59 protein-coding genes and 1 tRNA gene (1 of these 60 running past the window's edge) are annotated in these 57671 nt (G+C 32.4%); 10 read left to right on the top strand and 50 right to left on the bottom strand.

Going from position 1 to position 57671, the window contains the following annotated elements:
* Together bsdE14_RS21725 and bsdE14_RS21730 are read left to right on the top strand one after the other, a co-directional pair.
* A protein-coding gene (locus bsdE14_RS21725; RefSeq protein ID WP_264852119.1) for an NADH peroxidase crosses the window boundary here: on the top strand, positions 1 to 472 show its 3' portion. The gene continues 74 nt to the left of window position 1, outside the view; only the last 472 of its 546 coding nucleotides appear in the window; its start codon lies beyond the left edge, outside the window; the stop codon is at positions 470 to 472.
* A 35-nt stretch (positions 473 to 507) separates the two neighbouring features.
* Positions 508 to 834: a DUF1540 domain-containing protein gene (locus bsdE14_RS21730; RefSeq protein WP_264852120.1), complete on the top strand. Its 327-nt coding sequence runs from the start codon at positions 508 to 510 to the stop codon at positions 832 to 834.
* A gap of 82 nt (positions 835 to 916) precedes the next feature.
* Here bsdE14_RS21730 and bsdE14_RS21735 read toward each other — a convergent pair whose 3' ends face one another.
* On the bottom strand, positions 917 to 1504 hold the full coding sequence (locus bsdE14_RS21735) for a cupin domain-containing protein (protein ID WP_264852121.1): 588 nt from the start codon (positions 1502 to 1504) through the stop codon (positions 917 to 919).
* Between the two features lie 178 nt (positions 1505 to 1682).
* Here bsdE14_RS21735 and bsdE14_RS21740 point away from each other — a divergent pair, with 178 nt between their 5' ends.
* On the top strand, positions 1683 to 2948 hold the full coding sequence (locus bsdE14_RS21740; RefSeq protein ID WP_264852123.1) for a M28 family metallopeptidase: 1266 nt from the start codon (positions 1683 to 1685) through the stop codon (positions 2946 to 2948).
* A 68-nt stretch (positions 2949 to 3016) separates the two neighbouring features.
* On the opposite strand, the gene bsdE14_RS21745 is transcribed toward bsdE14_RS21740, so the two are convergent.
* Positions 3017 to 3775 carry a MerR family transcriptional regulator gene (locus bsdE14_RS21745; RefSeq protein ID WP_264852124.1) on the bottom strand — a complete coding sequence of 253 codons (759 nt, stop codon included), beginning with the start codon at positions 3773 to 3775 and terminating at the stop codon, positions 3017 to 3019.
* A gap of 294 nt (positions 3776 to 4069) precedes the next feature.
* Here bsdE14_RS21745 and bsdE14_RS21750 point away from each other — a divergent pair, with 294 nt between their 5' ends.
* Genes bsdE14_RS21750 through bsdE14_RS21760 form a run of 3 tightly spaced genes read left to right on the top strand, consistent with a single transcriptional unit; the run spans position 4070 to position 6288 of the window.
* Positions 4070 to 4564, top strand: coding sequence for a DUF2975 domain-containing protein (locus bsdE14_RS21750; RefSeq protein WP_264852125.1), 495 nt, complete (start codon positions 4070 to 4072; stop codon positions 4562 to 4564).
* A gap of 19 nt (positions 4565 to 4583) precedes the next feature.
* Entirely contained in the window at positions 4584 to 4790 is a 207-nt protein-coding gene (locus bsdE14_RS21755; RefSeq protein ID WP_264852126.1) for a helix-turn-helix domain-containing protein, read from the top strand.
* Between the two features lie 16 nt (positions 4791 to 4806).
* Entirely contained in the window at positions 4807 to 6288 is a 1482-nt protein-coding gene (locus tag bsdE14_RS21760; protein ID WP_264852127.1) for a DUF4153 domain-containing protein, read from the top strand.
* Between the two features lie 104 nt (positions 6289 to 6392).
* On the opposite strand, the gene bsdE14_RS21765 is transcribed toward bsdE14_RS21760, so the two are convergent.
* The 4 genes from bsdE14_RS21765 to bsdE14_RS21780 form a co-directional block, all read right to left on the bottom strand.
* On the bottom strand, positions 6393 to 7253 hold the full coding sequence (locus tag bsdE14_RS21765; RefSeq protein ID WP_264852128.1) for a DegV family protein: 861 nt from the start codon (positions 7251 to 7253) through the stop codon (positions 6393 to 6395).
* A complete protein-coding gene (locus bsdE14_RS21770) occupies positions 7246 to 7827 on the bottom strand; it encodes a DUF1836 domain-containing protein (protein WP_264852129.1) in 582 nt (193 codons plus the stop codon). Before bsdE14_RS21770 ends, bsdE14_RS21765 begins: the two co-directional genes overlap by 8 nt.
* Before the next feature lie 128 nt (positions 7828 to 7955).
* Positions 7956 to 8222, bottom strand: coding sequence for an HPr family phosphocarrier protein (locus bsdE14_RS21775; RefSeq protein ID WP_264852130.1), 267 nt, complete (start codon positions 8220 to 8222; stop codon positions 7956 to 7958).
* A 456-nt stretch (positions 8223 to 8678) separates the two neighbouring features.
* Complete coding sequence (locus tag bsdE14_RS21780) at positions 8679 to 9971, bottom strand: PAS domain-containing sensor histidine kinase (RefSeq protein WP_264852131.1); 1293 nt, start codon at positions 9969 to 9971, stop codon at positions 8679 to 8681.
* Between the two features lie 216 nt (positions 9972 to 10187).
* On the opposite strand from bsdE14_RS21780, the gene bsdE14_RS21785 reads away from it, so the two are divergent.
* Positions 10188 to 10865 carry a manganese catalase family protein gene (locus bsdE14_RS21785; protein WP_264852132.1) on the top strand — a complete coding sequence of 226 codons (678 nt, stop codon included), beginning with the start codon at positions 10188 to 10190 and terminating at the stop codon, positions 10863 to 10865.
* Positions 10866 to 11001: 136 nt separating this feature from the next.
* Here the strand turns inward: bsdE14_RS21785 and bsdE14_RS21790 are convergent, their stop codons facing one another.
* The 4 genes from bsdE14_RS21790 to bsdE14_RS21805 all read right to left on the bottom strand — a co-directional run bounded on the left by bsdE14_RS21790 (position 11002) and on the right by bsdE14_RS21805 (position 14185).
* The gene (locus tag bsdE14_RS21790) at positions 11002 to 11778 is read right to left on the bottom strand and encodes an ADP-ribosylglycohydrolase family protein (protein ID WP_264852133.1); all 777 of its coding nucleotides are present in this window, start codon (positions 11776 to 11778) and stop codon (positions 11002 to 11004) included.
* 1 nt (position 11779) lies between these two features.
* Positions 11780 to 12433, bottom strand: a complete 654-nt coding sequence (locus tag bsdE14_RS21795; RefSeq protein WP_264852134.1) for a vWA domain-containing protein — start codon at positions 12431 to 12433, stop codon at positions 11780 to 11782.
* Between the two features lie 102 nt (positions 12434 to 12535).
* Positions 12536 to 13549 carry an O-acetyl-ADP-ribose deacetylase gene (locus bsdE14_RS21800; protein ID WP_264852135.1) on the bottom strand — a complete coding sequence of 338 codons (1014 nt, stop codon included), beginning with the start codon at positions 13547 to 13549 and terminating at the stop codon, positions 12536 to 12538.
* A gap of 213 nt (positions 13550 to 13762) precedes the next feature.
* Entirely contained in the window at positions 13763 to 14185 is a 423-nt protein-coding gene (locus bsdE14_RS21805) for a hypothetical protein (RefSeq protein WP_264852136.1), read from the bottom strand.
* A 318-nt stretch (positions 14186 to 14503) separates the two neighbouring features.
* Here bsdE14_RS21805 and bsdE14_RS21810 point away from each other — a divergent pair, with 318 nt between their 5' ends.
* Entirely contained in the window at positions 14504 to 14629 is a 126-nt protein-coding gene (locus tag bsdE14_RS21810; protein ID WP_264852137.1) for a hypothetical protein, read from the top strand.
* A 75-nt stretch (positions 14630 to 14704) separates the two neighbouring features.
* Here the strand turns inward: bsdE14_RS21810 and bsdE14_RS21815 are convergent.
* The 21 genes from bsdE14_RS21815 to bsdE14_RS21915 form a co-directional block, all read right to left on the bottom strand.
* A tRNA-Pro gene (locus bsdE14_RS21815) sits at positions 14705 to 14780 on the bottom strand.
* Positions 14781 to 14925: 145 nt separating this feature from the next.
* Positions 14926 to 16404 (bottom strand): stage IV sporulation protein A, encoded by a 1479-nt coding sequence (spoIVA, locus tag bsdE14_RS21820; RefSeq protein ID WP_264852138.1) that lies wholly within the window; start codon positions 16402 to 16404, stop codon positions 14926 to 14928.
* A 126-nt stretch (positions 16405 to 16530) separates the two neighbouring features.
* Positions 16531 to 17532 (bottom strand): NAD(P)H-dependent glycerol-3-phosphate dehydrogenase, encoded by a 1002-nt coding sequence (locus tag bsdE14_RS21825; protein WP_264852139.1) that lies wholly within the window; start codon positions 17530 to 17532, stop codon positions 16531 to 16533.
* A 1-nt stretch (position 17533) separates the two neighbouring features.
* The gene (der, locus tag bsdE14_RS21830) at positions 17534 to 18850 is read right to left on the bottom strand and encodes a ribosome biogenesis GTPase Der (RefSeq protein WP_264852140.1); all 1317 of its coding nucleotides are present in this window, start codon (positions 18848 to 18850) and stop codon (positions 17534 to 17536) included.
* Between the two features lie 3 nt (positions 18851 to 18853).
* Positions 18854 to 20167 (bottom strand): DUF512 domain-containing protein, encoded by a 1314-nt coding sequence (locus bsdE14_RS21835; protein WP_264852141.1) that lies wholly within the window; start codon positions 20165 to 20167, stop codon positions 18854 to 18856.
* Between the two features lie 107 nt (positions 20168 to 20274).
* Positions 20275 to 20931 (bottom strand): phosphate signaling complex protein PhoU, encoded by a 657-nt coding sequence (phoU, locus tag bsdE14_RS21840; RefSeq protein WP_264852143.1) that lies wholly within the window; start codon positions 20929 to 20931, stop codon positions 20275 to 20277.
* Positions 20932 to 20995: 64 nt separating this feature from the next.
* Positions 20996 to 21745: a phosphate ABC transporter ATP-binding protein PstB gene (gene pstB, locus bsdE14_RS21845; RefSeq protein ID WP_264852144.1), complete on the bottom strand. Its 750-nt coding sequence runs from the start codon at positions 21743 to 21745 to the stop codon at positions 20996 to 20998.
* 12 nt (positions 21746 to 21757) lie between these two features.
* A complete protein-coding gene (gene pstA, locus bsdE14_RS21850) occupies positions 21758 to 22636 on the bottom strand; it encodes a phosphate ABC transporter permease PstA (RefSeq protein ID WP_264852145.1) in 879 nt (292 codons plus the stop codon).
* Positions 22636 to 23538, bottom strand: a complete 903-nt coding sequence (gene pstC, locus bsdE14_RS21855) for a phosphate ABC transporter permease subunit PstC (protein WP_264852146.1) — start codon at positions 23536 to 23538, stop codon at positions 22636 to 22638. Before pstC ends, pstA begins: the two co-directional genes overlap by 1 nt.
* A gap of 78 nt (positions 23539 to 23616) precedes the next feature.
* Entirely contained in the window at positions 23617 to 24501 is an 885-nt protein-coding gene (locus tag bsdE14_RS21860) for a phosphate ABC transporter substrate-binding protein (RefSeq protein WP_264852148.1), read from the bottom strand.
* Positions 24502 to 24753: 252 nt separating this feature from the next.
* Positions 24754 to 26463 (bottom strand): two-component system histidine kinase PnpS, encoded by a 1710-nt coding sequence (gene pnpS, locus bsdE14_RS21865; RefSeq protein ID WP_264852149.1) that lies wholly within the window; start codon positions 26461 to 26463, stop codon positions 24754 to 24756.
* Position 26464: 1 nt separating this feature from the next.
* The gene (locus bsdE14_RS21870; protein ID WP_264852150.1) at positions 26465 to 27160 is read right to left on the bottom strand and encodes a response regulator transcription factor; all 696 of its coding nucleotides are present in this window, start codon (positions 27158 to 27160) and stop codon (positions 26465 to 26467) included.
* 44 nt (positions 27161 to 27204) lie between these two features.
* The gene (gene pgeF / locus bsdE14_RS21875) at positions 27205 to 27912 is read right to left on the bottom strand and encodes a peptidoglycan editing factor PgeF (RefSeq protein ID WP_264852151.1); all 708 of its coding nucleotides are present in this window, start codon (positions 27910 to 27912) and stop codon (positions 27205 to 27207) included.
* A 118-nt stretch (positions 27913 to 28030) separates the two neighbouring features.
* Positions 28031 to 28486 (bottom strand): transcriptional regulator NrdR, encoded by a 456-nt coding sequence (gene nrdR, locus bsdE14_RS21880; protein ID WP_264852323.1) that lies wholly within the window; start codon positions 28484 to 28486, stop codon positions 28031 to 28033.
* A 67-nt stretch (positions 28487 to 28553) separates the two neighbouring features.
* Positions 28554 to 28817 (bottom strand): YlmC/YmxH family sporulation protein, encoded by a 264-nt coding sequence (locus bsdE14_RS21885; RefSeq protein WP_264852152.1) that lies wholly within the window; start codon positions 28815 to 28817, stop codon positions 28554 to 28556.
* A 112-nt stretch (positions 28818 to 28929) separates the two neighbouring features.
* Positions 28930 to 29703 (bottom strand): RNA polymerase sporulation sigma factor SigG, encoded by a 774-nt coding sequence (gene sigG / locus bsdE14_RS21890; RefSeq protein ID WP_264852153.1) that lies wholly within the window; start codon positions 29701 to 29703, stop codon positions 28930 to 28932.
* Positions 29704 to 29776: 73 nt separating this feature from the next.
* Positions 29777 to 30484: an RNA polymerase sporulation sigma factor SigE gene (gene sigE, locus bsdE14_RS21895; protein ID WP_435382600.1), complete on the bottom strand. Its 708-nt coding sequence runs from the start codon at positions 30482 to 30484 to the stop codon at positions 29777 to 29779.
* Positions 30485 to 30500: 16 nt separating this feature from the next.
* Entirely contained in the window at positions 30501 to 31301 is an 801-nt protein-coding gene (spoIIGA, locus tag bsdE14_RS21900) for a sigma-E processing peptidase SpoIIGA (RefSeq protein ID WP_264852154.1), read from the bottom strand.
* A gap of 246 nt (positions 31302 to 31547) precedes the next feature.
* A complete protein-coding gene (gene ftsZ, locus bsdE14_RS21905) occupies positions 31548 to 32627 on the bottom strand; it encodes a cell division protein FtsZ (protein ID WP_264852155.1) in 1080 nt (359 codons plus the stop codon).
* A 15-nt stretch (positions 32628 to 32642) separates the two neighbouring features.
* Complete coding sequence (gene ftsA / locus bsdE14_RS21910) at positions 32643 to 33902, bottom strand: cell division protein FtsA (protein WP_264852156.1); 1260 nt, start codon at positions 33900 to 33902, stop codon at positions 32643 to 32645.
* A gap of 177 nt (positions 33903 to 34079) precedes the next feature.
* Positions 34080 to 35369, bottom strand: a complete 1290-nt coding sequence (locus bsdE14_RS21915) for a glycosyltransferase family 2 protein (protein WP_264852157.1) — start codon at positions 35367 to 35369, stop codon at positions 34080 to 34082.
* Between the two features lie 407 nt (positions 35370 to 35776).
* Between bsdE14_RS21915 and bsdE14_RS21920 the strand changes: the two genes are divergently transcribed.
* Positions 35777 to 35926 (top strand): hypothetical protein, encoded by a 150-nt coding sequence (locus bsdE14_RS21920; RefSeq protein WP_264852158.1) that lies wholly within the window; start codon positions 35777 to 35779, stop codon positions 35924 to 35926.
* Positions 35927 to 35973: 47 nt separating this feature from the next.
* On the opposite strand, the gene bsdE14_RS21925 is transcribed toward bsdE14_RS21920, so the two are convergent.
* The 12 genes from bsdE14_RS21925 to bsdE14_RS21980 form a co-directional block, all read right to left on the bottom strand.
* Positions 35974 to 37029, bottom strand: coding sequence for a type IV pilus twitching motility protein PilT (locus tag bsdE14_RS21925; RefSeq protein ID WP_264852159.1), 1056 nt, complete (start codon positions 37027 to 37029; stop codon positions 35974 to 35976).
* Positions 37030 to 37265: 236 nt separating this feature from the next.
* On the bottom strand, positions 37266 to 37964 hold the full coding sequence (sigK, locus tag bsdE14_RS21930) for an RNA polymerase sporulation sigma factor SigK (protein WP_264852160.1): 699 nt from the start codon (positions 37962 to 37964) through the stop codon (positions 37266 to 37268).
* A 99-nt stretch (positions 37965 to 38063) separates the two neighbouring features.
* Complete coding sequence (locus bsdE14_RS21935) at positions 38064 to 38774, bottom strand: SDR family oxidoreductase (RefSeq protein WP_264852161.1); 711 nt, start codon at positions 38772 to 38774, stop codon at positions 38064 to 38066.
* 114 nt (positions 38775 to 38888) lie between these two features.
* Positions 38889 to 40415: a hypothetical protein gene (locus bsdE14_RS21940; protein WP_264852162.1), complete on the bottom strand. Its 1527-nt coding sequence runs from the start codon at positions 40413 to 40415 to the stop codon at positions 38889 to 38891.
* Positions 40416 to 40697: 282 nt separating this feature from the next.
* Entirely contained in the window at positions 40698 to 41504 is an 807-nt protein-coding gene (locus tag bsdE14_RS21945; protein WP_264852164.1) for a hypothetical protein, read from the bottom strand.
* Positions 41505 to 41611: 107 nt separating this feature from the next.
* Complete coding sequence (locus bsdE14_RS21950; RefSeq protein ID WP_264852165.1) at positions 41612 to 42922, bottom strand: glycine/sarcosine/betaine reductase component B subunit; 1311 nt, start codon at positions 42920 to 42922, stop codon at positions 41612 to 41614.
* Between the two features lie 3 nt (positions 42923 to 42925).
* Positions 42926 to 44269 carry a glycine/betaine/sarcosine/D-proline family reductase selenoprotein B gene (locus bsdE14_RS21955; protein ID WP_309298142.1) on the bottom strand — a complete coding sequence of 448 codons (1344 nt, stop codon included), beginning with the start codon at positions 44267 to 44269 and terminating at the stop codon, positions 42926 to 42928.
* 38 nt (positions 44270 to 44307) lie between these two features.
* Complete coding sequence (locus bsdE14_RS21960) at positions 44308 to 45798, bottom strand: aldehyde dehydrogenase family protein (RefSeq protein WP_264852166.1); 1491 nt, start codon at positions 45796 to 45798, stop codon at positions 44308 to 44310.
* A 55-nt stretch (positions 45799 to 45853) separates the two neighbouring features.
* Positions 45854 to 46741: a riboflavin biosynthesis protein RibF gene (gene ribF, locus bsdE14_RS21965; protein WP_264852167.1), complete on the bottom strand. Its 888-nt coding sequence runs from the start codon at positions 46739 to 46741 to the stop codon at positions 45854 to 45856.
* A 109-nt stretch (positions 46742 to 46850) separates the two neighbouring features.
* The gene (locus tag bsdE14_RS21970) at positions 46851 to 48194 is read right to left on the bottom strand and encodes an APC family permease (protein WP_264852168.1); all 1344 of its coding nucleotides are present in this window, start codon (positions 48192 to 48194) and stop codon (positions 46851 to 46853) included.
* 86 nt (positions 48195 to 48280) lie between these two features.
* Entirely contained in the window at positions 48281 to 49315 is a 1035-nt protein-coding gene (locus bsdE14_RS21975; protein ID WP_264852169.1) for an alcohol dehydrogenase catalytic domain-containing protein, read from the bottom strand.
* A 10-nt stretch (positions 49316 to 49325) separates the two neighbouring features.
* Positions 49326 to 50126, bottom strand: a complete 801-nt coding sequence (locus bsdE14_RS21980; protein WP_264852170.1) for a class I fructose-bisphosphate aldolase — start codon at positions 50124 to 50126, stop codon at positions 49326 to 49328.
* Positions 50127 to 50450: 324 nt separating this feature from the next.
* On the opposite strand from bsdE14_RS21980, the gene bsdE14_RS21985 reads away from it, so the two are divergent.
* Positions 50451 to 51389 carry a sugar-binding transcriptional regulator gene (locus tag bsdE14_RS21985; RefSeq protein WP_264852171.1) on the top strand — a complete coding sequence of 313 codons (939 nt, stop codon included), beginning with the start codon at positions 50451 to 50453 and terminating at the stop codon, positions 51387 to 51389.
* A 230-nt stretch (positions 51390 to 51619) separates the two neighbouring features.
* On the opposite strand, the gene bsdE14_RS21990 is transcribed toward bsdE14_RS21985, so the two are convergent.
* From bsdE14_RS21990 to bsdE14_RS22020, 7 genes are all read right to left on the bottom strand, one after another.
* Positions 51620 to 52417: an ABC transporter permease gene (locus tag bsdE14_RS21990; RefSeq protein ID WP_264852172.1), complete on the bottom strand. Its 798-nt coding sequence runs from the start codon at positions 52415 to 52417 to the stop codon at positions 51620 to 51622.
* Positions 52401 to 53096: an ABC transporter permease gene (locus bsdE14_RS21995; protein ID WP_264852173.1), complete on the bottom strand. Its 696-nt coding sequence runs from the start codon at positions 53094 to 53096 to the stop codon at positions 52401 to 52403. The genes bsdE14_RS21990 and bsdE14_RS21995 overlap by 17 nt, the downstream gene beginning before the upstream one ends.
* A 79-nt stretch (positions 53097 to 53175) precedes the next feature.
* Positions 53176 to 54189: an ABC transporter ATP-binding protein gene (locus bsdE14_RS22000; protein ID WP_264852174.1), complete on the bottom strand. Its 1014-nt coding sequence runs from the start codon at positions 54187 to 54189 to the stop codon at positions 53176 to 53178.
* A 216-nt stretch (positions 54190 to 54405) separates the two neighbouring features.
* Positions 54406 to 54939 carry a cysteine hydrolase family protein gene (locus tag bsdE14_RS22005; RefSeq protein ID WP_264852175.1) on the bottom strand — a complete coding sequence of 178 codons (534 nt, stop codon included), beginning with the start codon at positions 54937 to 54939 and terminating at the stop codon, positions 54406 to 54408.
* A gap of 170 nt (positions 54940 to 55109) precedes the next feature.
* A complete protein-coding gene (locus tag bsdE14_RS22010) occupies positions 55110 to 55682 on the bottom strand; it encodes a nitroreductase family protein (RefSeq protein WP_264852176.1) in 573 nt (190 codons plus the stop codon).
* Positions 55683 to 55816: 134 nt separating this feature from the next.
* Positions 55817 to 56692 carry a GNAT family N-acetyltransferase gene (locus bsdE14_RS22015; RefSeq protein ID WP_264852177.1) on the bottom strand — a complete coding sequence of 292 codons (876 nt, stop codon included), beginning with the start codon at positions 56690 to 56692 and terminating at the stop codon, positions 55817 to 55819.
* Positions 56693 to 56775: 83 nt separating this feature from the next.
* Positions 56776 to 57660, bottom strand: a complete 885-nt coding sequence (locus bsdE14_RS22020) for an apurinic/apyrimidinic endonuclease family protein (RefSeq protein WP_264852178.1) — start codon at positions 57658 to 57660, stop codon at positions 56776 to 56778.
* Positions 57661 to 57671 lie beyond the last annotated feature (11 nt).

Below are 57671 nucleotides of genomic sequence, written 5' to 3' on the forward strand. Positions count from 1 at the left end.
TAAAGCTGGTGCTGACAAGTTCAAAGAAATGACCGATGAGTTAAACTTCGCTGATGAGCATAGGATTGGCGTTGCCGATGGATGTAACGATGAGCTATTAGAAGGATTAAGAGCTAATTTCATGGGTGAATGTACTGAGGTTGGAATGTATCTCGCAATGTCTCGTCAGGCTGACCGTGAAGGTTATCCTGAAGTTGCAGAAGCTTACAAGAGAATAGCCTTAGAAGAAGCAGAGCATGCTTCAAAATTTGCTGAACTATTAGGTGAAGTTGTGGTTTGTGATACAAAGGCTAATTTATCTGCCAGAGTTGAAGCTGAATATGGTGCCTGTGAAGGTAAAAAGAAACTAGCAACAATTGCTAAGCAAAACAATCTAGATGCAATTCATGATACAGTTCATGAAATGTGCAAAGATGAAGCTAGACACGGTAGAGCCTTTAAAGGCCTACTTGATAGATATTTCAGCAAATAAATATATTCTTAAATTATATAAAGGAGTGTGTTTTTGTGCAAAAAATTATTTGTAGTGTAACAAATTGTTCTCATAATAATACTGGAGTCTGCTATTCAAATAGAGTAGATATTGGTGGAGCCACTGCATCCACCGAAAGAGGAACTGTATGCGGTTCATTTCTAAATAAATATGAATACAGCAGTTTAACTAACAATACAAATTCTTCAGGACCATGCGATGCTCTTACCTGCAATGTTATAAGCTGTAAACATAATGAAAATAAGCTTTGTGATCTAGAGTCAATTGAAGTATCTGGAACTGAGGCTCATATATACACTGAAACAAAATGCTCTAGCTTTGATTCTAAACAAACATGGTAAGTTTTATAAGCATTACTTTCTAATAGAGCCAAATAATAATAATAATAAGGTAGCGGAAACGCTACCTTATTATTTAGAATATTTAATCCCTTGAAGCACCATGGGCTATTTCTTTAGTCTCATGAACAGTGCCATGCGGATGTTGAGGTGGAGCATAAATAGAGTATAATTTAAGAGGTCTGTTACCAGTATTGATTACATTGTGCCAAGTACCAGCAGGTATAAATATAGCAAATCCATCTGAAACTCTTCTTCTAAGATTTAGATTGTTTTTACTAGGTCCCATTTGAACAATTCCTTGACCTTCTTCAATACGTATAAATTGATCAATTGCAGGATGAACCTCTAGCCCTATGTCTCCTCCAACCTTGATACTCATCAATGTAAGCTGCAAATGCTTACCTGTCCATAAAGTAGTACGATAATTTCTGTTTCTCTTAGTAGCCTCGTCAATATTAATTACAAAGGGCTCTGGTCCATAATCCTTCAATTCAATTAGTCTGCTATCCTCTTCAGAAAAATCTAATGAATTATCATAGTCAAATTCCTCTTCGTTTGGAAAATACTGTTCATCAAATTCTCTCATAAAGTTTGGATTATAATAGTAAGGACATGGGCATGCTCCATACGCACAATAGGAACATGGATAAGAATTATAATTATTGTACATATTGGTTTATTCCTTTCATAGTATTACCATATTATATTATGCACTTTACTTAGTGAGTGTGCTTATTCATAAAGAACAATCAAATAGACTTATTGCAAACATTGGGTAATAATGGTATTATAAAATCACGTTTTCAAACTAATGATTAACTTTATTTATATGAAATGGGGGGATTATTATGGCAATGAATAGTCTGAGAGAATTTGAACTTTTAAAGAAAATTGGATTCATACGAACTAGTGGTTCTGAAGAAGAGTTAAAAGCAGCGAATATTTTACTAGAAGAAATTTCTTCAATTGGAATCACCGGACACTTAGAAAATTTTAAAGTTCCTACATCTAAAATTAAAAAAGCTTCACTAAAAGTAATTGAGCCCTATGAAAAAGAATATGAGATTACACCATATAACTGCTCAGTTAGCACCCCTATAGGAGGCATTACTACAGATTTTGTATACATAGAAGATGGGCTAGGTGCTAATTTAGTTGACATCAAAGGGAAACTTGTACTTATAAACAAAGGACCTGATCCTAAGCTTTATAAAAAGCTCCTAGCAGCCGGAATAGCTGGTTATATAACAATGTGTGGAACTGCCATGGATGAAGAAGAAAAAACTGATATTACTATAGCTAGAATGCGTGAAAAGAATACGAAATATGGAAAAGTACCCGCTCTATTTATGAGAATGAAAGATTGTTTCCATATGGTTAGAAATAAAGCTTCTAAAGTAAAAGTAGAACTAATTACGGAAGATATAGAACTTACTTCTCATAACGTTGTTGTAACTCTAGAAGGTTCTAAATATCCAGACGAAATAATATCTTTTGGTGCTCATTATGACAGTGTTCCTTTCAGTACAGGTGTATATGACAATGGCGCTGGTTCAGTTATTATAATGGAAATGCTTAGACACTTTAAAGAAAATCCACCTATTAGAACGTTGAAATTTGTTTGGTATGGCTCTGAGGAAGTGGGTCTTCTTGGTAGCCAAGCTTATTTAAAGGCTCATGAGGAAGAATTGAAAAAACATCTTTTAATGATTAATGTAGATGTTGCAGGCTCCATTCTTGGAAAAGAAAGTGCCTTGGTAACAGCTGAGCAAAGCTTAGTTGATTATATTGATCACATGGCTAAAATTAAAGGCTTCCCTCTTAAAGTAGAACAGAATATATACTCAAGTGATTCCACAGCCTTTGCTGATGCAGGAATACCTTCTGTGACATTCTGTCGTTTTGCTCCCACTGGTGGAGCCTTCATCCACACTAGAAACGATGTTATTGATTTTTTAAGTGCTGAAGCATTAGAAAAAACCACCTTAATAACCAAAGAATTCAGCGAATTAATTGTAAACTCAATAGTATTTCCAATTGAAAAAAAGATTCCAGACAACATGAGAAAAGAATTAGATAAGTACTTTAATAAAGAATCCAAAAAAGAGAATTAGCTAAAGAAAAATAGTAGCCCACACTCACGTTGGGCTACCATTTTTTTATTATGAAATACTTATATCTTTTATAACTCTTGATTATTTGAAGCTGCATACATATCTGCAGCTGTATAAAGGTAATAAGAAAACCCTATTTGCTGGTTCTCAAGCATACTTCTATGAAAATCATCTTCTACAAAAAAGGCTGTCTGAGCTGCAAATGCTTTTGAATCAATATTATGACCGTGGTTATTTAAAAATGTAATATGATTTTTCAATACCTCTTGTATTCTCTCGTCATTAGCCTTCCATCCGTTTATAAGGGCATTTCTTATATAATCCATAAATTTCTGTGCCTCTGTGGCTTGTTCATTCATATTATTCACTTGAGCTTCCTGCACTTCCGGCATATCATAGCCATATTTATCTTTAATATATTTACTTTGCTCTAAAAGTGCGTCTTCCCACTCCTCTTTATTTAATCCTTTAAACATTGTAGCTTTATTCATAGCTTCTCCCTTCTTACCAAGGACAATCGATTCATCTATAGTTCTTAGCAAACATTCCAGCCTCTGCTTGCGCGCAAAGAGCAGTTTCTGTTGTTTGTCTAAACACTCTAATCGATTCGGTTCATCCTCCAGTGCTTTTTTGATATCTTTCAGTGGAAAATCAAGCTCACGATAGAATAATATCTGCTGCAACCGTTCAAGCTCTTTAGTTCCATAGTGCCGATAGCCAGACTCCGTAATCTCACAGGGTTCCAGTAGTCCTATTTTGTGATAATGATGAAGTGCTTTTATAGTAACTCCTGTCAATTTTGCAACTTCTTTCACCGTGTACAGCATAACTTTTCACCTCAATTTAAATCATAAGCCCTACTCCAAGGTAAGAGTCAAGGTCATTTCATTTATTTATTTGCTTTTCTACCTAACAATTATTAAATCTATTAAGCTACTAATTTTTATACTTAATATTATTAGTCGTATTCTTCTTACCCATTATAACTTTTTTTATTACTTAATCCAACACCAATATATTATTTCAATAATTAATTATTGATAATCGATAAATATTTATTGAAATTATTGAAATAATGTAGTATGATGAATTTAGAAAATTGTAAACGGAGGCAGTAATTTATGAAAGAAAACAAATATAATTCTATGTCCAAATTTTTAATAATTGTATTAAATGTGCTTATTATTATAGGGATAATAACTTGTATAAGTTTAATTTTAAGTACATTAGCTTCAAGCGATATTGGGGACTCAAATAGAAGACATATTGTAAACTGCATATTAGTCTTTATTGGTACTTCTTCCTTGATATTTATACTTTACAGTCTTAGAAGGATATTAAAATCTGTTATAAAGGAAGGACCTTTTAATATGAGTATTGTGAAAAATTTGAAGAATATAGCTATAAGCTGCTTTATTATAACTGCTTGCTATATAATAAATTTCTTTTATAATAGTCAGTTTAAAAGCTTCAGTTTAATAGATATAGGCCCAACAGGCGTACACACTGATGCTGAATTTTTGATATTCTTCTTTGCAGGCTGCTTTGTTTTGTTGTTGTCTCAAATATATAAACAGGCTGTAGAAGTAAAAGAAGAAAATGATTTTACGGTTTAGACGCTAAAGGAGGCTAATTATGGCTATAATTGTAAACCTTGATGTAATGATGGCAAAGCGTAAAATATCTCTTAATGAACTTGCTGAAAAGGTTGGAATAACTAATGCTAATTTATCTATATTAAAAACTGGAAAGGCAAAAGCTATAAGGTTTTCTACCCTTGAAGCCATATGTAAGGAGCTTAAATGTCAGCCGGGAGATATTTTAGAGTTTAGAGATGAATAAAAAAGGAGTGGGCAAAATGGAAGTAAATAAAACTTTAGAAACAAAAATTAAAGATGGACTATATTGTATGTTGTTCTCATTACTACTTGGATGGATATTTGACAAATTATTTTTTGACAAATCCTTAGGTATTTCCTACTTCTTATTTATAGGAGCATGTATAGTTTTTTTCATGTGGTCTATAAGGGATAGTTTAGCACTGTCAAAAAGCTTTGGCTGGTTTTTACTTATACCAATAGCCTTACTATCCCTTAGCTTTGCAGTTCATACTAATGATATATTTTCTTTTTTTAATTTTTTAGCAATTCCAATACTTATGATTGCAAGCTCCATTTTGATAATGAATCCAAAGCTTAGATGGGATAAAGCTAGCTTTATAATTAAAATGTTAAGAATAGGAATAGTAAATGTGTTTAATAATGTCTTTAAGCCATTTACGATATTAAAGGCTTCACTAAAATTAAAAAAATCTATTCAAATTAAAGAAGGAAAAAAGCAGATACTTATTGGTATACTTGTTTCTTTGCCTTTGCTTATAATCTTGATAGCACTATTAAGCTCTGCAGACATGGTTTTTGGCTACTATCTTACCAACCTAACAAAAATTTTTGATAATATAGACATTCAAAAATTTGTACCACATACCATAATTATTTTAGTTATAGCTTTCTATTTATTTGGTTATGTCTGGGGCTTTAAAAGTGAAGAAAAAGTCATTAATAGTGACATTAATACCCCTGCTGTAAGCTGGGAAGTTGTTACAATAATAACTGTGTTGGTTGTATTGAATATTCTGTATCTGATTTTTACCATAGTTCAATTTTCTTATCTTTATGGTGGAGCTAATGTAAAACTGCCAGCTGGTTTTACCTACGCAGAATATGCTAGAAAGGGCTTCTTTGAGCTAGCTGCTGTTACCTCTATCAATTTTATAATAGTACTAAGCTGCCTTAAATATATAAAAAAAGATAATACAAGGCTTATAAAAGTAGCTAATCTTCTTTTAACAGTGCTTGTAATATTTACATTAAATATGCTTTTTTCTGCTAATTTTAAGCTTTCTTTATATGAGGCTGCATTTGGATATACTTTTTTAAGGGTATCAGTGCATTTATTTATGTTACTGCTTTTCATACTGTGCCTATTCGTGGCTGCTGGTATTTGGTACAGTAAAATTCCTATAGTAAAAAGCATAATTGTGATAACAATAATTATGTATACTATAATTAACTATATCAATATTGACGGGTTTATAGCCAGGAAGAATATAGAGCGTTATAATGAAACTGGCAAGCTGGATGCCCATTATTTGACCTCATTATCCTTTGAAGCCGTTCCTTACATGGTTGAACTGAAGGATAAGAGCAGCATCAATATAAAAAAGATTATTGATGAAAATTTGAAATACAGAAAAGAAATACTTGATAAGCAAAAGTCATGGACTGAATTTAATTTTAGTAGAAACAGAACTAGAAAATTATTAAACCAGGGCAACTAGCACCTTGGTTTTTCTAAACATTCATTTTAACAAGTGATGTATTGTAGGTACAAAAAAGCACAATAGGAATTTTAGGCCCTATTGTGCTTTTTGTCCTATACTGTTTAATCATCTAAATCAAAATATCCAATTCCGATAAGTCCAGGCCCCGTATGTACACCAAGTGCTGGAGAAATTTGTCCCTCCATGAATAGAGTAGCTTTCTCAATATATGGCTGCATTTTTTCTTTTACTTTATCAGCTTCTTCCTGAGCACATCCATGGCAAATAGTAAGATAATAATTTTCTTTATCCTTAATTTTATCCTGTACAATTTCCATTAATTTATTAATACTTTGTTTTCTTCCTCGAGCTTTTTCAACTGTATAATAAATTCCATCTTTGTCACAAGAAATGATTGGCTTGATTTGAAGTATGCTGCCAAGTATACCCTCAACACGTCCAATTCTTCCACCCTTTATAAGATAGTGCAGCGTTTGTAAACTATAGTAAATATGTGAGCTATCAATTTTATTTTGCATCTTAGTAACAATTTCTTCAAAGCTTAAATTTTTTTCAACTAATTGTGCTGCATAAACAGAAAAAAAGCCTGAGGCAAGTGCAATATTTTTAGTATCTATAACTGCTGTTTTTATATTATTAAACTCATTACAAACCATCTGAATTGTTTTGCAAGTCCCACTCAGCCCTGATGAGATAACCGGAATAATGATTTGATTATACCCATCTCCAACTATTTCTTCTATTTTCTCATGTATTTCTCCTATAGACGGAAGACTAGTATGGGGTATTTCTTTCTCAAGATTTTCATATACTTCTTCAGGTGTAATATCGATTCTGTCATGATACGATTTGTCTTTATAATTGATGCTAAGAGGCAATTGATAAATATGATATCTTTCCAGTAAACTCTCAGGCACGTCTGAGCAAGAATCTGTCAGTATTGCAATTTTATTATCATTCATGAGTTTCTCCTTCTCCCCTGCTAATATTGTTATTCTTTTTGATTTTAGTTTCTATGATTTTTTCAGTTAAAAGTTTGCTAGATAGTGCTGTAGTAATTGTAGAAATAGCCAGCATATCATATTCGAATTTTCTCTCCTGTAATACATAAGGATTTAGCTCATCTAGAATCGGTAAAAATACTATTCTAATAGATTCCTCAAATACTTCACAAAAGGCATTATATGCTCTTTCATCTCCTTGCAAATTAACCTGTAATTGAATTCCTTCAGTAATTTTTGAAATGGGCATTATCTGCTTAAGCATAGTTATTGCAATCACAGATGCAATATGTATTTTTTCATACTTCTTCTTCACAGGTTTAGGGATCATTCCCCACTTTACATAATTATTAACCATACTTTTAGTAATAAGCTTTTCATTTTTATCATCACTTTGCATAAAAGATAGCTCATCATTCACAATTTGTAAAAGCTGATCACAATAAATAGGAAAGTAAGGTAACTCATCCCACCTGATAAGCTTTACTCTACTCATTGTCTTACTAAATTCATATAAATCTAAATTTATTTCCATAACTTTTCCTCTATCAAAAACGATTACACATAGTTATAATAACTACTTATAATATAGTACAAAACTATTGTATTGTCAAGCACATAAAAATAGCCAACAAGCTTACATATGCTTATTGGCCATTTTTATTATTCTTCACCAAATTTTGATTCTACCATTTTTATCAATGTATCTACAGCTTCGGCTGCATCGGCACCATCTGCAGAAATCGTAATATTACTTCCCTTTACTAACTGCAAAGATAATATAGTGATTAGTGATTTTCCATTTGCTGTTTTACCATCTTTGGTAACTGTTATATTAGATTTAAACTGTGTAGCTGTCTTTACAAACATAGAAGCTGGTCTTGCATGTATTCCTGTTTTATTTGCTACAACTATTTCTTTCGATATCATTATTATTTCCCCCTAGGCATTATAATTTTTGTTACTTTCTTTTTAATCAGCAAAAACCATACCAAAATTAGATTATATTTAAAAAATAAAATTTACCAATGGTTTAGGGGCTTATAACGCCTTATTTATTGCTTTTATGCTGATTCTCAAATTCCTTGGTCAGTAAAGTTTGTTATAATATTCATATTACCGGTTAACTGTCTTGATAAATTTTATCAGCAAAACAAAAAATATTTCATTTTATTTTTTATAGAAACTTTATTATTCCACAGTCCAAGCACATTGATAAAATTTATCAGCACGAATAGATACTATGATAAATTTTATCATTTATAAGTTCTTTATCCACAATCCTCCCTCAATATAAAAGCATAATAAAAAAGAATAGATTTTTTTATCTATTCTTTGTGAATTATAATTTAAATTTTCACATATCCATTGACCACTTTAGCTTTGCTACTCTAAATAAATATCAGAAAACTCAACTTTTGTTATATGAACTAAATGACTATCTAATAAATCTAATTTGCCTTGATCATTTTGCTCTTCAATTACTTTTTCACTTGGAATTAATATAGTAAAAGTGCTGCCTTTTCCTACTTCACTTTTAACTGTTATACTGCCTCCTAATGCTTCAACAAGTTTTTTTACCAATGATAAACCAATTCCAGTGCCCTCTGCTTGTCTTGATAATGAACTATCAACTTGTCCAAACCTTTCGAAAATTATATTTTGCTTATCATGTGGTATTCCAATACCATTATCCTCTACTTCAATACATATATATTCCTTTATAGATTGCAAGTTAACATATATAAATTTATCTTTTTCACTAAATTTTATAGCATTTGAAAGGAGATTCAAAAGTATCCTTTCATATTTCTCATCATCAATACCCATTATTTTTTTCTCAACTTTAGTTGTAAATATAACATTTATACCTTTTTGTAAAGCAAATGTGTTTACAGATTCTACAATAGCTTTAGTAAGAAAAACAATGTCTATGTTCCTTTTATTGATTTTAATTCTTCCAGCATTAGCTCTTGTAATATCTAATATATTATTAACTAACCTTTGTTGTCTTAATATATTAAGCTTTATCATACTTAAATATTTTTTTACATTGTCGGTCAGTTCATCAATGCATATATACTCCATTGCTTGAATAGCAGAATTAATGACATTAATAGGTGTTCTAAACTCATGTGAGATTAAAGATAAAAAATCATCCTTCATTTCCATTGATTTTTCTAACGCTTCATTTTTTTCACGTTCCATTTTTAATATTTTTTCATCTTGTTTCTTTTGTTCAGTAACATCCCTAATAGTAATAATAGACATTTTATTAGTTCCATCTGAATTAAAGATTTGATTACAATTATAGCTGCCTATCCATTTCAAATTCTTGCTTTTATTTAACACCCACATCTCGTAATTTGAAAACTGCTCTCCTTGTCTTGCTCTTGAGATAGCATACTCTGAATAGGGTATTAAAGCCCCATCAAGAGTTCTGCACTCAATATCTTCTTTATTATATATCCTTGAATGCTTATAGTCCTCAAAGCAACTAAAACCGTGCATTCTTAGCGCTGAAGTATTCATGCTAATAACATTACCATTAGAATTAGTAACGACGATACCTTCTTGTATATTATTTAAAATTGTTTCATATAATTCTTTTTGTTTATTTTGTATTATCTCTTGTTCTGATTGCATATTATTATTTCCTTGCAACTTATAACTTTCCATAATATACCTCAAAATTTTATCATTTCAAAAGATGAAATCTATTAATAAAATTGTTAAATCTTCAAAGTTAGTTCTCACAATACCCATTAATTATTATACAATCTTTTTCCATTTAAATAAATAAAAACATTTTAATTAAGCATACTTTTATTGTGTTATTATATTTAATTTACGTATGGGTATAATAATACCGTAAAATGGAGGTGGAATATTGATATGTTTAAACATGACAAAAAACTTTTAGGTGATGTTAAAGTAGATAGGCCAAACCCTCAATTTGCAGTTTTAATGCAGGAGCAGCTTGGTGGTGGAAATGGTGAATTAAAAGCTGCCCTGCAATATATATCACAAAGTTTTCGTGTAAAAGATGAAGCTATAAAAGATTTATTTCTAGACATCGGAGCTGAAGAATTAAGCCATATGGAAATGGTAGCACAAACAATAAATTTACTTAATGGTCATCAAGTTGATTATAATACTACTCAAGCTGGAGAAATTCAAACCCATGTTCTTTCAGGATTAAGTCCAGTACTCATAAACTCTTCTGGTGCGCCTTGGACTGCGGACTATGTCACAGTTACAGGTGATATTGTAGCGGATTTATTGTCAAACATCGCTTCAGAACAAAGGGCTAAAGTTGTTTATGAATATTTATATAGACAAATAAACGATAAGTATGTAAGAAACACTATAGATTTCTTATTAAATCGTGAAGAAGCTCATAATGCATTATTTAGAGAAGCATTAAATAGAGTTAAAGATACAGCCTCAAATAAAGACTTTGGAGTAACTCAAGATTCTAAGCTATATTTTGATTTATCAACACCTGGAAGATTCTTTAATAACCCGGACCCAACTCCAGTAAGCTTCGAAGCTCCTTCAAAACAACACTAATTATACTTTACTAATGATTAAATGGCACTATTATTTCTAAGATAGTGCCATTTACATATGACTAAAAATGTGCTATAAAATTATATTAACCCTGATCAGTGGAAAATAGTAAAGATTAACTTATTAACTTATTAATTTATATTAGGATACTATCACAAAATTGCTGATAAGTTTCAAGTATGTGCTCATCAAGAAAATTCAAAGCCTTTTGCTTTATTTCTTTAGGAATATTATACGCTGCTTCAGCTATACTTCCAGTTATTGCAGCAAGGGTGTCACTGTCTCCGCCAAGTGAAATAGCATTTCTTATTGCATCCTCAAAATCTATACTTTCGAGAAAAGCTGTGATAGCTTCTGGCACAGTTTCCTCACAACTCTCATTAAAGCGGTATCTAGGACGTATCTCATCAAGAGTACGTCTCAGATTGTAGCCGTATTTACTCTCAATATAAGCCTTTATCTCAACCTTTGACTTTCCTTTTCTGGCTAGAAAAATGGCTGCAGCAACTGCCTGTGCGCCTTTAATTCCTTCAGGATGGTTATGAGTTACAGCTGCACTAATTTCAGCATATTTCTCTACCTCTGGGAGAGTATCGAACAACCAAGCCACAGGTGAAACTCGCATAGCTGACCCGTTACCCCAGCTGTTATATGGATGAACGTCATCAGAAACTAGCCAACCACCAAAATGTACCCCATATCCAGCGTTAGGGTACATACGACCATACTTTTTCATTGCTTTGATTAATGCTTCAGCGCTTCCTCCATTCATCAATCCTTCTGCAATTGCTATGGTCATCACTGTATCATCGGTAAAAAAACACCCTGGACTGAAGAGTTGAAAATTCTTTGTCTTTATGTTATTCCACTCATAAACTGAGCCAATTATATCTCCAATAATTGCACCTAACATTTTATCTCATACCCCCACGCATCTTGAAATCCTCTTCAATACGGTCTTTCCAGTTTTCTGATATAGCGCAGCTAGCACGCATACAACTTACTGCTTCGCTGATTACTTCATAGTTAAGCAAAGTTCCTTTACTATCTGCATTATAATTTGCTGCCCTGTCTTTGCTGATACCAAAACGCTCAGCAGTGGCAACAGCATCAATATTAGCACCAAGAAATATAAACTCCCAGCCGTATTTTATCTTTTGACGTTCAATGATCTTTCGGACTTTTTCATAGCTGAATTCTCTGCTGGCATTTTCCATACCATCAGTTGTTATTACAAACATAACATGTTCAGCTCTCTCATCTTCCGCTGTATGTTTCTGTACACTTCCTATTTTATTGATGGTTTTTCCTACTGCATCTAAAAGAGCAGTACTTCCTCTCACAAAATACTCTTCGTCTGTTATTGGATCTATACCTATAAGGCTGGTACGGTCATGAAGCAATTCATACTTATCATCAAACAATACAGTAGTTATTACAGCCTCCCCAGGCTCATTCTTCTGTTTTTCAAGCATAGAATTGTATCCACCTATGGTGTCACTTTCGAGACCGCTCATTGAGCCGCTCCTATCAAGAATAAATACCAGTTCAGTTAAACCCTTTCTCATAATGTTATCCTCCAATCTTTATTGTGATTTAAAGATAACATTTTGTGCCTGGACATCGGTCGCATGGCAGGCGACACTTTTGTTTATGTTATAATAGTTTAATTAAACCCCTAGTAGATTCTGATCAAAAGCAAACAAAGCTTCGTTGATCTCGAAAATATTATAGTTTTCATCTTGTATAAAATACTCAATGATGATGTCAAATATACTGCTATGTGAAAGTGCAAATCCGGCCTTAAGCAGTAAATCCTTTGTTTCATCAAGATTTAATTTTAAAGCTATAGCAAAAGCAATTGCGGTAGGCTTGCTTGGCTTATAATTTATATCGTTTCTTATTTTAGAAAATAGCTTCCGGTCTATATTTGCCTTTTTATAAGTTTCTGCATCTGTCATGCCTTTTTCATCAATGAGACGCAGTAACATTTGCGAAAAGGTTTCATCCATATGCTTTACTAGTTCTGCAAGACTTCTTTTACGTTTTTTTGTTGAGGTAGATGCTTCCGATGTAGAAAATATTGGTGCTTCTAAAATGCCTATTCTTAATTGGTTTCTTTCCTGAAATCTATCTCTGGAACTAGAAGGGTTTTCTTCAATATACTTATCATCAATATATTGGTTAATGGACGAAAACAGCTTCTCAGACAACACAAATGCTGCCTTATCATACACAACCAGAAAAACCGTCATTTCATTTCTTAGCAAAAATTCACCTATGACCGAAATGGCAATTTTTAATGCATTATCTTTGGGATATCCAAATGCACCCGATGATATTAGAGGAAAAGCGATACTTTCAATATTATGCTCTTTAGCAACTGCAAGTGAGTTCTTATAGCAATCTTCCAGCAGCTTCTCCTCATTGCTTTTTCCTCCATGCCAAACTGGCCCAACAGTATGAATTATATATTTTGCAGGCAATTTGTACCCTTTTGTTATTTTGGCTTGTCCAGTTTTACAACCTCCAAGGCTACGGCATTCTTCTAGCAGCTCAGGCCCAGCAGCACGATGAATTGCTCCATCAACCCCTCCACCACCAAGTAATGATGAGTTTGCTGCATTAACAATGGCATCTGCGTATACTTTTGTTATATCATTACGGATTATTTCCAGTGGCATTACTCCACCTCCTATAATACCTTTTATTTTAAATATATTTCATGATTATTTGTAATTTCTATGCTTTTCGTGCATAAGAAATGTCTTTTTTATTGCTTATGATAATCCCTTTGAATTTCATCAATCCATTGAATGTTCTACTGGCTCTGCTCCAGCAGCTGCTTGCTTCTAAGTTTATTAAAAAAACTTGGGCATTATCTGATATCTTTTGAATCAATCTTGCAATTTATTTATTTTCATATCAAACACAGGTAATAAATCAAGTAAAAATACCCCAGCTATAATCAATATTCCTAAAGGAATAGATATACTTAATGGAAGCCAAGGCATAATGTTCATTAAAAACATTAACGGCACACTTGTTATTATCATTAAAATAAATGTGAGAAGCTTAGCATTTTTACTCGATTTTGAATATAGCACCAGTAAATAAACGATTAACAACAACATTGCATAAACACCTCTGTATGTCCATGCTCTTTTTATAATTCCAGCTGTCATTGTACGATGGGAACCTTCCCTTGCAATGATATTTTGTGATTTTATATTACCTATGCTAATAAATAAGTATAAAGTTATTAATGGTAAAACACACAAGCTAAAAACCTTAGAGATAATTTTTAAAACCTTTTTCATGATTCCCACTCCTATGCAAAGATAAACATAGTACATCATTACATGTTTTCACTATTCTATATATATCTTCTAATTCCTCCATTACTCGTGTAAATACATACATATCTTGAAATTAATGTTATAATTACTATATAAATTTAGTGTGTTTACTTAACACATGAATTTATATTTGAATCTATATTTATATATTATAAATTTTAATTAAGTAGCTTTATATATGATAAAAAGTAATATAGATTATGTTGATAATGGGAGGATTTTATGGACAAGTTAGAGAAATAAAAAAAGATTAGAGGAAGACTTTAGTTTTTATCATTTATGATTGCTCTTGTAATAGGCAACGCAATTAGTTCTTATTTAGGAGTTACAGGTAAAAAATTAATTTCATTAGATACTGCAATAAACTTGGCTATTGTAATAGTAATTGCATTTGTACTAATATAATTGCCGATAATTAGTATACAAAAACACAGATAAATAAAAACAAAAGCCTTGATTTCTCAAGACTTTCATTCACTCTGGTCTGGGTAACAAGATTTGAACTTGCGACCTCTAGAACCCCATTCTAGCGCGCTACCATCTGCGCCATACCCAGATAATGATAATATTATATCATATTATTTTATAAAATCAATATTTGAGGGAAGCTGCACAGAACTGATCTGCATATGGCGTATTGTAAATTTGGCGTACAAAGCTTTACTTGTACGCCAAATTTAATAGTATTTTATTGTTCATTATTATAGTATTATGCAGATTAGTCCGCCATTGCCTTCATTAATAATCTTTTGAAGGGTTCTTTGAATTTTAACCTGAACATCTTCTGGCATCTTGTACAGTTTGTTTTGAAGACCTTCCTTAACAACTACTTCTAAAGATTTACCAAACATATTGCTCTGCCAAATCTTTGATGGGTCGTTTTCAAACTGCTCTAATAGGGATTTTACAAGCTCTTCACTTTGCTTTTCAGTTCCCATGATTGGCGAAACCTCAGTTTCTATATCTGCCTTTATAAAGTGTAGTGAAGGTGCGCTGGCTTTAAGCTTAACTCCATATCTGCTTCCCTGCTTAACAATTTGTGGCTCTTCTAGCTTCATTTCTGAAAGCTGTGGTGCTACTAAGCCGTAACCTGTCTCTCTAACATCCCTTAGAGCTTCAGCTACTTTATCGTACTCAGTTTTAGCATTATATAAATCACTCATTATAGATAATAGCTCATTTTCGCCTCTGATTTCGCAGCCGCAAATTTCACTAAGGATATTATAGAATAAACCAGCTTTTGGAGCTAGATTAACTCTTGCAGTTCCATCTCCCATATTCATTTCAGTTAGATCAGACTGACCTAGGAATTCAACGTCTCCGAAGTCATCTAGTATCTTCTTTATATCTCTAACCTTATGAATCTTCTTGCACATGTCCTTAACGAGATTAATAAAGTTAACTTTTAGCCAATGCCTAGCTTCTAGCTTTTCAATCCACTCAGGCATGTCAATATTTATTTCTTTAATTGGGAATTCCTTTAATACTCCATTGAATACGGTTGCTACGTCTTCTTCCTTCATATTGACTACATCTAAGGTTTGAACTGGCACATCATATTTTTCTTCTAATTCCCTCTTAAGATCTAGGGTCTTAGGATCATCAACATTTGCAGAATTTAGGACCATAATAAATGGCTTATTAATTGCTTTAAGCTCTTTTACAACTCTTTCCTCAGCTTCTACATACTCGTCTCTATTTATATCAGTTATAGAGCCATCAGTAGTAATAAGCAGGCCTATAGTTGAGTGCTCATTAATTACTTTTTTGGTTCCCAGTTCAGCAGCTTCTTCAAATGGAATTTCATGATCATACCAAGGTGTATTTACCATTTTAGGAGCATTATTTTCTATATATCCGGAAGCTCCTTTTACTATATATCCAACACAATCCACCATTCTTACTTTAAACTTTGTTCCTTCTTCCATTTTTATTTCTACAGCTTCATTTGGAACAAATTTAGGTTCTGTAGTATGAATTGATTTTCCTGATGAGCTTTGTGGTAATTCATCCTTTGCTCTTTGCTTCTTGTAAGGATTGTCAATATTGGGTATAACCATTAAGTCCATAAATCTTTTTATAAAAGAAGATTTTCCTGTTCTTACAGGCCCAACAACACCTACATAGATATCCCCTTGCGTTCTTTCAGCTATGTCCTTATATATATCGAAATTTTCCAACGCATACCCTCCCGCTATTTACATATTAACAGTATATATATATTGGACAACAAAATAAAATAGTACTTTTTTTTACAAAAAAATATTAATGTGCCGTAGGAAACATCCCTCAGCACATTAATTATTTTAAAAATTAACTTCATCCTTCTTTTCTCTGGACATAAGCTCATAAACACCATATTTAGGATCTTTGCCTTCGAAAAGCACTTTGTACAGTATATCTGTTATTGGCATAGAAACGCCTAGCTTTTCTTTTAATATGTAAAATGCTTTGCAGGCTTTAATACCTTCAACAACCATTCCTATTTCATCCGAAACCTTATCTGTTGAATGTCCTTGACCAATTAATATACCTGCTCTTCTATTTCTACTGTGCATACTTGTACAAGTAACTATTAAGTCTCCCATACCAGTAAGACCGGAAAAGGTTTCTAGCTTTCCTCCAAGTTTAGTTCCTATTCTTATTATTTCGCTCATTCCTCTTGTCATTAGAGCAGCTTTAGTGTTGTCTCCATAACCAATACCGTCAGATACACCTGCAGCCAGAGCTATAATATTCTTTACAGCTCCTGCAATTTCAACGCCAACTAAATCATCATTTGTATATACCCTAAACTTATTTGTCATAAATAAGTCCTGTGTTTTTGCAGCAGCCTCCATGTTTTTTGAAGCAACAACCACTGTGGTTGGGATATCAATTGCCACTTCTTCTGCATGGCTAGGGCCTGAAAGAATAACAATTGGATTATTAGGTATTTCTTCTTCAATTACTTCTGACAATCTTTTTTGTGTACTCTCTTCTATACCCTTGGCTATACTTACAACAATTTGGTTTTCCCTTATTAAAGGCCTTAACTTCCTACTTACGTCTCTAATAGCGTGAGAAGGTACTGCAAGCACTACAGCCTCACTGCCTAGTAGTGCTTCTTCTAAATTTTCATAGGCCTTAACATTGGAAGGAATAGCTACCTTTGGAAGGTACTTGAGATTTTCTCTTTTAACGTTAATGTCTTCGATAACCTCTAAATTCTTATCCCAAACACTAACTGTAACTCCCTTTTTAGATAAAAGTATGCTTAGTGCTGTACCAAAGCTTCCCCCACCAATAAATGTTACTTTAGAATACATTTTAACTCTTCCTTTCTCTGAATATCATCTTTATACCAGTTCCTTTGAAGTCAAAGTTTTCTCTAAGCTGGTTTTCTAAATATCTTTCATATGAAAAGTGTAGAGTGTTTGGATCATTTACGAAGAATATAAATACAGGCGGTCTTGAGCTTACTTGAGTAGCATAGAAAATTTTAAGTCTATTTAGCCCAACTATTGGAGGCTCTTTCATAAGAACCGCTTTATTTATTACATCGTTTAATAATCCAGTGGAAATTCTCTTTGAATAACTATCATAGCATTCCTTAGCTAGCTCTAATACCTTATGTACCCTTTGACCTGTTTTTGCGGATATAAACAGGTAAGGAGCATAGCTCATGAAGGATAATTTATACTGTAACTCCTTCTTGTATGTATCCATGGTCTTGTCGTCTTTTTCTATTAGATCCCACTTATTTACTATAACCATTATAGCTTTACCTTGTTCATGGGCATAGCCTATAATTTTTTCATCTTGATCAGTTACACCTTCAGCTGCATCTACCATAAGTATACATACATTTGCTCTATCAACTGCTGCAAGAGTTCTAATTACACTATATCTTTCTATTTCTTCCTTGACCTTGCTTTTCCTTCTAAGTCCAGCAGTATCAATTAGTGTAAATTTACCTATATCTGTTTCTAGATAGCTGTCTATAGCGTCACGAGTAGTTCCTGGTACATCACTCACTATTACTCTATCTTCGCCTAAAAGTTTGTTTATAAGAGAAGATTTACCTACATTAGGCTTACCAACTATAGCAATACTAATTACTTCCTCTTCCTCTTCATTTTCACTGTCTTCAGGGAAGTGCTCTACTACTCTATCAAGCATATCTCCAAGACCTAAGCCTTGTGAAGCTGATATTGTAATTGGGTCACCTATACCTAGATTGTAAAATTCATAAGCATTATCTTCTTCTTTTAGATTATCAACCTTGTTAACTACTAGTACAACTGGTTTCTTACTCTTTCTAAGCATTTGAGCAACTTCTGCATCGGCAGCTGTAAGGCCTTCTTTACCATCAACTATAAATACAATTACATTAGCCATTTCCATAGCTAACTGAGCCTGCCTTCTCATTTGTGATATTATAACATCTTCACTTTCAGGCTCAATACCACCAGTATCAATAAGAGTAAAATTATACCTCAGCCACTCCGCATCTGCATATATTCTATCTCTAGTTACCCCTGGAGTATCTTCTACTATCGCTATTCTTTTTCCTGCTATTTTGTTAAAAAGTGTGGATTTACCTACATTCGGTCTCCCAACTATCGCCACTAACGGTTTTGCCATTTGTTATTCCTCCTTACCAAACTCATTTATTAAATCGACTAAATCTTCTCCGGTATAATCACAGATTATAACCTTCCTATTTAAGCTTTTTTCTAAATCTGTAACTAACACATCATCTAAAAATATTTCTTCTCCACTTCTAAGCATATTCCTTGGTATTATTATATAATCCCCAAGCTGCTCCTTTGAAAGCTGCTCTATAATATCTTTTCCAGTTAACAGTCCTGCTACAGTTATAGTTTCACCAAAAAATTTGTTGATTATTTTAACAACATTAACTTTTATTTTACTATTTGCATTATTTATCTTTTCAGCCACCTTACTTAATTCCTTATAGCCAGAAGAACCTGTTGCAATTGTAAAACTTCCACATATATTATTATTCAGATTTCCCAGGGTCTCGTCAATAGTACTTCTTAAAATTCTTATCATACCTATGCCGTCTTCAAGCTGTTCAAAGTCTCCATAAAAATCATCTGAAGGCACATCCATTTCAGCAAGCACATAAAATTCATCTGAAAGCCTTACAAAGGGACTTTCTATTTCATTAATGTATCTTTCTTGAAGTGCTTTAACAGAATTTAACTCCCTTCTGCTGCTTTCTTTGTCAAACATAGTTATATTATAAAGTCCATGTCTAAACTGTGTTGCTCCTACTGGTACTACTGCAACATTTTGAATAGACGGGTACAACTTATAAAGATCTTCTATGGTCTTTATTAGTTCACCACCATCATTTAATCCTTGGCACAAAACAATCTGACAGTTAAGTTCTATTGATGCCTCAGCAAGCTTTTGAAGTCTTTCATATATATTGCCAGCAAATCTGTTATTTAACATTTTCACTCTAAGTTCAGGATTTGTAGTGTGAACCGAAACATTTATTGGGCTTATTCTATATCTAATAATTCTATCTATATCTTCATCCTTCATATTGGTCAAAGTAACAAAATTACCTTGGAGAAATGAAAGTCTTGAATCATCATCTTTAAAATAAAGAGTTTCCCTCATTCCTTTAGGAAGCTGGTCTATAAAGCAAAATACACATTTATTGCAGCAGCTCTTTGCTTCATCCAACACAGGATTTTCAAATTCAACTCCTAAATCTTCATCATAATCCTTTTCTATTTCTAAAGCCCAAACTTCTCCATCCTGCTTTTCTATTTCTATTTCTACATATTCCTCAGCCATCAAAAATTTATAATCAATTATATCTTTTACTTCAGTAGAATTTATGCTAAGTAATTTATCTCCAACTTCGATTTCCATTTCTTCAGCTATACTGTCTGGAAACACCTTTGAAATCTTATTATTCATAGTTTCGCACCTACTTTTTCCTAAATGTATTCATTAAGTTATAATACATTAACTAGCATATTTAGTCAATCTAAATAAATAAAACCTCCTGCACTAGGAGGTTTATACTATTCATTCAAATCAACTTGATCACCAGTAACTAAGTAAATTGTCCATTCACAAATATTTGTTACGTGGTCTGCAACTCTTTCTAGGAACTTACATACAAATAAAAATTGAGTTGCCTGATTAACTGTGCTTGAATCTTTTGCCATTAGGCCTAACAATTCAGAAAAAACTTGTTTGTAAAGAGCATCTACCTTATCATCCATTTTACAAACTGCATAAGCTTTTTCTACATTTCCTTCAACATAGGCATCCAAGGCTTGCTTTATCATTTCCTTAACTATATCTGCTGCTTTAGGTATATCTATTAACTGCTTAATGTATTTTTCACCTTTAAGCCTTTTAGTAATTTTAGCTATATCTACTGCATGGTCAGCCATTCTCTCTAGGTCAGTAACTATTTTAGTAGTAGTAAATATATTTCTTAAATCAAGAGCTAGTGGCTGCTGAGTTGCTATTAATTTTATACATTTACCTTCTATTTCCCTTTGAAGTTCATCAACTAAATCATCATTGTCTATTACCTTATTTGCTTGTGCATCATCTTGATTTACTAGTGCTTCTATACACTCATATATCTGCTTTTCAACAATACTTCCCATTCTCAGTAAATCATTGTGAAGCTCCTGCAGGTTTGTATCGAAGGATCCTCTTGTCATTTACTCTCACCTCTTTATAAATAATTATTTATACATATATTATATCATCTTTAATATATTAAGTTTAACCAAATCTTCCAGTAATATAATCCTCAGTTCTCTTATCCCTTGGTTTGTAGAAAATATCTTCAGTTTTGTTATATTCGACTACTTCACCATTTAGGAAAAATGCGGTATTGTCTGATATTCTTCCTGCCTGCTGCATATTGTGGGTTACAATTATTACTGTATAATTCTTTTTAAGTTCATCCATAAGTTCTTCTACTTTTAAAGTTGAGATTGGATCTAGAGCTGAAGTTGGTTCATCCATTAAAAGTACATGTGGCTCTACAGCTAAAACTCTTGCTATACATACTCTTTGCTGCTGACCTCCAGATAAACCTAAGGCACTCTTTTTTAGTCTGTCCTTTACTTCATCCCATAGAGCTGCTCCTCTAAGACTTTTCTCTACTATTTCATCAAGCTTATTCTTATTTGTTATTCCATGAATTCTTGGTCCATATGCAATATTGTCATATATAGACATAGGGAAAGGGTTTGGCTTTTGAAATACCATACCAACTTTTTTTCTAAGCTCAATTACATCGTAATCTGTATATATATTTTTCCCCTCGTACAGCACTTCTCCTTCAATTCTAACACTATCAATTAAATCATTCATTCTATTTATTGTTCTTAAAAATGTAGATTTTCCGCAGCCAGACGGACCAATTAGTGCGGTAACAGCATTTTCCTCTATGTTAAGGCTAATATTTTTTAGTGCCTGTGAATTTCCATAAAATAAATTAAGACCTTTTGTTTCAATTATGCTCATCTTATTTCCCCCTTACTTTGTTCCTGTATATCTATTATAAAGTCTTTTTCCAAGCATTCTAGCAGATATATTAAATAGTAGTACCATAATTATTAAAACAGCTGAAGCACCATTTGCTATCTTTGCAGCATCTGGCACCATACCTTCAGAGTTCAATTTCCAAATGTGAACAGCTAATGTTTCTCCTGATCTAAATAAGCTAAATGCGGAACTCTTGCCCATTGAACCAAATTTTAATGCTGGAGCACTCATACCCGCTGTATATATTAAAGCTGCAGCTTCACCAAAAATTCTTCCTGAAGCCAATATTATACCTGTTATAATCTGAGGAAGTGCGGAGGGTAATATAACCTTTCGCATAGTCTGCCACTGTGTAGCCCCCAGTCCTAAGCTAGCTTCCTTAACACCCTTAGACGCTGCTCTAATAGCATCTTCGCTAACTCTGGTAAGTGCAGGCAAGTTTAATATGCTAACAACAAGTGCTCCTGACAGTAGTGTATATCCCCACTTTGTCATTTGAACAAAAACTAAAAGTCCAAATAAACCTACAACTATAGATGGAAGTGAGGACATAGTTTCAATACATAATCTTATAAAGTTCAAAAACTTACCTTCCTTTGCGTATTCTGCAAGATAAATTCCTGCTCCAATACCTAGTGGAACAGTAATTAATAGTGTAATAAAAAGCAAGTAAAATGAGTTAAATAATTGTCTTCCAATTCCGCTGCCTGCTTCTCCAAATTTAGGCTTTCCAAATAGGAATTTTAAATTAAGAGATTGTCTTCCATTGTATAATATATAACCTATAAATACCGCTAATAGAATCAATACAAATGCTGCAACTATATATAATATCACTGTAGCTATTTTATCTTTTAATTTAGCACTCATTAAACCTCACCTCTTTTACCTATTTTTCTTATAATTAATATGAATATAAAGGATATTATCAAAAGTAACAGAGCCATAGACCAGAGTGCATTATTCCATTCTGTACCTCCAACTGTATTAGCCATGTCCATAGTGAGTACACTTGTTAATGTTGAAGTTGTATTTAATAATCCCTTTGTCAAATTAATAGAGTTACCTATAACCATTTGAACAGCAAGTGCTTCACCAAAAGCTCTCGCAATTCCAAGTACTACTCCAGTTAAAATCCCAGATTTTGCAGCAGGAATAATTACTCTGCTGATTGTCTGCCACCTTGTTGCACCTAAACCATAGGAAGCCTCTATATACTCTCTTGGTATAGTTCTAATTGCATCAGAGGATATACTAGTGATAGTAGGTAAAATCATAATGCTTAATACTAGAATACCAGCAAGTAAGCTAAAACCTAACCCACCAAAGCTTGCCTTAATAAGTGGAACTAAAACTGTTATACCTATCCAACCATAAACTACAGAAGGGACTCCAACAAATAATTCCATAGCTGGCTGCAGTAATTTTGTTCCTAGCTTCGGAGATATCATATTCATAAATATAGCTAGTGCAACTCCTACTGGCGCACTTATAATTACAGCTCCTAAGGCAACAAAAGTTGAACCTGCAATAAAAATCAGTGTTCCAAACTGTGGTCCTCCTTTTTCTGGTCCTAAATCAGGCTTCCAGTTAGTTGAAAATAAGAATTGAATAATTGAATGTTTATCCTTCACGAATGTATTTAGTCCTTTGGAAGCTACGAAAAATATAATAGAAAGTGTAAGAATTACTATTAATAGTCCACAAAAGGTAGCAAATCCACGACCTAAATATTCATTTTTTAATTTAACGCCAAAACTCCTCTTCTCCATAATCATACCTCTTATATATTATTTGATTTGTATTTACATAACTTTAGACCGGCTGTAAAATGCAGCCAGTCTTATAAGCTATCTTGTAACTTTCATGTCCTTTACTGAAATGTATCCTAATTTATCAAGTATAGGTTTTACTTCGTCTTTTGACATATAATCTATATAAGCCTTTATAAGTTCTTTTGGCTCACCTTTAGTATACATGTGTTCATAGGACCATATTGGGTATTTTCCAGCAGTAATATTCTCTTTATTTGCATCTAATCCATCAAGCTTTAATACATTTATTGACTTTCTAACATCTGTAGTTAAATAGCTAAGTGCTAGATATCCTATTGAACCATCTGTTGATTGTATTGTCTTTTGAACTAACCCACTGGAATCCTCTTGAAGGCCTACTCCTTCAACTTCATCCTTACCATCAAGACCATACTTCTTAAAGGTTGCTCTTGTACCAGAAGACTTTGGTCTGTTTATTATTTGAATTTTCATGTCATCTCCACCAACTTCTTTCCAGTTAGTTACCTTCCCAGTGAATATATCTATAAGTTGAGCTTTTGTTAAGTTAGTTACCTTAACTTTGCTATTTGTAACTACTGCAAAACCAACTACTGCAACCTTGTGGTCTACAAGGACTTTAGCATCCTCTGCCTTAAGCTTTTCCTCTGCAAATATGTCTGAGTTTCCAATGTCAATAGAGCCTTGAGATACTTGAGTAAGTCCAGTTCCGCTTCCTCCGCCTTGTACATTAACAGTTACTCCTGGATTATTATCATTAAATTGCTTTGCAACTTGTTCAGCCAAAGGCTGAAGAGCAGTGGAACCTGCTGCCGTTATAGTTCCTGATAATTCTTTATTGTTTGCTGATTTTTCTTCTTTATTTCCACATCCTACAAAAGCACCTGCAACAAATGTTATTGAAAGTGCAGCAATAATAGCTTTTAGACCTGTCTTTTTCATATTTTTATTCCTCCAATTCATTTCATGCTTTAACGTTTCTACAATATTGATTATATATTGTTAAAGTTAATCGAATATTATCGTATTGTTAAGCATAATTAACATACATTAAAAGTAAACTACTTTTGAGTAATATATAAACTGATATTATTTTCCTCAATAGTATTAGCTTATATGTATAAACTTGATTTATTTTTGTAATATTTCTAACTTGTACTTAGTATTAAGTGTAAGAAATAAAAAAAGAACAGATTACTCTGTTCTATTAATTGGAATCTTTATAGTAAATTTTGTTCCTACTCCCAATTCACTTTCAACATCAATAGTGCCATTTAAGCTAAGTATTATATGTTTTACAATAGCAAGACCTAATCCAGTTCCCCCTTGAGCTCTAGATCTAGCTTTATCAACTCTGTAAAACCTTTCGAATATCCTTTCTTGATGCTCTTTAGTCATTCCTACTCCAGTATCTCGAACCGAAAGCACCACATTATTTTCTTCCACCTTTGTTTCAACAAATACCTTATCACTCTCTTCTGAATATTTTATAGCATTATCCACAAGGTTTAAAACCATCTGTTTAAACCTATCTCTATCCCCAACCAGCTCTGGTACTTTATCTCCTAAAATTTCTACATTGATTTTTTTAAGGTCAGCAGTGTTTTTAAGTAAGTTATACACATTTTCAATTATCTCATTAACGTTAATTGACTCAGTTTTGCTTTCACCATGCTGCTCTATATAGGAAAGTGTAAGAATATCATTTATAAGCCTTGTTAGTCTTTCGGCTTCGTCATCTATTATGTTAAGGAATTTTTCTTTTGTGGCAGCATCATCAACATATTTTAAAGTTTCAGCAAAGCCTTTAATTGAGGTTAATGGGGTTTTTAACTCGTGGGATACATTAGCCACAAATTCAGAACGCATATTTTCAAGTCTCTTTAAATCAGTAATATCCTGTACAACAGCAACTGTACCGATTAATCCCCACTCATTTCTTATGTCAGTGGTTTTTATTCTTAATTCCCTTTCCTTAGGCCACCATATTTTCAATTCTCTATTGTTTTCATGTTTATTTTTAAAGACTTCTTCAAGCTCAAAATTTCTTATAATATCTAATAGGTTTAATCCAATTATATCTCTATTTATTCCAAATATATCTTCTGCACAGGAATTAATCATTATAACCTTATTATTTTTATCTATTGCTATAACACCACTATCCATACTCTGCAGAATAGCACTAAGTCTGTTTTGTTTATCTGTTACGTCTTTTAAAGTATCCTGAAGTTTATCAGCCATATTATTAAAAGTTTTTGCAAGTTGTCCTATTTCATCATCCTTAATTGCCTTTACTCTTCTATCAAGTTCACCATAGGCTACCTGTGAAGTAATAAACTGCAGGTTTTTTATTGGCTCTAAAATAACTTGAGAAAATTTTAGTGAAACAGCCATAGCCATAGCTAAAACCAATATTACTGTTATAATATAATATCTTAAATATGTTTCTTCAAAGTTAGTTATAATCGCCATTGGCATAGAGCTTCTCATTATATAACCATCACCAAAGGCTGTAGCATAGTAGAGCATATTTTTATTTATTGAATGACTAAATCTTTCGCTAAACCCATTGCCAATTACCCTAGCATCTAGCACTTCTTTTCTGGTATTATGATTATCCATAGTTTCTCTATCGGCCACTGAATCATATATAACTTTTCCTTCTTTATCAATTAAGGTTACTCTAATATCTACTGAACTATAATTTTTTTTAAATAGAGTTTCTTTATCCTTAATATTTTCAGTATTAAAAAAGCTTATAAGCACATCATTATTTTGTTTTAAAGTCTTTTTGGTATTTTCAGTATACTGATGATTAATAATAATTGTAAATAGTGCAGTCAACACTATAAAGCTGCAGGTTAAAATTGATAATATAGTAAATATTAATTTCTTTTTCATCTTATTCACCTAAATTAAATCTGTATCCAACTCCCCTAATGGTTTCAATATACTTTGGATTCTTATCATCATCTTCTATTTTTTGTCTCAAGTGCCTTATATGCACATCTACTGTTCTAGTTTCACCTATATACTCATATCCCCATATTTTATCTAGTAAAAAGTCTCTTGTCATAACCCTGCCCTTATTTTTTATAAGAATTTCTAACAATTCAAATTCCTTTAATGTTAATTCTACCTTTTTAGCATCCTTCAATACCTCATGTTTTTCAAAATCAACTACAATATTATCGAATTTAAAGGACTTTTCAACTGGCTGAAATGTTGTTCTCCTTAAAACTGCTTTTACCCTTGCAGTAAGTTCTCTTACTGAAAAAGGTTTGGTAATGTAATCATCAGCTCCAAGCTCAAGTCCAAGTATTCTGTCCAATTCTTCACCTTTAGCAGTTATCATTATAATTGGAATATTTGAGATATTATTGTCCTTTCTTATCTCTTTACAAACCTCAAACCCATCCATGCCAGGTAACATTAAATCTAGCAAAACTAAATCAGGATGCTCATTTTTTACAAGCTTTAGAGCCTCTATACCATTACCAGAACACAATACCTTGTACCCCATATTTTCCAGGTTAAACTTTATCAATTCCTGTATATGCTCTTCATCATCTACGATAATTACTTTTTCCTGAGACATAATATACCTCCTCATTTTTTCTTTTTGAGTTATGTAAATTTATATTATCTTAATATTATAAATGAGAACATTCTACCGCTTTCATTAGCGGCTTTTCTGTAAGAGTGAAGTTTATAATCTGTATTGCAAAAGGTACACATATCCAAAGTATGAATGTTAGTCTTTTGCACCCCTTTACTTAGTAACTGGGCTTTAATACAGGCTTCTAAATCTAAGTTTTTACCTTTTGAAATTTCTATGTTACTATACAGGTTATGCTTTTTAAAATTAGAAATTAGGTTTTCTCCAACCTCATAGCAACAAACTTTATTATGTGGTCCAATATATGCTGTAATATTTTCAGGCTTAGAGTTATAGGTATTTTTCAAAGCATCTATAGTTTTAGGGACAATATCAGCTAGTGTGCCCTTCCACCCACTATGAACAGCAGCTATTGAATGCTTCTCCAAATCATAAAGTAAAACAGGCACACAATCGGCAGTAAAAACTCCTATAGCAATATTTTTATTATTAGTTATTAAGGCATCACCTATGTAGGTACTGCCATCATATTTGTATATCTTATCACTGTGAATTTGTTCTAAGTATCCAACTGAATCAACATTAAACCATTTCTTAAGCTTTTCTATATTAAAAATTCCCTGTTCCCCATCTATCTTAAAGTTAAGCTTTCCTTCAGCAGTAGAGAAAACACATTCCATCCCTGTTTCTTTAAATGAAATAAACTTATAATTTTCAATATTAGTTTCCACTCGTTTCACCTACCCATACTAACATTATTTTAACATTAATAGCAAATAAGCTGTAGTAAATAAAAATCTTTTAACTAAATTAACTAATTCTTAACATAATAAAAATGCCCATAGGGCATTATTTAGTAATCATCAAATTTTTAATTTCCTCCATAAAGGTATTGATATCTTTGAATTGTCTGTATACAGATGCAAACCTTACATAAGATACTTCATCAATATCCTTTAAATAAGACATTATCATTTCTCCAATATATTCTGATTTGACTTCAGTTAGCATTTGATTACTGAGCTGCTTTTCAACTTCATTAGCTATTTCTTCAATTTGTGCTCTAGAAACAGGCCTTTTTTGGCATGCTTTTAAAACTCCATTTATTATTTTTGACTTATCAAAACTTTCTCGATTAGAATTCTTTTTTATAACTAAAATTGGAATATCCTCAATTTTTTCATAAGTAGTGTATCTTTTAGAACACTTAAGACATTCTCTTCTTCTTCTTATGGCCATATCATCCTCAGTAGACCTAGAGTCTACCACTTTACTTTCTTCATGGTTGCAGAAAGGACACTTCACTTTGCTCACACACCCTTTTGTCAAAATAGTTGTTAATAATTATTATACCTCTGATTCTAAATATTTTCTACTCCTTATCGTCAAGATTCAGATCGCTGCCATCAATTAAAACTACATCTATCCCTACTTTTGTTACCTTTTCCCACGGAATTTCTATTCCTTCAGATTTACCAAACCATGACACCTTCTGATCTGGAAGAATGATAGATATAATTTTATATTCATTACAATCTATTTTCAAGTCTTTTATATATCCTAGCTTTGCTCCTGTGGAAGTATCAATAACTTCCATGGATCTTAAGTTTCCTATTGAATATAATGACTTTTCCATATAAATTCCCACCTTCGTTAAAATTTTATAAATCACCTTATAAATTTATATGAATAATCACTATGTAAAATGCATTTTTTGAAAATAAAATAAAAAAGAGCCAAAATTGGCTCTAAACATACTTTCTCATATGTCTTAATGCAGTTTTTTCAAGTCTTGATACCTGTGCTTGTGAAATTCCTATTTCATCAGCAACTTCCATTTGAGTTCTTCCATCAAAAAATCTTAATGTAAGTATTAATTTTTCTCTATCATTTAGTTTTTTCATGGCTTCTTTTATGGAAATATTTTCAAGCCAGGACTCATCTATATTTTTACTATCGCTGATTTGATCCATAACATATATGGCATCTCCGCCATCATGATAAATTGGTTCAAACAATGATACAGGATCTTGTATAGCATCAAGTGCAAATACCACTTCTTCTCTTGGTACCTTAAGTTCCTTTGCTATTTGCGAAATAGTTGGCTCTTTGTTGTTTTCATTTACTAGTTTATCTCTAACCTGCAGGGCTCTGTATGCTATGTCTCTTAATGACCTGCTTACTCTTATTGAGTTGTTATCACGCAAATATCTTCTTATTTCACCAATTATCATTGGAACTGCATATGTAGAAAATTTTACATTCTGAGATAAGTCAAAATTATCAATAGCTTTGATAAGGCCAATGCATCCAACTTGAAATAAATCGTCAACATTTTCTCCTCTATTATTGAATCTTTGTATTACGCTCAGCACCAGTCTTAGGTTCCCTCTAATAAACTTCTCTCTGGATTCTTGGTCACCATCCTTCATACTCATTAAAAGCCTTCTCATCTCAGCTTCCTTTAAAACTGGTAGCTTTGCAGTGTTCACGCCGCAAATTTCAACTTTATTTATCATCATGTAGTATCAGCCCCTTTTGAATAGTCGCATTTAAATTATCTCCCTTTGGGGCAATTTTATACTAAAGACAACCTTAAATCATTTTATTTATTTCCTTCTTTAATCTTTTAATTATTCTCTTTTCCAGCCTGGATATATAGGACTGTGAAATTCCAAGCATATCGGCAACTTCCTTTTGAGTTTTCTCACCCTGTCCATTAAGCCCAAACCTTAGCTGAACTATCTCTTTTTCTCTAATGCTTAGCTTCTTCATAGCCACCAGCAAAAGCTGCTTATCCACTTCATCTTCTATCAGGTTATATACAGAATCATTTTCTGTGCCTAAAATATCAGAAAGCAATAGTTCGTTACCATCCCAATCAATGTTCAGAGGTTCATAAAAAGAAATTTCTGCCTTCACCTTGCTGTTTCTTCTTAGATACATAAGTATTTCATTTTCAATACATCTTGAGCCATATGTAGCTAGCTTTATCTTCTTATTTGGATCAAAGGTATTAACTGCCTTTATGAGTCCAATAGTTCCAACTGATATTAAATCTTCAACATTAACCCCTGTATTTTCGAATTTCCTTGCAATGTATACTACTAATCTAAGGTTTCTTTCTATAAGTATGGAGCGTACACTCTCATCTCCTGTAACTAGCTTGCAAACAAGGTCATCCTCTTCTTCCTTGCTCAAAGGAGGTGGAAGCGCATCATTACCACCTATATAATATACCTTTTTTGCAAACCATTTAAATCGTATTAGTATCCTATTCAATAATATTTTTAACTTAAACATAATTTCCCCCCATACTCTAAATAATTCCTCGAGATAGTAGTGCATCATAGTCGTTATAATTGCTTAGTTTATTATCACAGAATGCAACTATTACCTCTGCATATTGAACTTTATTCCCATAATATACCTCAACATGGTCAGGTTTGAACCCCTGCATTTTATCTGAATAGCCATTTACTACCTGATACGGAATATAAAATTTATCATATTTTTCTAAATTAACATCCAGCATAGCTTCCTTTTCTACAATAATAACCGGCAGATTTGTTGCTGGTTCTCTCAATTCATTACCGGTATCTAAAAACGCCTTAACTCTCTTTTTATTATCCTTTGTAACAATGTCCACTATAAATATAAGAGTACTTATATCTCTTCTATCTTTAATAAAAACCACTAGTCTATGTATAATCAAATAAACAATCATTAAGGAAATTAATAGCCATTCATAAGGAAAACTATATATAACACTTGAGAATTCTGGTTCGTTTCCTCTACTTATATTCAAATAAAAGCAAACTCCCGCTAGGAGCATAGAGTATAGTATAAAGATGCCAGTAATTTTTAAATTAACTATTACGTCCCGTTGTTTGAAGCAAATCAAAATCATAACAATTGATACAGCAATTTTAAATGGTAATGTTGTAAAAATAACTGCCTTAGGATACAATAATGCAATTACGTATAAACTTCCTAGAAAACTTGACAAAACTAAATTTCTATTCTTAGATGGAATTTTAACTGTTTGAGAAGTTATATCCAACAGAAAATAGTTTACAATGAAGTTCACTAATAGCAAAGTATCTAAATATACTACCACTCCTCCTCCCTCCTTTAAATTTATTATATACCTGCAAACTTCAAAATTTTGTCATTTTATAAATGTATGCCTCATTTTTATAACTCAAAAAACGGGAATATTTTACATTTACATAGACTAATATTCATTCAAAAAAAGCGATGTAGCAAAAAAAGAGCAATGAAATATTATCATCTGCTCAATTCTAGCTTATTTATTTCAAAAAAATAAAAAGGATGTCAAAGTTTAGACATCCTCATTATTATTTTATCTCTTTTTTCTTCTTAAAAATGCAGGTATTTCAATATCACTTTCTAGGTATTCTTCCTTTTCTAGAGTTAAAGCAGCTTCTTCTTTACCTGGTACAGCTTTGCTTCCAGGGATTTCTTTCTTTAATTCTTCAAAACCAGTTGCTATAACAGTTATTCTAATTTCATCCTTAAGATTTTCATCGATAACTGCACCTACAATTATATTAGCATCAGGGTCTGCTGCATTTTGAACAATTTCTGCAGCTTCATTCATTTCTATAAGTGAAAAGTCCGGTCCACCCGTTATGTTAAGTAACACTCCAGTAGCGCCAATAATTGAAGTTTCTAATAAAGGACTTGATATAGCTTGTTTAGCCGCATCTTGTGCTCTATTATCACCTTTTCCAAGACCAGTCCCCATATGAGCTAGGCCTCTATTTAACATAATAGTTCTAACATCTGCAAAGTCAAGATTAACAAGACCTGGTATTGTAATAAGGTCTGAAATCCCCTGTACACCTTGTCTTAACACATCATCAGCCAACTTGAAGGACTCAGTTAAAGGAGTCTTCTTATCAACTATGGAAAGAAGTCTTTCATTTGGTATGGTTACAAGAGTATCAACCTTTTCTTTAAGACTATTTATGCCCATTTCAGCATGAAGCATTCTTTTTCTTCCTTCAAATGGGAATGGCTTTGTTACTACACCTACAGTTAAAATTCCCATAGATTTTGCTATCTCAGCAATTACAGGAGCAGAACCTGTTCCTGTACCACCGCCCATACCTGCGGTAATAAATACCATATCAGCACCTTTTATAGCTTGTGCAATTTCTTCTTTACTCTCTTCTGCGGCCTTTTGTCCGATTTCAGGATTTGCTCCTGCTCCTAGACCTTTAGTTAATTTATCACCTATTTGTATCTTCTGAGATGCTTGTGAAAGCATTAAAGCTTGTTTATCTGTATTAATAGCGATAAACTCCACATTTTTTAGACCATTTTTAATCATTCTATTAACAGCGTTGTTACCACCGCCACCGCATCCGATAACTTTTATTTGTGCAAATTGTTGAATTTCAACATCAAAATCAAGCACAGTAATACCTCCTTATTAAAAAAATTCTACAAAAAAGTTCTTAATTTTTGTTATGACACTGCTACCTTCACTGGTATTTTCTTTTTCTTTATATGCTGCAAATGAACCTTTACTACTTAGTTCACTATTGCTCTCAGCTACATTTGTAAGCTTTAAACAGCTTACTGCATCCTTTATGACTCCAACAGCAGCTGCATATGTAGGACTAGAAGCACCAACATATTCAGGTATCCCTATTCTAATAGGCTTACTCAAAATATTATCGCCAAATTCACTAATACCTTTAAATAATGAAATGCCTCCTCCAACAATAACTATACCTGATATTTCGTCATAATAATTATTTTCTTTAAGCTTTTTATAAATAAAATAAAATAATTCCTCAACTCTAGCCTGAATAATTTCTGTAAGCATAATGTAGTCAACCTGCACTACATTATTATATCCTGCATTTACAGTAATTTTCTCATCATAGGGTTTTACTGCATTTTGTACGCTTCCATACTTGATTTTTAATTTTTCAGCCTCAGTAGCTGAAATCTTTAAGCAAAGAGAAATATCATTAGTTATAGTACTTCCACCAAGTGGAATCGTAGATGTATTTACTAAATTTCCACCCTTATAAATAGAAATATCTATTGTTTCAGCTCCAACATCTACAAGTGCTGTACCAAGTGACATTTCTTCCTTTGTAAGTACTACTTGTGATATTGCTACTGATTCTAATACTATTCCATTAATATCAAGTCCTGATTTAGATACACTCTTGCAAATATTATTAACTATAGTTGCTTGAGCTGCAATTAACTTAGCATCAACTTCCAGCCTCAAGCCTGACATTCCAATAGGGTCCTTTATATTTTCATAGCCATCTACTATAAACTGCTCAGGTAATATACCAATAATAGCTTTGTCTGAAGGTATAGCAACCACTTTCGCAGCTTTTATAACCCTATCAACATCACCATTCTTTATTTCTCTATCATCAGATGAAACAGCAACAACACCTTTACTAGGAATTAACTCGCTTATTCCACCTGGCAAGCAAATATATGCGCCGTGTATTTGAGTATCTACCATTCTCTCTAATTGTTCAATACAATTTTTTATGGAATCAGAGGTGCTGTCAATGTCAACAACTACTCCCTTTTTGAGTCCAACACAAGGTACAGATGTAATACCAACAATTTGCATCCTACCTTGTTTATCTACTCTGCCAACTGCAGCACAAACTTTTGAAGATCCAATATCAATTCCGACTATGTAATCACTCATTCAGCCTCTTCCCCCCTTACAAGAGAACCCTTAAGTTATATATTCAACACAAATATTTTTTTTCCTCTTAAAATTATTTATTTTTTATCATATTTTAATTTTTTTTGTAATATAATTTTAAATACAGATAAAAATTAATAAAAAAAAAGGAAAAGTTTAAAACTTTTCCTTTAACCTTTAATTAACTTTTTCCAAATCTGTTATATTAACACTTCTTGTATGTACTGTGTGACTCCATTCTTTTTTATTTCTATCAATTATTCCTTGTATAGAAATTGGAAGCCAAGTAATAGCATACACTGGGTATAGTAAATAATAGATAAATATTTTAAAGTTCAATTTTTTTTCTAATACTAAAATAAATGGAGTATAAATAAACTGAAGTATTCCAACCAATAAGGCTACTATAGTTATCAAATTATACTGAGCGACATTTAAGGAATTTAATACAGCCCCACTTTGAATTTTATCAAGTTGACCCATAAAATTCATGCCTTTATCAATACCGCTTAGTATCATTGCAAGTCCCAAAAGTATTGTGACAATTGGCTGTATACTATATAGCGCACAATCAAGGGCGGTAATGCTGCGTTCTTTAATGGCCTTTTTAAGAAGTTTAAAGAAGTATCTGCTTGATACATCAGCAAACCCTTGCATCCATCTTTTTCTCTGCCACCAAGACTGAGCGAGTCCTAAAGGTTTTTCATCATAGATTACTGCCTCATGTGCCCAACCTACCTTGTATCCATTTAGAACTAATTTACATGTAAACTCTAAGTCCTCAGTTAGACAAGTTGCACCCCATCCTAATTCTTTAAGAATAGTGGTATCTATGCAAAAACCTGTTCCACCTAATTGATTTGATAAACCTAAGTTTCTTCTTGAAAGCTGAAACATTCTATTTGAAGTCCAAAAGGAAATGGAATAACTTCCAGTAATCCATGTGTCTGTAGGGTTTTTGCTGTCTAAGTATCCTTGAACAACCTTATATCCTTCACATAATTTTTTGTTCATTTCTTTTAAGAAGTTCTTTGAAGCTAAATTGTCAGCATCAAATATTACTACTGAGTCATACTTTTTTTCCATCTTGAAAAGCCTGTCAAACATCCATTCTAATGCATAGCCTTTTCCTTTTTTTGTTTTGTTAAATCTCTCACATACTATAGCCCCTGCTTCTCTAGCCTTTAATGCAGTATTATCACTACAGTTGTCAGCAATTACAAAAATATCATAGAGCTCTTTAGGATAATCTAGTCTTTTCAAACTAACTACAATATCTTGAATAACTGTTTCCTCATTATGCGCAGCTACCAAAAGTGCAAAGCTCTTTACAGGTTTTGTATCGTTATTTTCTTTTTTTCTATAAATACCAAAAAATGAAATACATAAATAGTACATTGAGATTACAAAAACTACATTAGTGAGTGCAGTATAACTAACGCGCAATATTGTATTTAAAATATCCAATATCAATCCCCCCTAGTTCACACATATTTTAGCACAAAAATAATTTAATTACTATAGAATTTTTAATAATTATTATTTTTTTTGATTTCAATAGAAAATCAAATTAATAAAGAGCAATAATTAGCATCAACTGAATATTCTTAATTTTTCAGTATTTTTAAACTTTACACATTATACTTACTATTCTATACTATAAAGTTAAATTTGAAATCATTTCCACAATATGTTAATATATAAGTGACTATTAACAGCTGCTGCTGTAAAATAGCATTAAAAAAGGAGGTAGCCCTTATGTGGTGCTACAAAATATTTTATTATGTAAATATCAAACTTTTACATCGAAAGGATGAGTCCTTCTGGTAAATCAGCTAATGCAGCTTTTTTCTAATTGCATTAGGAGGTTTATTATGGATTTAAATACAAATGTTATTATTGAGGACCTATCCATTAGCTTTGATGAAATTGAAATCATCAAAAATTCTACTAATTATAATAACTATAATAATACATCAGACAATGACATATGTTTAAAAGCAATTGATTACATGCTATTTTAATTATAAGAACCTGAAAATTCAGGTTCTTATTTTATATTTTTACAAATTTATAAAGATATTATTCTCCCTAGCATTTCTTTATCTATAGAATACGTCATAGCATTATCATAAGATATAATGTTCTTCTTATAAAGTTCTGCTAAAGCCATATCCATTGTCTTCATCCCATATTTTCCACCAGTTTGTACTGCTGATTCTATTTGATGAGTTTTACCCTCTCTAACCAAGTTTTGTATAGCTGGTGTAGCAATCATGATTTCAAGCGCTGCTATTCTTCCATTATCATTAATTTTAGGAACAAGCTGCTGTGAAACAATTCCCTGTAGAACAGCCGCAAGTTGAATCTTTATTTGCTGCTGCTGATGTGGTGGAAAAACATCGATTATTCTATCGATTGTCTTTGAAGCACCAATTGTATGAAGCGTAGAGAATACCAAGTGACCAGTTTCCGCTGCAGTAATAGCAATAGAAATTGTTTCTATGTCTCTCATTTCACCAACTAAAATTACATCTGGGTCTTCACGAAGTACAGCTTTTAAAGCATTTTGATAGCTTTTGCTATCCTTTCCTATCTCCCTTTGATTTATTATGGATTTATTATGTTTATGAAGATATTCAACAGGATCTTCTAAAGTTATAATATGTGCTGCTCTATTTGCATTAATTTCATTTATCATAGCTGCGAGTGTGGTACTCTTACCACTTCCAGTAGGTCCAGTAACTAAAACTAATCCTCTTTGCTTTTCAGTAAGCTCCTTTAAAACTGGAGGAAATCCAAGTTCATCTAAGTTTGGTATTTTTAATGCAACAACTCTTATAGAGATTGCATCACTTCCTCTTTGTTTGAAGATGTTTACTCTAAACCTTCCAAGTCCGGCTATAGAATATGAAGTATCTATTTCTCCTCTCTTCAAATATTCCTCATAATCTTCCTTTAAAATTTCTCGTGAAAATTCCTCGGTAGCAACAGGAGTTATCTTACTATAGTCCAGATGAACTAATTCTCCATTTACTCTTATAGTTGGTGGTATTCCTACTGTTAGATGTAGATCCGATGCGCCTTCCTTAACTGTTCTTTCTAGTAATTCATTTAAAATACTCACCTTTATCCCCCTTTAGTTTTGATTTAAAACATATTAAAATTTGTAGTTAATTGTTATTATACCTAAATCCTATTCTATCATTAAAATTATTAATTTTATACATTTTTTATGGATTTTTTATCATAAATATGCTTTTTCTTTTTAAAATGCAAAAATTAAAGCATTGAACACAATAATTTTTATACATATAATTCGTGTTCAATGCTTTATTTTTAGGCACGCTTTTTTAAAAACCATTATTTATTGCTGTTAAGCTCCTTAAAAAGTTTTTTCAAGGCCCTTTTCTCAATCCTAGATACATATGATCGAGATATTCCAAGTAACTTTGCTATTTCCCTTTGTGTTTTTGGCTTTCCATCAATTAGCCCATATCTCATTTCAATAACTAATCGCTCTCTTGGTACTAGAGACTTTTCAATTTTAGAGTACAACTTCTTTACTTGTATTTTATTTTCTACTATTTCAATTATGGAGTCTTCATCACTACTTAGTACATCCATTAAGGAAATTTCGTTTCCTTCCTTGTCTATCCCAATAGGCTCCTGTAGGTATACTTCACCTTTTGTTTTTTTGTTATTTCTTATAAGCATTAATATTTCATTTTCAATGCATCTTGCTGCATAAGTGGCAAGCCTAGTTCCTTTATTGCAATCAAAAGAATCTATAGCCTTAATTAATCCTACAGTTCCAATAGAAATTAGATCATCTACTTCTTTTCCAGGGTATGAGTATTTTTTTACAATGTGAGCAACTAATCTTAAATTTCGCTCTACAAGTATGTTCTTGGCTTCTTGATCCCCTTGCTTTAATTTTAGTAAATATCCTTCCTCTTCCTTTTCATCCAATGGTTGCGGAAAAGAATTACCATTAGTAATATAAGCAACTAGAAAAGTAACGCTGCCAAACACATCTAATAAACATTCAACGAAGAACACAAGCTGATCCTCCTAATAGTGCTTATTAATATATTATTCCAGATAGCTTGGCTATGTTCCTATTTTAGTTAAATTTATTTGCTTCATATGTAAATAGTTCTAACAATAGTTTGATTCAATAAAAGGTCTTAATACAATCTCGTCTAAAGCAATATTATTATCTATGTCAAGAGCTTTCAAAATTGCTTCTGCTGTACTATCCGGACTTAAATATTCTTTCCTTTCCTGTGGTCTAAAAGGAGTATTTATTCCACCTGGATATACAGAACATACCCTTATGTTATTTTTTCTTGCTTCCTTTCTTAATACTTTAGTTAATCCATCAAGTGCACTTTTAGAAGCAGTATATGAACCTAACCCTTCATTTGAAAACAAGCAGCATGTAGAAAGAATGTTTACTATCAAACCTTCTTTCCTTTCTTTCATGCCTTTATAACACTCTTTAATAAACACTAACGGAGCCACAGTATTTATTTTAAACATTAAATCAAAATCTTCAATATTAATTTCATCAACTGATGCTCTAGCAGTATTTGCACCTGCACAATTAATTAGTACATCAATAGAACCTAGTTTTTGCTCAGCGCCTTTAACAAAGGATGATATTTTATTATCATCGGTAATTTCAAAAGTATCATAATATACTCTATTTTTATCTTCTATTTCATTCAGTACCTTTTCCATCTTTTCTTTTGATCTTCCACAAAAAGCAACCTTAGCACCTTTTTTTATTAGCATAACAACCAAATTTTTGCCAAGTCCTGATGTTCCTCCAGTTACAATAACGCATTTATCTGTCCAATATCCCATTTTAATATCTCCTATATTCTTCTAATATATTTTGTCTTTAGAAATAATAACTTTTTGTATTACATTATCTAAATTAATAGATTTTGCACTAATTATATCATATTTAAATAACTTTTATTGCGAATAAGCCTCTCTTGTCAAAAACTGTTTTGATTTTAAATAATTAGGTATTATTTCTTCTTCATTATTTATAGTTATTTTTGCATATTTCTTTCTTATTTCTAGCATGTACACATTATTGTCATAAGGTAATTTGCCAATGCATTTTAGCTTTAATTTGAAGTTATCATCCAAATTACTAATATCAAACAGAGTAAGAAATCTCTTGCATCGTCCCTTAAAGGCTTTTTCAGGATCTAGATTATCTATCTCAGTATTATCAAAAATAAAATCAACATTAAAATATTCATCTTCAAAATATATATTGGACTTACAAAACTCATTAATATACTGTCTATTTTGATTTGCCCTTGAAATCCTTGAAAATTCCTCTAGTTCATCTATAAAAGTTAGAAAAGCTGAATCACCAGCAAATTTATTTATTTGAAACCCTTCACTAGTATGATCGGTAATTGCATTTAATATTGAAGCAAGTGCACTTGTCTTAATATAATCATATTTATTAGTTCTTATTGTTTTATAATCAGAATAAGTAAATGGTTTACTATTAAATACAGTTAATTTTCTAAATAGAAGAAATGCACTCATTATTCCATGTTGATAGTTTTCAAAATCCTTGGAGTATCTCATATGTCTAGAATAATCATAGAATATTTGCATATTTATCTCATTGTCTTTAAGTATTTCAATCTCCTCTTCTGTTAAACTTAATAACTCTTCTTCCTTAACACCCTTCATATCGTCATATTCATTAAAATCAAGCACCCTTTTAATAATACGTTCTGACTCTTTATTAGAATCAACTGAATAACTATAAAAGTAACTAATAAAGTTTAAAAAATCTTTTATTAAGTTATCATGTATATCAGAATAGCTAAAATCAAATTCACTATAACTTTTTATTCCAAAGTGAGGCAGTATATTTTTTATATTTTTATTTATGGAGTTTATTTTCTTTATCGGGTAACCCAAGTCATGAGTTAATGCCTCCAAGCATCTCATTGAGTCGTTATATCTATCCACATAATCTTGTAAGACTTCTAAATCTATAATTCCTTTAAATATTTCCGGATGATTGCTTCTTCTCATAGCATCGCACATTTTTTTAAATTTATCTTTTTCTGAATTATAATTTTCAAAAAGTGGCCCATACTCCTGATTTTTGAAAATATACTCACCCAAAAAATATACCCACAAGCAGTGCATAGTATGATCTCTATAAAAAGAATCAGATGCAAAAATGAGCTCTTCAAAATTGACATACTCATCAAAGTAATTAAACAAGTCATCATAGCCCCTTCTATCAGGATCTATATAACTCATTGATGCCTCAAACAAAAGTTTCCATAGGCTCTTACATATTTTAATCTTATTATGCATTTCACTTTCTTCTCTAAGCTTTAAAATTTCCTTAGAAATCTCATTCTTATACCATGGCTTGTTTTGTAAAAATACTATTGTATCTTTATCCATTTCACTAATATAAAAATCAAGTACCTTTTTCTCATTAATCATTTCCACGTATTTAGCCCCCTTATTCAAAAAAATACTCTTTACATTATATCATTTTTTTGCATATTATTCCATGTATTGTCACATGCCTATTTCTTCGCGCTCATTTTATTACAATATTGGTATAAAGTGTATTTATTATATATATCTTCCATTCTCTAATACAAAATAAGGAAGCACCTATAGAATGTCATAAAATCCTATAAGTACTCCCTTATTGATTAATATAGCTATTAAGTTTACTTTTGGATAAGTAATGTTTTATCGTTTAATACTAAAATTCTCAATATATTAATCATTGAATAGTTCGTCTTCTCCCATTTCATGCATAATGATTGGGTAATATTCTTCATTACTCATATGTGGATATTGCATATCCATTAGATTAATCATTTGACACTTAGGTTTCATCTTTTCACATTTAGGCTTCATCTCTTCACACTTAGGTTTCATCTTCTTACAAGGTTTATGCATCATAGGACATGGTTGCATATGTTGAATCATTGGCTGCATCATAGGTTGCTGCATTTGCTGCATAACCGGTTGTATAATTAGCTGCATTTTTGTTGGCTCCATAACTGGTTCTATATACAATTTTAATTTTATTGGCTCCATAGTTACTGTTCCCATTTTAGGTTCTATATTCAATTCCATATTTGGATTTTCCATTTTGGGCTGTATATTTGGCTGTATATCTAATTCAAATTTAGTTGGTTCCATATTAGGCTTTATATCTAATTCGAATTGCGTTGGCTCCATATTAGGCTTAATATTTAATTGCATTGGCTGTTGTTCCATCTGTGGCTTAATATTTAACTCCATTGGCTGCTGTTCCATTTGTGGCTTGATATTCAATTGCATGTTAGATGGCTGCATTTGAGGTATAATTTGTGGTATTGGCTGAGGTTTTGGCATGGCTTGTGGTTGTGCAAATTTCACTGGTTGTGCTGGTGGTTTTATTTTTCTTTCTTCCTCTGGATCTTCCATCCTAAAATAATTATTATACATCATCATTGGACACATTACTGGATACTGATAAGATTGAAAATCATCCATTTCATAGGGGTAGTAATTTTCCATTTCATAAGGATAATACATATTTTCCTCCAATAAAACATTATATCGCTTTATTATATGCATATACTTTTAAAATGTTAATGTTTTATTGCTAAAAATTAATTTTTTTCCATTTTAAATATCATGTACTAATAAGCTTCAGCAAAAAGCCTGCTATGCCCAGATTGATTGCCTGATAAATAGAAGTGCGTTGTATTTTCAAACTCAATAGCTTTATTTGAAATGGGAAAATACCCACCTGCCTCCTTGTTCAACCTTATAAAATCTCCACCGACCACTCTTTCAACCTCAGGGAGAATGTAATGCTTTTCTATGGAACCACCGCTAATAATTGCATTTGCTTCTGGGACATCATCAACCAAGAGTATTCCCTCTGTTCCATCAACTCCACCAAACTCAAAGGTTATAGTAGATGCCTTTATCATATTTCTCTCGGCACATTGTATAGTCAGCATACCATCAACGGCTGCATTCCCCCCTCCTTCCCATGCCATGATAATTCCGTTGGCATCGAGATACTTAGCTAGCTTTACATTAAAATTAGCACACCTCTCCTTATGCCAATTAGTAGGATTATGACTGCGGCAGAATATTACACCTCTAAAATTCAAAGTTTTTCCGTGATTTTTGTATAGTTCCATAACTATGGGATGATTTGTATGTAGATAAGTGGGAACTTTAAATGCTGGCCATACATAATTACCACTAACGACGCAACCATCTAGAAGTTCATTAGGATCCAGCAATGTAGGAACAAGGTTATCGATACTTTCACCATACAAAAATGTATTTGCGTAAGGCCCTTGGTTTTGGCACTGCCATACTAGAACAACATTTGGAAGCTCTGGATTAACCTTATCAATTGTATATATAACAGTTTCATCAGATTTCATTTCCTTTGTTAGTGAAGCAAGGTATGTGGAAATTTTAATAGCAATAAGCCGTATGTCGTTATCATACTCTATAGATGACTTATTCTTTGCTAGCTTATACAAAATAACAAGGTTCAGTGTATCACAAAAAGGCGTAAAACCAGCTATTGGTCCTGTCATGTCCATAATAGCATCTCTTGGATATAACAATCCGCTGCTAGCACTTGAATTTTCCCATGGCAATGCGGCACTTTCCATTATAGTTAATCCATTAAGTATATTTGTGGTGCCATCTCCAACAGTCACTGGGCTTCCAAAAAAACCTGAATACTGCATACCATTGCCATTGAGTTTATACATTGGCTGAATTGTGTCCAGTAGATGAATAATGCGAGTATTTTCCTTAGGTTTTACAATTTCAAATTCTATATCCTCAACAGCTTTAAAAAGTGCCCTCACCTGTTCTTTTAAATCCTTCTTGCATAAAGTAAGAATGCCTTCAGATAGAGATGTTGTATCTCCCCACGATACATCCTTTATATTAAAATACTGTCTTGTTAACTTCACTTGCTACACCTCCCTGCTTTCATCAACTGTAAAAATAGTCGGCCTTGACACATCTTGAGTAATTGCATCTAATGCTTTTTGTAATATTTTACGTCTGTATGCTTTTTCTCTATCTAGTGGAAGGTTTGGATTACCAGTTGGCGAAGTAAAATCACCACCGAATACTATTCTGTTGGCTCCTACATTAAGGGCTATTGATGTAAATGCAGTAACTAGTGCATTAGGCAGCCCTGCTCTATCCATTTCTTTTGATATGGTTGCACCGCAACGCGTACAAGTTCCTCATGTGGATGTTAAGATTGCAGCACTAACACCTGCATTTTTCAATTCAGCAACTATTCTTCTTCCCATATCCTTACTGCTTTCTATATTGGTCCCTACACCGCAGGTGGTAAAAAAATATTTATATATGCGCCCTACCTCTCTATTCTTCTCCAGTACTCTCATCTCATCTAATGGAATAAGTCGATTTGGATCATTAGTTGCAAAGGTAGTATCATATCCTCCATGAATTGATTCATATACTCCTTTGTTTAACGATTCTACTCCTTCAATATCATATCTACCATAAGTAACGGCAAAGGCTTGCTTTATTTTATCAGGGTTACCCATTGGAACAAGACCTCCTGTTGTAACAAAAGCAATGCTTACGTCTTTTAGTTTTGTAATCTTTAAAGCAGGTGGCACTGGTTCAAAGCCCCTTAAAGGTATTTCAGTTATATAGGGCTTACTATTTAACTTGTTTAGTAATATTTCAACTACCCTTTCGGCCCCAGTTTTTTCGTGATATTCATTATACCTATGTCCAGTTCTAAAATAACCTTCAAATCTTGATGGTCCAATAGGTTCCTTCCTTGCTAGCTTTAAAGAGAGCTTTGCAAGTAAGGGTAAAGATTTTGACATTCCAGCAGCTGTCTCACTTGTGGGTACTATATAATTGTCCTTTACATACATTTTCACAGCTGGATTTTCATGCCACATTGCTGTAACACTTGGTATTCCTAACTCTTTTCTCACATAATCACACAATCTTGCACAGGCTACTCCATAACGTCCTGCATTAAATGCTGGCCCTGCAATAAATACATCTGGCTTTTCTTTATTGATAATATCTCTAATTTCAAGATAAATACTTTGTAAATTATCTTCATTATTGATAAAATTGTCTCCACATACAATTATTTTTGCAACTTCCATATCGCCATTCCAAAGCTTCTCCAGACCAATAGCAGGTCCCTTTTTTTCCTCCAAAATTCTAACTCCAATATCTGCCCTGGCCTCTCCGCCAATTCCAGCATAGAATTGGTTGATATAATGCACTGCTTTAAGTAAAGCCAATAAAACCACTCCTTTCAATAGTTTTATATTATAATTAATGTATAAGCTTACACCTGAGGTATGCTGCCATCAATCATATCAACAAAAACAGTCTTTGACATCATATACTTTTGTATGCCAGCAACACCTATTCCACTTTCCTTCCAACCAGTTCCAGGTGATTCTATCATTCCCTTACTAAAATAAGTATTAACATAAATTTGTCCACCACTTATATGTTCAGCAACTCTTAATGCGCGTTTAATATCCTTTGAGAAAACAGCCCCAGCTAACCCATACCTTGTAGCATTTGCAAGTTCTATTGCTTCTTTCTCAGTTTCAAAGGGTGTTACGCACAGAATTGGACCAAATATTTCTTCCTGAAATATAGTCATATTTGGTGTTACATCAGCAAATATAGTAGGTGGAACAAAATTACCTTTTGAAAGTTCAGTATCAGTATATGGTTCACCGCCCATAATCAACCTAGCTCCCTCTGACTTCCCTTTTTCAATATAACTCCACACATTTTTTGCATGCTCTTTAGATATCAAAGTACCGAAATTTACTCCTTTTTCATAATCAAATCCATTTCCAGGCACAAATTTTTCGCACTCTGCCTTTAATTTTGCTATAAATTCTTCATATATTTTCTTATGAAGTATCAATCTTGTTCCAGATACACAAACCTGTCCAGAGTTCAGAGTAAAACCAAATCTTGCCCACTTAATAACTTCATCTGTATTGACATCATCAAAAACGATATTAGGACTTTTACCTCCCAACTCCAATGCTATATCCTTCACTGTTTCCTTTGATCTTCCGATTATTTTCTTGCCAACATCAGTTCCTCCAGTCATTGATACCATATCTACAAGTGGACTAGTAACAAGCACATCTCCAACTTCATCGCCAGAACCTGTAACAATATTCAATACACCAGCTGGGAAACCGGCTTCATGAAATACCTCTGCTATAAGCAGCATACTTAAGGAAGCCCATGAGGAAGGCTTAATTACCACTGTATTACCTGCTGCTAATATTGCACATACCTTTTGACAGCCCATCATTAAAGGTCCGTTCCATGGTAGAATTTCACCAACAACTCCACAAGGCTGCCAAAGTACATAGTTCAAATGTCCTTCTTCGCTGGGAATAACCTTTCCTTCAATACATCTAGCTTTCCCCGCAAAATATTCAAAGGCGTCCACACTCATCTGGGCTTCATAATATAATACGCTCGTGTATAGTTTTCCACATTCTAATGTTTCAATTGCTGCGAATTCTTCTAATCTTCTGGAAAGAATTTGTCCAGCTTTAATAAGAAGCTTACTTCTTTCTTTAGCTGACATTTTACTCCAAGGTCCTTCATCATACGCTTTACGTGCTGCTAGTATTGCTTTTTTAGCATCTACAGCCCCACCTTTGTATGCTTTTGCAAATGCTTCATTATTTACTGGATTAACAATATCAAAGGTTTTACCGGATTCTGAAGCTACAAATTCACCATTAATATATAATTTGTAAGGATCCTTTTTAACAAAAGATAAAGGATTCATAATATATTCCTCCTTTTGGGAACTTTTTTAAAATTAAACTGTAGAAGGTGTAATTTTAAATTTGATCAAGATAAGTTCTAATAGATTTGATATCCTTGTTAACTTGAGCCTTGACTTCATCAAGATTATTAAACTTAATTACCCCTCTTATGTATTTATGAATTTCGAGAGTTATTGTTTTATCATATAAATCACCTGAGTAATCAAGAAGAAAAGTCTCAATTGTGACATAATTGTAATTATCAACTGATGGTCTTTTGCCTATATTGGTAAGACCCTTTATGTTTTTGCCATCAATTTCTGAAAGGGTTCCAAAAACACCATATTGAGGTAATTGCTTATATTGGCTAAAACCTAGGTTAGCTGTTGGCATTCCTACCGTTCTTCCTAGTGCCTTCCCATGCAAAACCTTACCCATTAACAGATATGGGTGCCCAAGTAGTTCATTAACCTTCTGAAGAGTTCCTACTGAAAGCTCTTTTAAAATACGCTGTGAATTAATAGGCTCGCACCCATCAAATATAGTGTCACACTCAGCGAGGATGTAACCATATTTTTCAGCACACTCTCTTAAAATTTTAATGTTTTTGTGGTCTTTGCTTGTAACAATAACCTTTGCGCCGAGCTTATCTATCAAAATATCTTTTAAAAATAACTCAGCAGGCATGTTAACATTTTTTTCATCAATTTTGTAGGAAATCATCACTTCAGGACCGTTTTTATTCAAAATATGCTGTTTCTCTGCTTCGGTTGAAAGTATTTTCTTATCTTTTAAGAGCTTTTCATCATATTCAAAACTCAAAACAACAGATGTTAATCCCTGTTTTGATATGTCAAGTAATTTATCTATAACAGCACGGTGTCCAATATGAACACCATCAAAGTTTCCAAAAGCAACGCAAGTATTGTTCATATTAAAATTATTTTCACCAATATATTTCATAGAAAACAACTCCTTTTCATATTAAACATACCGCCATGCAGATTACCTGCATGGCAGAATAAAAATATATTAAACATATGAAAGGTAGATTAAAAATTAAAGCTTTGAGCTACACATTTAATTTTTTAGAACCTATAAAATAAATAATCATTCCAATTACAAAATAACCAACTGTCCATGCCCAAAGCTGCCAGCCACCACTAAGAATTCCAGGAATATAAGCAGCTATTATAACAATGAAGGTTATTATAGGAAGAATATTCCCACCTGGAGCCCTAAAGCTGCCTTCAACATTTGGGTGCTTTTTGCGGGCAGCAATGATTGTTAGGCAAACTATAGCAACAACTATAGCATTACACAATGATCCAAGATTTACTATCAAGTTTGTAAAATTAGGGAAAGCAGATATCACACCAACAACCAGTATTACAACTATTTGAGCATTTACAGGTACTCCTGTTTTTTCATTATTTTTTGCTAGGAACTTTGGCAAAATTCCACTTTCAGCAGAGGCTTGTAAAGCACGTGCAGATAAAGCCATAACAACAAGGATAGTTGTAATTAATGCCAAAACTGCAGAAATAGATATAAGCTTTGAAAGCCATGGAATAACCGCAAGTTTTGTAAACGCCGCTGCATACAAAGGAATATAAGACATTCCTGGATTCTTCTGCAAAAATTGTGAAGAAACAAGACCTAATACTGATATCATTACTAAAACATAAAGTGAAACAACAACCAGCATAGCTATTGTCATAGCTTTTGGAACGGTTTTACTTGGATTTTTTATTTCTCCTACCATGAAGGAAACCGCAACTATTGACCCGTATGCAACCATTGCAATAGGAATTGCTCCCATAAAGCCCCATGTGCCTTCAACACCCTGAGCGAAGAATGGTGATAACATGCTTGCATCCCATTGACCACTGAACAGAGCAACAACGATGAATATAACCATAGTTGCAGCTAAAGCAAATGTCAATATTGTATTAGCCTTACCAGTAACAGCAATATTTACTATATTTAATATTCCACATATAAGAACTGTTATTATTGCTATAGGTATTTGATATTTTCCAAAAGCAGGAAAACCAACCCCAAGATAAATACTTACATAAATTGCTGAAAAGGCAGCTCCAGCCCAGCATCCAAAAAGATATGCCCAGGTTGAAATCCAGCCCCAAATACGCCCTTGCTTTTCATTTTTACCTAGTGATTTTGCTGGAAATACGAATATACCTCCTGATTGAGGATATATTGTTGAAAGTTCAGCTGTTTGAAGGCCATATGCATATAAAATCACAGCAGCAATAATCCAGGATAAAATAGAAGCAGGACCAGCATTTAAAATAGTCAATCCTGAAAGAGAAAAAATAGCACTTCCTATCATTCCGCCAATGAGAATAGTTGAGCTATCTAGTAAACCTAATTTGCCCTTTTCATCGTTTAACATAAATTCTCTCCCCTTTTTTATTATTTTTAAAATTCAATAATTCGTTATGTCTTAAATATCTGCTATGCTTTCTATAAACTTCCCACTTACATTTTAACTATAATTCGGTAGGTTTTGGGGTCTATTGCACGCTGAAATGCATATTCTAATTTGCCAAATGGTACAACTTCTGAAACAAGCAGTGATGGATCAATCATCTTTTGAGACAGCAGCTTTGCAGCTGTTAAAAAATCACGTGTGTTAGCATTAACAGCTCCTGTAATATTCATCTCATTGGAGTGTACCTTATTTACATTAAGCTCTATAGGGTTGTCAGGATGGAAGGATGAGTACATGACAACACGTCCTACCTTGCCTGTCATTTGAACGCTATCGGCAGCCAGCTGTGGTAATGCAGCTGTACAAAATACAACATCAGCACCTCTGCCTTCCGTAAGTTCTCTTATCTTTTGAATTGGATCTGCTTCTTTAGAGTTAATCAAAATGTCCGCTCCCATTTTCTTTGCAATTATAAGACGCTCTTCATCAACCTCGCAGGCAATGACACGTGCTCCTCTCAACTTTGCAAGCTGAATGTGGAAGGCTCCCATAATTCCCACACCTATAACTACAACATCGTTTCCTAGTTCAATGTTAGCATTATTAATGCTATGGACACAGCAGGCAAGGGGTTCTGTTAACGCTGCATAGGTCAGTTCCAAATCATCAGCCATTTTATAAAGTGCTTTAGCATCTAATAGCATATATTCTGCAAAACCACCAGGACCACTGATTCCTTCATGAACTTCTGCCTTAAATGAGATAACACATTGATTTTCGTGACCACTTCTGCAATAATAGCATTCTCCGCAACTTGTCAGCATTCTTGTTGCAACCTTATCACCTACCTTCAGACTTTTTACGTTACAACCAACTGCCTCCACTGTTCCTGAAGCTTCATGCCCACCTGCAAAGGGATACCTTTTCATAATACCATTAAAAATTCTCTGCTCAAGTGTGCAAATTGCACAGCTATCTACTTTTACAAGAACTTGACTTCCCTCAGGCTGCTTTAAGCTTTTTGCAGCAATTTCTATTTTTTTCTCATTAGATATAATAGCTACTTTATAAGTTTTATCCATAATATGCCTCCTAGTATTTTTTATTTAGCTCTTTTAATGCTGCTTCTACGCTGCAGTCTTCATGAATAAGCTTAGCTATAGCACCAGCGAATCTAGCTGGATTCTCATGATTCCATATATTTCTTCCCATGGCAACACCTGCACCACCTGCACTAAGTGCTTCTTTGATTTCAGTAAGAAGCTTTTCCTCTGTTACTTTTTTGCTACCTCCTAATATAACAACTGGCACATAGACACTTTCACACAGTTCTTTAAAGGTTTCAATTGAACCAGTATATTCAGTTTTTATAATGTCTGCACCCATTTCAGCACCCATACGACATGCAAATGTTATATTTTGTGGAGTACGGGAATCCTCTGCAGGTTCAAAACCTCTTGGAAGCATTTCTGCAGTTAATGGAATGCCCCACTTGTTACATTCATGAATGTTTCTAGATAAATCCTTTAAAATTTGATCTTCCCATCTTGAACCAGGAAATCCCATGCTAATTACAGAATCCACTCCCAGGCGAATTGCATCTTCAATACCTACTACGGTTTGTAGAGGCTTATCTTTGGATCCCAGGAATGAGCTTCCGCCATCAAGTCTAAGAATTATCCCTTTTCCATGGAAATTATCTGCAAATTTATCTGCAAGACCAACTGTGGCCAGAAAAGCATCTACTCCTGCTCTTGCAACTTCACTAATTATATTTCCTGGATATTTCATTGCAGGAAGAACATTAAAACCATTTCCATGATCCATGGCCATGATAAATGTTTTTTTATCCTCTCTAAAAATATGATTTAAACGATGTATCTTGTTAGCCAAATTAATCAACTCCTTTTTATTAGTTAATAATTTTAATTTTTTTGATTAATATAAATGAATTTTTATGATTTTTCAGCTCTTTCCTAGGAAATTCATGCTGAGGTAATAAGGGCTAAAATGTTACATTTGTACATTATATGAACGTTTGTAACAGAAAATGATATTCTGCTCATTCTTTTTATTAAATATATTTTTTATAAAATGGCGATATTGAACTTAAGTATTAATTCAAATTCATATTTGTAAATCTAATAAGCTATACACAAAACTATTAAGATGATATAATGTAAACTATAAAATTAACAAATAATGGAAGGCGATGTCATGCAAAATATAAAACACATAGATGAATATACAAAGGTTGCTTATTACTATTACAAGATAGGTATGACCCAAGATGATATAGCAAAAAAAATGTCCATGTCCCGTCAAAGGGTCAATAGAATTCTGAAAAAATGTCTTGAGACAGGAATAGTAAAGATTGTTATACAAGATTATGAGCAGCAGAACGTGGAATTAGAGGTACAGCTAGAAACCCTTCTTGGCCTTAATGAAATAATCATTGTTAATAATCAAGAAGGTGAAATTAATAATTATCTTGGAGTTGCCGCTTCCTCCTATCTTAAACGTGTTATAAAAACTAATGATATTATTGGCTTTTCTAGAGGAAGAGCCTTATCTGCTTTAGTAAATAATTTGCTGCCAATAGAAAAATTAAACCTTACTGTAACTCAGCTTGTTGGCGGGCTAAATGCAGAGGAAACAAATATCAATTCTGATTATATTGTTAGACGTTCATCAGAAATCCTTAATGCAAAACCATGTTTTATGTATGCACCAATTATTTTGGAAAATAAGGAACTTCGAGATTCTCTTATGAAAGAAAGCTTTTTTTCAAGTGTTTATAATACTATGAAAGCTTGCACTATTGCAGTGGTAGGTATAGGTGATATGTCAAGTAAATCTTCTTTTGTTCAAAAAAAATATATATCCACGGAAGAATATAATATTCTACATAAAGAAAATGCAGTTGGAGAAATATGTACACACTATTTTAATATAAATGGCAGTATAATTGAAAGTGGCTTAAATGATAGAGTACTTGCTATAGATATAGATAGTTTTATAAAAATCCCCCTCCGTATTGGCGTAGGCTGCGGGCCTGAAAAGCTTTCTGCTATAGCTGGTGCTGTACGAGGCAAGTTTATTAATGTGCTTATTACTGATCTAGAAACAGCAAATTCATTAACGAAAATCATATAGATTATTTATTGCTTAGCTCAACGTTCTACATAAACCTATATGTTTTGATAAAAATGAGAATCATCCATACGAAGTATTCTATTGAGCTGAAAGCTAAAAAAGTTCCCTCAAACTAGGTTAAAGCTTGAGGGAAACTTTTTAAGTTATAAAATTTACTATTTACTCTTTCAATTTATAAATACCATTTACATTTTGGAGTATTTCATGCCCAATCATCTACTTTCTTATTTCTACAATTTACTTGTAATTAAATTTCCTGATTCATACCTTTTGAGTCCTCTATAAAACATTATATAGGCTATTATTATCCATACTGCTGCCACTCCTAAAACCTTTAAAAGACTAATTATAGAAAAGTGATTTATTACACTTGCTGGAATGTATACAATGAAAACAGTTGGAATTACAGTATATAGAATAACTTTAATTACATTATTAAAAATTCCTTCAGGGTAAATACCGAATGTTACAAGAAATTCTATTACTAGCTGAGCTAAACCTTCCGTATTACCTGTGTAAAAGCTTAATGCATGGAAAGATACAAGCACTGCTGAAAAAATCAAAGCTCCAGTTATGCAGAAAATTACAAACAGCATGAATCCCTTTAAGTCTAAGCCTCTAGTTAAGAAAAATAGAATTATTCCATACAGGGTGTCCCCCCATGCAGAAACTACTGTTTTCGAGCAAATTATATTAAGCAGAGGGTCCTTAGGCTGCAATAGATAAGTATCCAGTTCTCCATTAAGTATCATTTTTGTTATCTGATTTAAATTACCAAACACTACATAACTTAATCCAAAACTAGTAGAAGAAATAGCCCAAAGCATCATTTCATCTTGAAAAGTGTATCCACCAATAGTATTTACGTTATTAAATAATATCCACCAAAAGAATATAAAGGCAGAATTATTTAATATCATTCCAAAGCACTGCATTAAAAAACTCATCCTATATTCCATAACTGAAGATAAATTAAACTTAAAATAGTAAATCATTAATCTTAAACTCTTTTTAGCCTCCATTAACATTCAAATTCTTTGCCCCCTTTCTGTAAAGACTCATTGCAAGAATAAAGAATATAGCCAAATATAATACTTGAATTGCAAATTCACCGGCAAATCTAGAAAAAGAAAAATCAACTGCAAGTCTTGCTGGAACGTATGTTACATATGCAAAAGGCAAATAATGTGATACCCCTTGTAACCACTTTGGAAAAAGTTCTATAGGTACTAGCATTCCTCCCAAAGTAAATATTAACTTTGAATAAATCCAGAAAAAAGCAGTATTATCTTCAATCCAAAAGGAGGTTAATGCCAATGATAAATATATAAAAAAATTTATTGTACAGCCCAAAAGCAAGGATAAGATTATAAAAGGTAAATGAATAATGTTAAATCCTTCTAGTGAACCTGCATATATTAATCCTATTGCAAGTCCAACTAATCCATTAGCTAAAAGCTTAATACTAACCTCACCAACATAATATGAAAAGCAATAAAGAACATAGTTATAAGGCTTATTTAATAAATATGCTATATTTCCACTCTTAACATCCTCATTTACCTGATTATGCATATCAGTTCTTGATAGAGTCACTAGTTCAGTAAAGATCAAATACCATATCATTGCAGTTAAACTAAGTCCGCCAATAGTTGCAGTTCCCTTTTGAGCATAAATGGTTTTCCAAAGCATTAAATATATAAACATGATAAAAACAAAGAATAGATTCTTACTAAGAAAGTTCCAAAAATACACTAAGCTATTTGTCATTGTTATCTTAGAGATTTCACTGTATTTGCGAAGCAATTTCATTGTTATCTGCACCCCTATTAAATCTATAAATATATGATATTATTTCTTCCAGCGGAGGCTCAGATATAGTGATATCATTAACCTTACCGCAGCTTATTAAATTAGTTAAGACCTCCTCGATATCTTGCTCAGATGTATTTACTTGGACCTTTATTGCATCTCCCTTATTTTTAATAACATTTAGATTATATTTATCAAGATTAACTATATCATTATACTTAATCTGAATAACCTTTTTATTTAAATAATCATGTTTTAGCCTTTTAATGCTCTCATTTAAAACAACTTCACCATGATTAATTATTATTGCTCTTTTACATAACTGTTCTATGTCACCGGCATCATGAGAAGTTAAAAAGATGGTTGTCTTTTCTTCCTTGTTTAATTTTAAAATAAGTTCTCTTATTTTTTGCTTAACAACAACGTCAAGTCCTATAGTTGGCTCATCTAAAAAGATTATTTCAGGCTCATGTAATATGGATGCTGCTATCTCACAGCGTATTCTCTGGCCTAAGGATAGCTTTCTAACAGGCACATCCATTAAATCCCCTATTTCAAATATTTCTTTTAACATATCTATTCTCTTTTTAAGTTTTTCACTATCCATCTCATAGATATTGCCTAGAAGATTAAAGCTGTCTAATGGTGGTAAGTGAAACCACAGCTGAGACTTTTGTCCAAAAACTGTTCCAATTTTATAGGATAACTTTTTTCTGTCCCTAGATGGATCATGGCCTAATACTTCAAGCTCTCCGCATGAAGGGTGCAGAATTCCTGTTAGCATCTTGATAGTTGTTGATTTACCAGCTCCATTTGGACCTATGAAGGCCAATATCTCCCCTTTTTCCACTTCAAAGGAAATATTATTTACTGCTTGGATTTCTCTGTACGAAGGTGAAAAAATAGATTTGACACTGCCCTTTAGACCTGGTTCTTTAGTTTTAACCTTAAATGTTTTGCCTAGGTTGTGAACTTTTATTATACTCACACAACCACCTCCTTATAAAAAAATAAAGCCCAAGAACAAATCTCAAGTTAGAGACTCGTCCTTTAGGCTTTTCTCCTAAAAGTGTAGATTAAATCCTGTATCGCTCGGACCAGACGTTATAAACCGGAACCCTAGATACACTCTCGTATAGAAACTATACCATAAATGATAAATATTGTAAACCCTTTAAATTCATTAAATCCCACTTTTTCACCTTTATTTATTTATACTTTCAATTATTTTATCCAAACTATCAACCTCTGCAAATCTGTCTTTAAAAATATAAAAATTATGATATTCATATATTTCTTTTCCTGATAAAATTTCATTATCAAAAGTCGTATTAGTGTGCTCAGGCATTATTAGTTTATAACCTTTTTCGAAAGCAACTCTACAAGTTGTATCTATACAATATTCCGTTTGCATACCAACTAATATCAATGTTTCTATGCTTTTACTGCAAAGATAGGCTTCCAATTCTGTATTTTTAAATGCACTGTTGTAGTTTTTTCGAATGATCTTTTCGCTTTCTTTAGGATAAATTGAACTATGTATATCCCAACCTGATGAAAATGGCTTCAACTCATCGTTCTTTTCTCCATCATGTTGAATATATATAACTTCTACTTTTCTGGTCCTGCAACTATCTATCAATTCTTTTATGTTTGATAGTGTTTTATCAATATTATATGGATTTCCATCCACTAATGCATTTTGAACATCAACAACTAATAATGCTGTATTTTTCATCGCTTTTCCTCCAACCTTTAATTTAATACCTGTATACTTTTATATTATAATACATAATTTTACCACTATAAAAGGAATTTACCAGATGCTAACAATATAATATTCTTTTAATAATTTTAAAGCCCAATTTACAATAATTTTTCATTATTGTAAATCAGGCCTTATTACAATTATAAATTCAATATTAGTTCATCTAATTTTCTTTTAGGAACATGGTGTACTTGTTCTTCATCTCTCCAGTATTTCACATCCTTTGGATCCTTCATATCTTCAAGTGCAACTTCTTCTTTAGGTTTTCCTAGAGCTATTACAAGAAGTATCTCATATCTTTCAGGAATATCTAGGGACTTTCTTAGCCCATCCCTATCAACTGAACCAAACATACAACCTCCTAGTCCTTTTTCCACTGCACCCAAAAGTATACTTTGACATGCTATTCCATGATCCCACATGCAATTTGCAGATATTTCTTTATCCAATAGCATTACAACATATCCTGTAGGTCTCTCACCTTTTTCCGGTCCATTCCACTCCTTTAAATAACCAGCCCATCTAAGATGAGGAAAAATAACATTATTTTTATCTTCTACATTAGACAATATGTACTTTAATGGTTGAAGATTTGCACCTGAAGATGATAGACGTGCTAAATCAATAAGTTCCTCTAAAGTTCCATTTTCAATTTTTACGTCTTCATAAAATCTTCTGTAGGTTCTATTTTTTTCAATAAGTTGTCTAATCATTAAACACACCTTCCTTCAGAATCTATTATAACACTTTTATATTAGCTAATTCCTTAGCCTTTTTATTTATAATAAACATAAAAGCCCAAATGCAATATTCATGTACATATCTCTAAGTATTTTCTAATTTAAATTCAGTGAGTCTCATAATAATCCATAACTGACTTTTCTTCAAAGCCACAGGCTTTATATAAATTAAGAGCATTTTTGTTTTCAGCGGCTACTTCAAGACCTACACTATGAATATTATAGTACTTTAAAATTTCTAATGCAGCTTTTATAGACTCTCTTCCAAAGCCATTTCTTCTATATTCAGGAAGTATTCCAAAACCACTAATAAATCCACTCTTCTCATCAAAATCAATTTTAATCTTACCTATGATTTTTGAATTTAATTCAATCATATAGGTAACTTTATTATTTTTTTCCTCATCTTCTGGCATTATTATAAGTTCATAAGTGCCGCCAAAATATATGGAGTTCTGTCTTGATATCTCTTCTGCATCAGAATTAGAAGCCTTTCTTAAAGTTACATGCTTGCTTTCTTCAGATGTAATAATATTATCTAGTTTCATTTCATATTCTGAGAAAGAATATATGGCATCTGTGCTTCTAATAAATTGTAAGCCTGATACCGAATTATTATCACATACCAATAAAATTCTTTTAAATTCCCTCCTTATGCATTCTTCCTTTGCTAAAGTATATAACCTATTAAATGTTCCTTTTCTTCTGTACTGTGGATGAACCATTCCCGTTAATTCGCCTGCATCCCCACCAAAATTACATATACCTATATACCCAATTAGCGTCTCTCCCGAATAACAAAAGAATTCATTAATATTTTTTATATCATTTTCTCTATTCATCTGACTTACATTTAGTTTATAATCAAGCTCTAATTTCAAAAACATTTTTTCTTCTTTTAAACATATATTCTTAAGAATTTCTATATTATTGTAATCTTCTTCACTAATATACTGTTTTAAGCAAAGACTTAATTTTTCCATATGACTACCCCTTTAATATTCTTAATATTAATTCCAATAAAATCTTACTAAGTGTATATTACTAATTGACCAAATATTATCAATCACTTACTTACAAGCTCATAAATCCACTGGTAACATTCTTCTAGCTCCTTATCACTTATTAAATTGGAGTTGTGTTCAAATAATACCTTGTACTGGTTATTTACCTCATTCAAGACACTAAAGTAACGTTTCATATCGCCCCAACCATCTTCAGACTTTAAAGACTTAAGAGCTGGATAGTGCCCAACTCCATTAACTTGAGCATTCCAAAGATGTACTAGATAAGTATATTTGCCAAACCTTTTTAATATCTGCTCATAATTAAAATTTTTATCTATGGATTGCTGTATATGTATTCTGCCAAAATCAAGGCAAATTTTTATATCTGAATATACATCCAATGAGTTCTCTAATAAATTTGTTTCATAAACATATTTATTAAGTGCATCTAGCTCTAACACTGGTGTAAAATTATATTTTTCACCTAGCATAGATAATAATTTAAAAAAACACTTACTTTTTTCTTCAAACTCCTCAAAAGTTATTTCTGATTCATAATAGTATTCAGAGTTGTCATAAAACCTCCATGGAGACCAATCAACTCTATTATCTAAAATCACTGGTTTAGGATAATGTAGTAAAATATAGTCAGGTTTTAATTCTCTAGCCCTTTCAAATTCATTTTTCATATACTTAATTGACTCTTCATAGGTTGTTTTGTCCATTGATAGATATTGAGGATCCCTAGCTCTCCATTGATTTTTTAAAAGTGGAAAATGTATACCAAGGTTTAACTGCCTGCTAATTATATTTTCTTTTAGCACTTGCAATTCTTTTAATGAATCTATTTGGCATACCTCTATTCCCCAAAAGTTATCCCTATAGTCCCTTAACTGTTTATCTAAATTAAATTTATCAAAGTGTCCAATTAAAAATCTTTTCATAGCATCCTCCC

The organism is Clostridium omnivorum (assembly GCF_026012015.1).
In the GTDB taxonomy this organism is placed as follows: domain Bacteria; phylum Bacillota; class Clostridia; order Clostridiales; family Clostridiaceae; genus Clostridium_AX; species Clostridium_AX omnivorum.

Excerpts from the sequence above, each read along its gene's own strand:
- bsdE14_RS21780 (WP_264852131.1), bottom strand. The coding sequence starts at position 9,971 with ATGGAAAGTTATAAGTTGCAAGGAAATAATAATATGCAATCAGAACAA.
- pstB (WP_264852144.1), bottom strand. The coding sequence starts at position 21,745 with ATGAGCATAATTGAAACAAAAGGTCTTAATTTATTTTATGGAAATTCA.
- bsdE14_RS21755 (WP_264852126.1), top strand. The coding sequence starts at position 4,584 with ATGGCTATAATTGTAAACCTTGATGTAATGATGGCAAAGCGTAAAATA.
- bsdE14_RS21935 (WP_264852161.1), bottom strand. The coding sequence starts at position 38,774 with ATGGGATATTGGACAGATAAATGCGTTATTGTAACTGGAGGAACATCA.
- bsdE14_RS21760 (WP_264852127.1), top strand. The coding sequence starts at position 4,807 with ATGGAAGTAAATAAAACTTTAGAAACAAAAATTAAAGATGGACTATAT.
- bsdE14_RS21770 (WP_264852129.1), bottom strand. The coding sequence starts at position 7,827 with ATGGAAATAAATTTAGATTTATATGAATTTAGTAAGACAATGAGTAGA.
- bsdE14_RS21795 (WP_264852134.1), bottom strand. The coding sequence starts at position 12,433 with ATGAGAAAGGGTTTAACTGAACTGGTATTTATTCTTGATAGGAGCGGC.
- bsdE14_RS21995 (WP_264852173.1), bottom strand. The coding sequence starts at position 53,096 with ATGTTTATATATTTAATGCTTTGGAAAACCATTTATGCTCAAAAGGGA.
- bsdE14_RS21990 (WP_264852172.1), bottom strand. The coding sequence starts at position 52,417 with ATGTTAATGGAGGCTAAAAAGAGTTTAAGATTAATGATTTACTATTTT.
- bsdE14_RS21835 (WP_264852141.1), bottom strand. The coding sequence starts at position 20,167 with ATGAATAATAAGATTTCAAAGGTGTTTCCAGACAGTATAGCTGAAGAA.
- bsdE14_RS21985 (WP_264852171.1), top strand. The coding sequence starts at position 50,451 with ATGCAAAATATAAAACACATAGATGAATATACAAAGGTTGCTTATTAC.
- bsdE14_RS21970 (WP_264852168.1), bottom strand. The coding sequence starts at position 48,194 with ATGTTAAACGATGAAAAGGGCAAATTAGGTTTACTAGATAGCTCAACT.
- pnpS (WP_264852149.1), bottom strand. The coding sequence starts at position 26,463 with ATGAAAAAGAAATTAATATTTACTATATTATCAATTTTAACCTGCAGC.
- bsdE14_RS21960 (WP_264852166.1), bottom strand. The coding sequence starts at position 45,798 with ATGAATCCTTTATCTTTTGTTAAAAAGGATCCTTACAAATTATATATT.
- bsdE14_RS21805 (WP_264852136.1), bottom strand. The coding sequence starts at position 14,185 with ATGAAAAAGGTTTTAAAAATTATCTCTAAGGTTTTTAGCTTGTGTGTT.
- bsdE14_RS21920 (WP_264852158.1), top strand. The coding sequence starts at position 35,777 with ATGGATTTAAATACAAATGTTATTATTGAGGACCTATCCATTAGCTTT.
- bsdE14_RS21750 (WP_264852125.1), top strand. The coding sequence starts at position 4,070 with ATGAAAGAAAACAAATATAATTCTATGTCCAAATTTTTAATAATTGTA.
- ribF (WP_264852167.1), bottom strand. The coding sequence starts at position 46,741 with ATGAAATATATTGGTGAAAATAATTTTAATATGAACAATACTTGCGTT.
- bsdE14_RS22005 (WP_264852175.1), bottom strand. The coding sequence starts at position 54,939 with ATGAAAAATACAGCATTATTAGTTGTTGATGTTCAAAATGCATTAGTG.
- bsdE14_RS21860 (WP_264852148.1), bottom strand. The coding sequence starts at position 24,501 with ATGAAAAAGACAGGTCTAAAAGCTATTATTGCTGCACTTTCAATAACA.
- bsdE14_RS21975 (WP_264852169.1), bottom strand. The coding sequence starts at position 49,315 with ATGGATAAAACTTATAAAGTAGCTATTATATCTAATGAGAAAAAAATA.
- bsdE14_RS22015 (WP_264852177.1), bottom strand. The coding sequence starts at position 56,692 with ATGGAAAAATTAAGTCTTTGCTTAAAACAGTATATTAGTGAAGAAGAT.
- bsdE14_RS21735 (WP_264852121.1), bottom strand. The coding sequence starts at position 1,504 with ATGTACAATAATTATAATTCTTATCCATGTTCCTATTGTGCGTATGGA.
- bsdE14_RS21745 (WP_264852124.1), bottom strand. The coding sequence starts at position 3,775 with ATGCTGTACACGGTGAAAGAAGTTGCAAAATTGACAGGAGTTACTATA.
- bsdE14_RS21870 (WP_264852150.1), bottom strand. The coding sequence starts at position 27,160 with ATGTCTCAGGAAAAAGTAATTATCGTAGATGATGAAGAGCATATACAG.
- pstC (WP_264852146.1), bottom strand. The coding sequence starts at position 23,538 with ATGGAGAAGAGGAGTTTTGGCGTTAAATTAAAAAATGAATATTTAGGT.
- bsdE14_RS21775 (WP_264852130.1), bottom strand. The coding sequence starts at position 8,222 with ATGATATCGAAAGAAATAGTTGTAGCAAATAAAACAGGAATACATGCA.
- bsdE14_RS22010 (WP_264852176.1), bottom strand. The coding sequence starts at position 55,682 with ATGATTAGACAACTTATTGAAAAAAATAGAACCTACAGAAGATTTTAT.
- bsdE14_RS21885 (WP_264852152.1), bottom strand. The coding sequence starts at position 28,817 with ATGGAAAAGTCATTATATTCAATAGGAAACTTAAGATCCATGGAAGTT.
- pstA (WP_264852145.1), bottom strand. The coding sequence starts at position 22,636 with ATGAGTGCTAAATTAAAAGATAAAATAGCTACAGTGATATTATATATA.
- der (WP_264852140.1), bottom strand. The coding sequence starts at position 18,850 with ATGGCAAAACCGTTAGTGGCGATAGTTGGGAGACCGAATGTAGGTAAA.
- bsdE14_RS21740 (WP_264852123.1), top strand. The coding sequence starts at position 1,683 with ATGGCAATGAATAGTCTGAGAGAATTTGAACTTTTAAAGAAAATTGGA.
- sigE (WP_435382600.1), bottom strand. The coding sequence starts at position 30,484 with ATGTTTAAGTTAAAAATATTATTGAATAGGATACTAATACGATTTAAA.
- sigG (WP_264852153.1), bottom strand. The coding sequence starts at position 29,703 with ATGATGATAAATAAAGTTGAAATTTGCGGCGTGAACACTGCAAAGCTA.
- bsdE14_RS21790 (WP_264852133.1), bottom strand. The coding sequence starts at position 11,778 with ATGTTAGGTGCAATTATTGGAGATATAATTGGCTCAGTTTATGAGTGG.
- bsdE14_RS21765 (WP_264852128.1), bottom strand. The coding sequence starts at position 7,253 with ATGAATGATAATAAAATTGCAATACTGACAGATTCTTGCTCAGACGTG.
- ftsA (WP_264852156.1), bottom strand. The coding sequence starts at position 33,902 with ATGAGTGATTACATAGTCGGAATTGATATTGGATCTTCAAAAGTTTGT.
- bsdE14_RS21800 (WP_264852135.1), bottom strand. The coding sequence starts at position 13,549 with ATGCCACTGGAAATAATCCGTAATGATATAACAAAAGTATACGCAGAT.
- bsdE14_RS21945 (WP_264852164.1), bottom strand. The coding sequence starts at position 41,504 with ATGTATTATCCTTATGAAATGGAAAATTACTACCCCTATGAAATGGAT.
- phoU (WP_264852143.1), bottom strand. The coding sequence starts at position 20,931 with ATGACAAGAGGATCCTTCGATACAAACCTGCAGGAGCTTCACAATGAT.
- bsdE14_RS22020 (WP_264852178.1), bottom strand. The coding sequence starts at position 57,660 with ATGAAAAGATTTTTAATTGGACACTTTGATAAATTTAATTTAGATAAA.
- bsdE14_RS21785 (WP_264852132.1), top strand. The coding sequence starts at position 10,188 with ATGTTTAAACATGACAAAAAACTTTTAGGTGATGTTAAAGTAGATAGG.
- bsdE14_RS21825 (WP_264852139.1), bottom strand. The coding sequence starts at position 17,532 with ATGTATTCTAAAGTAACATTTATTGGTGGGGGAAGCTTTGGTACAGCA.
- bsdE14_RS21810 (WP_264852137.1), top strand. The coding sequence starts at position 14,504 with ATGATTGCTCTTGTAATAGGCAACGCAATTAGTTCTTATTTAGGAGTT.